Genomic DNA, 57,671 nt, shown 5'->3' with positions numbered 1-57,671 from the left:
ATTTGATGATCAAATGACTTCACGATGGTTTAATAACTACATTACTAAATATAATATTTTAGAAATACCTGCAAATCAAAAAGCAACTTTAACCCCAAATGACATGGTGTTATATCATATTAGTGACTCACGTGTTGTTACATTTAAACGTCATCATTCAAAACCATTAGAAACTAATGACGGTGTTATTGGTTATTTAAAAGATGCGTATAACAACCAAAATTTATAAAGAAAAAGCCTAGAACATGTGTTATGTTTCAGGATTAGACTGTCGACAAAGTCTCTGACTTTGTTGGCAGTTTTTTATGCACGCTTTCCGCGGGCACTGCCTTAGCCAGTAGTCTGCGGCTAGTGCTATTCCCGCAGGAGTCGGCAAAAACCACTGCCAATATTATAAATATTATAGCAACATCTTATAATATATGATTAAACAATAGTGGTTATTATGCAGGCAAACATTGCCAAAAAATTTTGATGATGCAAAAATAAACCCTTCACATTAATTTGCGAAGGGTTTGTTTATGTTGCAGGCTTATTTAATATAAGTGAAATGATGCTTGTAGCATAAGTTGAATATAGTAATTTTGAAGTTATTTAGTCTAAAAATCGATCATGCATAAGTTCTTTTAAAATGATGATTTTCTCTTGTAATTCTTGACCGGAATTGGTATCTCTAATTTTTTTACGTTCCAATTCTTTATCGACCACTCGGCGTGTTGATAGTTCATCCTCACCATTTAATAAAACGTTATCTTTCGAATTGAAATGTTGATGGGCGACTAATTGCATACCGAATGAATTGTACAATAAGGTATAACCTGCGATGCCGGTTGTCGATTGATAAGCTTTAGAGAAGCCCCCATCAATAACAATCATCTTACCATCAGCTTTGATTGGATTTTCACCATCTATTTCTTTAACAGGTGTATGCCCATTAATAATATGTCCAGTTTCAGGGTTTAAACCAAAATCTTTCAACATTTTTTTACATATATCAATATCTTCACGTAAGTAATAATATGGATTTTTAGTTTCCTTATGTGCAGCCTTATCAGCAATGAAATAACGTTCAAATGTTGTCATTGCACGTTTTCCAAATAATGAAGAATATTTACCAGTCCATAAATACCAAACTAAATCAGTAGCTAAATCATCATGGCGGTCTTTATGGTCAAAAGCTTCACGCACATAGTTTTCAAAATGATCGAGTAAATCGCGGCCGTAATGTTTTACACCATCAATAGTCATAGCTTCCATTTCTCCATCTTGATCAACAGGAATACAACCATGAATTAGTAAATTGCCATTATAAGGTAAATACAACGTACCTTTTTGCATTAAGAAAGTCATATGACGTTTTAGTTTTTCTGATTGTTGAACTGACAATAATAATTTATCCATTACATCTGCTTCTTCATCTGTTAAGCGATTTGGGTCTTCTGGGTCTACCGTTTGGAAGCAAGTATTTGTTAATGGATATGTTTTACCGTACAGAGTTGCTGTATTTTTATCAAAATCAATGCTCTCTAGTACAAGACGTTCTTCCATTTCAAAGTCAGGACGGCGTTTAATAATCGGTGCTTCCAATTTGAATTGGATTATCGCAATAGCTTGGTGCAATTTGGTTAGTTGTGCGAGTTCTAATTGTGAAGCTTGTTCCCCGTCAGCGACTTTGTTTTTAGGATAAAAGGCTTTATTATCCCCGCTATAGTATTTTTCAGCTAAAGTTAGTAAAGGTCGTAAATTGATGCCGTACGCATCTTCGATAATGTTCAAGTTATCGTAACGCGCACAAATACGTAGTAAATTTGCTAAACAAACTTTAGATCCTGCGTAAGCACCCATCCATAGCACATCATGATTACCCCATTGTACGTCTACAGAAGGGTAGTTAATCAATGTTTCCATAATTTTATCTGGTTCTGGTCCACGATCATAAATATCTCCAACAACATGTAAGTGATCAACGACTAAATGTTGCACTGTGAATGATAATCCAATAATTAAATCATCTGATTGTTCTAACTCAATAATTTGGTTAATTAACGTATCGTAATATGATTTTTTGTTGTTGTATTTATTACTTTTATATAGTAACTCTTCAATAATAAACACGTAATTTTTAGGTAATGATTTTCTTAACTTGGTGCGTGTATATTTGGAAGATGCGTATGTAATGAGCTTGATTAAACGGCTGATGGCTGTGATATACCATTCATTTAATTCACTTTTGGAATTAAAACTATTTTTGATAAGTTTTAATTTTTCTTCAGGATAATATACTAACGCAGCAAAATCATTAATCTCTTTGCGTGTTAATGTATCTTGAAAGATATCATTAATTTTAGATCGAACATTGCCTGAGCCATTTCTTAACACATGTTGGAACGCATGGAATTCGCCATGCAAGTCACTGACAAAATGTTCTGTTCCTTTAGGTAACTCTAAAATAGATTCTAAGTTAATAATTTCCGTAGCTAATGCAGCTTTTGTCTGAAATCGCTCAGACAATAAATCTAAATACCTACTTCTTACACTTTGTTCTGACGCTTTTCTCATATGAATTTGTCACTCCAGTTGTATTATTGTAATTATTTTAACATGTTTGTAAAACGCTTACACTATGTCTACATTATTTTATTTTCTACTCTACCATTATATGATGAATAATTAATATTTTCTAAAAAATGAACTGCTTTTAATATTTAGTATGAGTTAGTGGATAAATGTGATTCAAATGAGTAGTTAAAGCTTAATCATCTGATGTTACTCAAATATAAAAAATCGTGTATTTACATATAACTTTTTATAAAAAAGTAAATTTCATATTTACAAAAAAGTTATTAAACACCATTAGTGTATAAATACACATTTTATTATTGTGGGTTATAAATGCTGTTATATCAATGTTTATAGCGTTGTCGGAAGCGTTGGTAATAAAAATTTACACAAGAATTTGCAAAAAGCACTTTAAAATTATCGATATTTTTGTATAATAAATGCATGTAACAAAATTATGAATTAAGGGAGTTATTATCATGCTAACATTGGGAAGTACTTTGTCGAGTCAGGTTAATCCTGATTGGCAGACCTATATTATGCTTGCCTTGTATTTTATTATTCTTCTGATAATAGGATATTATGGTTATAAAAAAGCAACTGGCAATATTAGTGAGTATATGCTTGGGGGAAGAAGTATTGGACCATATGTGACTGCTTTATCTGCAGGAGCATCAGATATGAGTGGTTGGATGATTATGGGACTACCTGGAGAAGTTTATACTACTGGGCTTTCAGCAGCATGGCTTGCAATTGGCCTAACGCTCGGAGCATACATAAATTATATTGTAGTAGCGCCTAGATTACGTGTATATACTGAAAAAGCTGGCGATGCGATTACATTACCTGACTTTTTCAAAAATCGTTTAAATGATAAAGCAAATGTAATTAAAATTATTTCTGGTACTATCATAGTTATATTCTTTACGTTATACGCACATGCAGGTATGGTTTCTGGCGGAAAGTTATTTGATAGTGCATTTGGTTTAAATTATCATTATGGTTTGATTTTAGTTGCAGTAATTGTTATTGCTTATACATTCTTTGGTGGTTATTTGGCTGTATCATTAACAGACTTTTTCCAAGGGGTAATTATGTTAATCGCTATGGTTATGGTACCAATCGTAACAATGATGCAACTAAATGGTTTAGACACATTGTCTCAAGCAGCTGAACTTAAGCCTACCAATTTAGATTTATTTAAAGGTACTACAGTGATTGGTATTATTTCGTTTTTTGCATGGGGACTAGGATATTTTGGTCAACCACATATCATTGTACGCTTTATGTCGATTAAATCTGTAAAACAAATTGTTACAGCTAGACGCTTTGGGATTGGCTGGATGACTATTAGTTTGTTAGGTGCTGTAGGGGTTGGTTTAGTAGGGATTACATTTATTAATCAACAAAATGTTGAACTACAAGATCCGGAAACATTATTTATTCTAATGAGCCAAGTTTTATTCCATCCATTAGTAGGAGGATTCCTATTAGCAGCTATTTTGGCGGCAATCATGAGTACGATTTCTTCTCAATTACTTGTTACATCTAGCTCTTTAACCGAAGATTTCTACAAGTTAATCCGTGGTGAAGAAGCAGCAAAAGAACATGAAAAAGAATTTGTGTTTGTAGGTAGAATGTCTGTTATCTTAGTATCAATTGTGTCTATAGTAATTGCATGGTCACCAAATGATACAATTTTAAATCTGGTTGGTAATGCATGGGCTGGTTTCGGTGCAGCATTTGGACCACTAGTTTTACTATCATTATATTGGAAAGGTTTGAGTCGTTCTGGTGCAGTGTCAGGTATGTTATCAGGAGCTGTCGTTGTAGTATTATGGATTGTTTTTGTTAAGCCACTTGGTGCAACAAATGATTTCTTTAATCTATACGAAATTATACCTGGTTTCTTAGCAAGTTTGATTGTTACAATTGTGGTGAGTATGTTCACGAAAAAACTGATTTAGATGTTGCAACAGAATTAAAAGAAGTAAGTGATGAAGTAAAAAAAGCTAAATAAAAGATACGTGAACTTATGCTGATTCATAAGGTGTCTTGTATTTTATAACAGTGCATTTAAGGGGTTAAATCACTGTTAAACAATGGGAGAAATATAAAAATAGATCGTGTCTAGGATAGCAAAAGGGGCTTTATCCTAGAAGAAAGATAAAAAAGCGTGTTAGCCAGTAAAGGCTAACACGCTTTTTTTAATTTTTTGTGTTTTCGGTATTACGCTTTTTGTAAAAGGTAAAGATAATGGAGATTACTGTAATAATAATGATAATGTACATAACATATGAATAAGTATGTAATCCATTCATTAATTCATCCCAACTGCCACTTAACATTTTGCCTAAGTAAATTAAAACAAGGTTCCAAATCGTTGTACCTATAAGGGATAATGTAATAAATTTAACTACATTCATCTTATTAATGCCAGCTGGAATAGTAATTAAGACGCGTAAGACTGGTATAAATCTACAAATAAATACTGCCCAAGCACCGTATTTGGTAAACCATTGATTTGCTTTTTCCACATCTTTACCTTTCAATTTTAACCACTTTCCGTAGTTATCTACAAAGCGATATAACCATGCTTCAGATACTAATCTACTTATAAAGTATAAAATGAGTAGACCAACAAATGAGGCAAGTGTAGAAATAATAAATAACAATGACAGAGAAAGCTCTGATTTAACTGTCATTAAACCTGCAAAAGTTAAAATAATTTCAGAAGGGATAAATGGTAAAACATTTTCTAGCAATATTAAAATAGTAATGGCTAAATATCCCCATGAGCTAATAAAATCTGTCAATAGATGTTCCATAATAGTGTTTTAAGACTCCTTTGTAATTGTAAACATTATAGCTTTAAAAAAGTACATCCATATTATAAGGTATTTTACTATAATGACCTAATAATATCTCAATATTTTGCAACAAGCGATATAATAGCAAGAATTATTATTCATCCAAAAATGTTTAGGAAATTTCAAAAAAAACGTTGTAAACGCTTACAATTTGTGCTAATATCGATTCATGATAATAAACAATAGGTCATATGATGAGTGTGGCTTTGGTAGAAAGTTGGGACATTATGAAGGAAAAAAGGAGTAATATTAGATGGTACTTTGCGCTAGCATTTTTCGTAATAGGTGTTATCGCATACATAGATAGATCAAACATTTCAATTATAGCAGGTCCTATGATGAAAGACTTAGGAATGAATAAAACACAATTTGGATTACTCGCGTCGCTGTTTTCTTTAGGATATGCATTGATGCAAGTTCCTTCTGGTTTTTTAGCTGAAAAGTTTGGCCCGAGAAAAATGCTTACAATAGCATTAGTATGGTGGAGTGCTTTTACCATTTTGACAGGTGTTGTTAAGAATCACGGTATGCTTTATGCAGTTCGTTTCTTATTTGGTGTTGGTGAAGCACCGATGTATCCGTCAAATGCAGTATTTAATTCTTTCTGGTTTGGTAAAGGGGAAAAGGGTCGTGCTTCTAGTATGCTATTAGCAGGTTCATATTTTGGACCAGTTATAGCGCCGGTTATAACAATCGCGATAGTAACCGCGTTTGGTTGGGAAGCAGTCTTCTATATCTTTGGTTTTATAGGCTTTGTAATTGCAATTCTTTGGGCAGTGATAGCTAAAGATTTACCTGAACAACACAAAATGGTTAATGAAGCTGAAAAACGTTTTATTATGGAAAACCGTGATGTAGTATCGACTGAAAAGAGTGTTGCACCGTGGAATATCTTTTTAAAAAGAGGCGGATTCTATGCGATAGCAGCACAATACTTTGTAGTTCAGTTTGTTATTGGGCTTTTCTTGATTTGGTTGCCTACATATTTAACGGAGCAACATGGTGTGAAATTAGAAGATTTAGGATTTGTTGCAGGTGCACCATGGTTTGTTATGTTCATACTAATTATTCTAGGTGGCATCATTTCAGATAAAATTTTACAACTAGGCACTTCGAAATTTATGGCGCGTGGTGTAATAGCTATTTTTGGCTTTGTAGTATTTTGTATTTCTTTAATCTTCGCATTAAAAACTGATGATTTATATGTGAATGTCTTTTGGTTATCGTTATGTTTAGGTGGTATAGGTATGTCTATGGGTATGAGTTGGGCAGCAGCTACAGATTTAGGACGTAACTTCGCAGGTACTGTTTCAGGTTGGATGAATTTATGGGGCAATATTGGTGCATTACTGAGCCCATTACTTGCAGGTTTCTTGGCGGACCGAATTGGTTGGACTATGACATTACAACTCATTATTATCCCAGTTGTGTTTGCAATTATTATGTGGTTCTTTGTTAAACCAGATAAGCCATTAACTAAAAGTTAAGTTCAATGAGTTGAAAATAGTATAAAATGCGAATATACTTAATAAGTATTATTCTATTACCTTTGGAGGCTGCATTTTATGATAATTATCAATGCAATAATGAAAGTACAATCAGAGTACAGAGAACAATATTTAACATTAGTTCAGCCGTTGATTCAAGCAGCGAACGCAGAAGAAGGCTCATTATATTATGAACATTTTGAAAAGACAGATGAGCCAAATACGTTTGTAATGATTGAACATTATAAAGACCAAGCAGCAGTAGAAGCGCATAATGCTTCAGAGCACTTTAAAACATTCTTTGGACAAGTGAGTGAGCTATTAAGCGCAAAACCTGATATTGTGGTGGCTCAGCCAATTCAATAACAAAAAGATTTGTCCAGTAATTAAATACGATTAATTTAAGTAGCGAAACTATAATAACGTGATAATCGTTATTATAGTTTCGTGCTTTTTATTGATGGAATGAAATAAGAAACATTCATAACACGCAATAGAGTAGCAGTAGAGACACACCATAATATTCACTTCGTTACTCAGAAACATGGAAGTTGTGAGATTGTAAATATGTTGTGTATAATATAATGAAAAGTTGTTTTAAATCAACCGATGTTAAACATAATAGTTAAGTTTATTTACCCAAGGAGGTAATGATAATGTTATATCAACATGGAACATTAGGAACATTAATGGCAGGCATGTTGGAAGGCACTGCTACAATTAATTCTATTTTAGAGCATGGAGATTTGGGTATTGGTACCTTGTCTGGTTCAGACGGTGAAGTTATTATTTTAGATGGCACTGCTTATCATGCGAATGAATATAATGAATTTCGTACTTTAACTGGTACAGAACTGACACCATTTGCTACAGTTACACCATTCAAACCTGATATACAATTCACAACACATATTATTACAGATGATGAGACGTTATTAGATGAAGTGCTAGCCAAGGTGGGCAGTAAAAACATCTTTAATGCTGTTAAAATTACCGGTACTTTTGAAATTATGCATGTGCGCATGATGCCTCAACAACAACCTCCATACACTCGTTTAATTGAATCAGCTAAAGTACAACCTGAATTTACCAAGGAACAAATTACTGGCACTATAGTTGGCTTTTATTCCCCTCAATTGTTCCACGGTATTGCAGCAAGTGGTTTTCATTTACATTTTATTAATGATGATAAAACATTTGGTGGACATGTACTAAACTTTGAATTAAATAAGGGAACAATTGAAGTAAGTAAAATTGAAACATTAGAGCAACATTTCCCAGTAAATAATGAGGCTTTTTTGACAACAGATATTGATTACGCAAATATTGACGAAGATATTAGAGAAACAGAGTAACCCACTGTGAGGAGCGTACAATCATAAATGTACTTAATGTTTTTTAGACGCTTAGATAAACTAGGTGTCTTTTTTTGTTGAATCTATATCTAAAAAAATAAAGTTAAAAGTGATAGAATTAATAACGTGACTGAATTAAAATAATTGCTAATTCCTGTGAATTTGAAACATGATAAGACATAATACTTCTGTATAATAGCAATTAATTAAATGAATGTGTAACTCTCAAAGCGCAATATACTTAAACGTAATTTATGTAAAAACAAAATAATATAGGAGATGAAAGACATTGTTGAATTACTTACAATCGCTGATGCGCTTTAATACCATGAAAATTGATATTGGCAAAGGCTTACGCCAAGCTATATTAATGTTTATTCCATTAATGATTGGTTATCTAGTAGATTATTTTTCCATTGGTTTACTGATAGCTACAGGTACCTTAGCGCATATTTATGTATTTGGTGGCTCAGTTCGATCTAAGTTACGAATTGTCCTATTAACAACCTGTGGACTTTCTATAGCTATGGTTCTAGGTTCGTTAACGGTCAATCAACCATTGATTTTTGGAGGATTATTATTAGCTGTTACTGTTATTCCATATTACATTTTCAGTGCGCTCAATATTCCAGGGCCATCTTCTACTTTCTTTATCGTTGCATTTAGCTTGCCGATTAATTTACCTTATGCGCCGGAAGAAGCCTTAACAAGAGGGGTAGCCATGTTTATCGGGGGCTTGTTAGCTACGGTTGTTGTAGTTATTACTATTATACTAACTAAAGAATCTGCTGAATCGACTGCAATAAAAAGCGACTATAAAATGATAAAGACATTAATTCATAGTTTTAATGATCGTGATGCATTTGGAACAGTTTCACCGAAAGCAGTTGTATCATTTCGCTATACCGACAATCAGCTCATAGCAGCGAGTGGTAAAAAGTCAAAAGAATCGTCAAAATTTCAGCGTATCTTATTGTTGCACACGTTAGCACAAGGTATTTACTCTGAATTACTAGAACTTAATGGTAAAGATAGCCGTCCTTTACCTAATGAAATTAAAGAAATGGCAGATTATATTATTGATATGGTGTTATCTGATGGTAAAACGGATGCTAAGTGGTCCAAAGAAATTGCAGTAGCTTCAGAATACCAAAACCTTGTTGACCACATATTTAAAGTTGACGAAATCATAAATGCTAATGCTGACCGTGTAGAGCATGAAGTAGATATACGCGTTTCTATCTATGGGCAACGTATAATTGAAAATTTAACTTTAGATTCTTATGTTTTCCGAAATACATTACGCTATACAATTATTATGGCGATAGCCGTATTTGTAGCATTAATGTTTGATTTTGATAAAGCTTACTGGATTCCATTAAGTGCACACACAGTTCTGATCGGTGCCACAACAGTACATAGTTTTGAACGTGCAGGCTCAAGAAGTATTGGTACAATTATTGGTGTGTTAATACTATCATTAATTCTATTAAGTACACCGCCTATCCCTGTCGCTATCATCTTATTGACATTAGCTGCTGGGGTAACTGAAATTTTCGTAGGCGCTAACTATTCTTTCGCAGTTATTTTTATAACAATTCAAGTTATCTTATTAAATGGACTAGCATCCAACCATTTGACCATTTTAATTGCTTTACCACGTATTATCGATGTCATTGTAGGTGTGGTAATAGCAGTCATTGGTTTGTTAATCTTAGGTCGCAAAACAGCGTCATCTATGTTACCTGAAACCATTGCTGATGTTGTCAGAGATGAAGCAAAAGTGTTTCACTATTTATTTTCCGAAAATGGCTATCATTCTGTGAAGCAAGATAAAAAGGAAATGGTATTACTCAGTGTGAAATTAAATAATATGATTCAAGTGTATAATAGTGCAAATGGAGAAGTTGCTACTAATAAAAAACGCGTACGTTATCATTATCCAAGTATATATGCTTTAGAAGAGATTAGTTTTATGCTAAAAAGAGCATTAAATAATGCCCAAAGAGAACATATAGATGATCTGAAAATGGGGAAATACCTAGTGATTTTTGAAAATATTGCAAAGCATTTTGAAACAGGTAAGCATATTGAAAAGCAACATTTACCAGAATTACCGCAGTATGTTTATATACAAACAGCATTAAACAATATTCAAAATAATTGTGCAGAATCACGGGAATCCATTTCCTCAATCGAAACTAAATAAACTAAAAAGTGGAACAGAACTATGTAAATGTCATGGTTCTGTTTTTTACTGCTGATATTTTGCACAATGTTTAGTATTAACATTCAGTGGTAAATCAAAAGTAATGAATGGTGGTGGAGATTCAATGCCATGGACGGTGAATGATTATCCACAAAGTTGGAAAAATTTTGAGACATTGAAACGACAAAAAGCGATTGATATTGGTAATGCAATGTTAAAGAATGGTTTTGATGAAGAAAAGGCTATCCCCATAGCCACTAAACAAGCTGAACAATGGTATGACAATGCAACGCAACAAGACTTAGAAAAGTTAAAACATCACAATATTACTATTCATCAACAAGATGAATCAGCAAATCCAGATTTAAATAAGCGCGATGTCCACGTATATTACGAAGATCAAAGCTGGAAAATTAAAACGGATTGTGCCACAAAAGCATCAAATAGTTTTGCTAAAAAAGAAGATGCATTAAAGCGTGCACGAAATATAGCTGCTAATCGTAATACTGAAGTTATTGAACATACAAAAACAACTAATTAACCTCAGCGTTCTGAAAGGATAGTAAACTTTCGAACGCTTTCATAATGCCAACGCACAGTATAAAATTTACATCGACTCCCTTATAAAAAGTTCAAGTAACTTTAAATTTCCAATAATATAAGTTCGATATATTTCTGTATTGCAATAAAATTCGTTATAATAAAATTCAAGAAGAAATTAACTGGAGGATCTAAAGATGTATGTAGAACGTAAGCCTTCCAATTATTTAGAAGATTTGAGAAATGAATTTAAAGATAGTTTTAGTACATTTGAAAATTCTGATGAAGCATTTTCGGTCTTAATTGAGTTCATGAATATTGAAAATATATATAGCGCTGCTGAAAAAAAAATAAGTACAAAGTTAGATATACTCGATGATAATTTTCAGCAAATGCATAAACATAATCCAATACATCATTTAGAAAAGCGTGTTAAAGAACTGGGAAGTATTATCTCAAAATTACAACGGAAAGGTTTACCAATTTCTGTAGAGTCTGCTAACGAGCACTTACAAGATATCGCTGGTGTCCGTGTTATCTGTAACTATATTGAAGATATTTATGCTATTGAAAAATTACTATTAAAGCAACCTGACATAGAATTATTAAAGCGAAAAGATTATATTGAATATCCTAAAAGTAATGGGTATCGTAGTTTACACATTGTAGTATCTATACCGGTCTACCTTACCGAAGAAGTTCAATATGTAGCCGTTGAAATTCAAATTCGTTCTATTGGAATGGACATGTGGGCAAGTTTAGAACATAAAATACGTTATAAAAATGAAGAAAACACTGAACATTACCGTAGTATTTTACGTCAATGCGCCACAGATATCACATCAGTAGAGCACAAGATGCAAGATATCCATTCTGAAGTATTTAATAATAAATAATAGCTTAACCTAAAAAGAGCTTGGAACATTAATTTCGTTCCAAGCTCTTTTTTTAATTGTAAAATCTTTCAAGTTGTAAAAATTTAATACCTCCCTAAAGTAGTGTTATCACGCAGTTGAATCCACTTTTAATACTAGTCTATAAAATGAAAATTGCTGGAAGCGTTTGCAATTTAGTAAAAAATATACTAATATACTTGTATACAAGTATATCGGTGTGAAGCGGAGGTGCTATAAAATGGAATTTGAATATCCTGAACAATGGTTAGAAGGTCTATCTAAAGGTGAAATGATTGCTGCTGAACTTAGATTAGGTATTGTTAAAGGGTCGATTAGTCCGGATACACTATTAACGGAAAATCAAATAGCTAAAGCATATAATGTGAGCCGATCACCTGTTAGAGATGCTTTTAAGTTGTTAAACCAAGACCAGCTGATACATTTAGAACGTATGGGAGCAGAGGTTTTACCGTTTGGAGAAAAAGAAAAAAAAGAGCTATATGATTTTCGAATTATGTTAGAATCTTTTGCTTTTTCACGCATAAAAGACCAAGAACATAGTCAAGTAGTAAAAGAGTTAAAAAAACAACTTGAAATGATGAAAGTAGCGGTAAAGTTTGAAGATGCGGAATCTTTTACAGAACATGATATTAAATTTCATGAAGTGACAATTTTAGCGTCAAAACACCAATACTTAAAAACATATTGGAATCATTTGAGGCCAGTTATGGAATCTCTCATATTATTATCCATGCGAGAAAGAATGAACGAAAACATTAAAGATTTTGAACGTATTCACCATAATCATGAAGTATTTATCGAAGCTGTAGAGCATAAAGATACTAATAAATTACGTCATGCATTTCATTTAAATTTTGATGACGTCGGTGAAAATATAGAAAGTTTTTGGTTACGTTAATGAATTACCAGAATTGCTTAGGAGATGAACGAAATGAAATATATGATAGGTGTCGATGTTGGAACAACAAGTACCAAATCAGTATTATATGACGAACATGGTCAATTTATTATGAAACACAATATTGGTTATCAGTTGCATACACCTAATGTCGATGTTTCAGAAGAAAATCCTGATGAACTATTTGATGCAGTGTTAATGACTGTTAAATACATTGTTAGAGAATCAGGAATAGCAAAAGATGATATCAAATTAATCTCTTTTAGTGCCCAAATGCATAGCTTGATTGCTATGGATGCACAACATAAACGACTTACTGAAAATTTAACATGGGCAGATAATAGAGCGAGTAAGTATGCGGATCTTATCAACCGGGAACACAATGGTTTCGATATTTATCAACGTACAGGTACACCGATTCATCCTATGTCCCCTTTATCAAAAATATTTTGGATGCAACATGAGCAACAAAATACATTTAAACAAACAGCGAAGTTTGTAGATATTAAAACGTATATTTTTTACCAATTATATGAACAATACGTCATTGACCAATCTATGGCGTCAGCTACTGGGATGTTGAATTTAGACTCCTTACAATGGGATGAAGATGTATTAGCTTTATTAGGCATTACAACAACACAATTACCTGAGGTCGTTCCTACAACGCATATTATGAGAGGAATGAAGCATAGATATGCGACGTTAATGGGCATTAACCCGGATACGCCAGTAATCGTAGGTGCTAGCGACGGAGTATTATCTAACTTAGGTGTCAATGCATATAAAAAAGGTGAAGTTGCCGTAACTATAGGTACATCAGGTGCTATTCGTACTGTTATTGATAAACCTAGAACAGATTATAAAGGTAGAATATTTTGTTACGTCTTAACTGAAGACCATTATGTGATAGGTGGTCCTGTAAATAATGGCGGTGTAGTATTGCGATGGTTACGTGATGAGCTACTGGCTAGTGAAGTTGAAACTGCTAAACGTTTAGGAGTTGACCCATACGACGTACTTACACGTATCGCTAATAGAGTGAAACCAGGATCAGAGGGGTTAATTTTCCATCCTTATTTAGCTGGTGAACGTGCGCCATTGTGGAATGCAGATGCACGAGGTTCATTCTTTGGTTTAACTTTGTCACATCAAAAGGAACATATGATTCGCGCTGCATTAGAAGGTGTACTTTATAATTTATACACTGTATATCTTGCATTAATTGAAGTTATGAATGAAACACCAAATACGATAAAAGCTACGGGTGGTTTTGCTAAAAGTAGTGTTTGGCGCCAAATGATGGCGGACATCTTTGATACTAAACTCAGTGTTCCTGAAAGTTATGAAAGCTCGTGCTTAGGTGCATGTGTGTTAGGTATGAAAGCATTAGGAGAAATTGAAGATTTTTCAATTATTGAAACAATGGTAGGCACAACAAATGAACATTTACCAGAACCAGAACAGGTTGAAGTCTACCAACAGCTAGTTTCTATCTTTATCAATTTAAGTCGCTCATTAGCACCGCATTATGAAGAAATTGCTAACTTCCAACGCAAATATATGGAACATGCGGAATAAATAATATTGTTTACGCACGATGCTCTTTGCTATGTGAACACAAAGAGGTGCGTAAACACTTTTAATAGAGTTTGTTTGGGAGTTTAAGTAAGCGTTATCATAAGACAGTTAAATCTATCCTTGAAAGGGGAAATAAAAATGTTTGAAACAATTTGGCCTTTGGCTACAGTGGTAATCGGAATCGCTATCCTGTTAGCACTTATAATCTTGTTAAAATTAAATACTTTTATTGCATTAATCATTACATCAATTATTACAGCAATATTGTTAGGTATGCCATTAGATAAAATAATCGAAACAATAGAAAATGGTATGGGAAGTACATTAGGCCATATTGCACTTATCTTTGGTTTAGGTGCGATATTAGGTAAGCTACTTGCTGATGGTGGCGGTGCAACGCGTATTGCTGACACATTAATTAATAAATTTGGTCAAAAGCATGTACAATGGGCTATGATCATTGCAGCATTTATTGTCGGCATTGCACTATTTTTCGAAGTAGGACTTGTCTTGTTAATTCCATTGGTATTTACAATTGCCAAACGTGCGCAAGTTTCACAATTAAAACTTGGTTTACCAATGGTTACTGCTTTATCAGTAACACATGGTTTTTTACCGCCTCATCCAGGACCGGTAGTTATTGCTAAAGAATTAAATGCAAATTTGGGACATGTATTACTTTACGGAATTATTATTGCGATACCAGTGACATTAATTGCTGGCCCATTTTTTAATAAAATCGCTCAAAAAATCACACCTAGAGCTTACACAAGAGAAGGAGATATCTCAGCTTTAGGGGCACAAAAAGATTTTACAGATGATGAAATGCCAAGTTTTGGTGTAAGTTTAATTACAGCTATTTTACCAGTAATTTTGATGTTAATATCTACAATTGTACAATTGATTACAGGTAATGAAAAAGCAACAAACGGTTTTGAATCTGTTGTTTACTTTATAGGAACAGCAGGAACAGCAATGCTAATTTCAGTGGTCTTTGCAATCTTTTCTATGGGCGTTAAACAAGGGCGAAAAAATTCAGAAATCATGGATTCTGTGTCGAATGCAATCTATCCCATCGGTATGATGATTTTAATTATTGGTGGTGGCGGTACATTCAAACAGGTACTCATTGACGGAGGAGTCGGTGATACAATTGCTACGTTATTTGAAGGTACTGAAATGTCTCCGATACTATTAGCGTGGATTGTTGCATCAGTTTTAAGAATTGCTTTAGGTTCAGCAACTGTTGCTGCTATTTCAACTACAGGTATAGTTTTACCGTTATTACAACATTCTGACGTCAATGTAGCACTTGTAGTATTAGCTATCGGTGCAGGTAGTGTAATTTTATCCCATGTCAATGATGCAGGATTTTGGATGTTTAAAGAATACTTCGGCTTAACAGTAAAAGAAACGTTTTTAACATGGTCATTATTAGAAACGATTATTTCGGTTTCAGGTATTATCTTTATCTTATTCTTAAGTTTATTTGTATAAATATCTTATTTGTTTAATAATATTCTTATTTATAAATAGCTTTTATCTTTTATATTGCGGTAGCAAATAATATAATAGTAAAATAGATACATACCATATATTACGTATGGTATGTATCTATTAGTCTAATTTATAGTGTGTTTATTCAATGAATTAGACACACACAACGCTAACAATTTAACTGTTAGCGTTTTTTATTTATTTAAATGATGGATTTATTTGTATAGGAATAATTGATAAATTTAACAACTACGTTATAGTAAGTTATAAGGGGAGGTTTATACATATGAAAAGAATTATCTTAATTGCGAGTGCTTTTATGGGTGTTATTGTTGGAGCAGGATTTGCTTCAGGACAAGAAGTACTACAATATTTTACCAGTTTTGGGATTATGGGAACGTTCGGTGCGATTATCACAACAGCTCTCTTTGCTTATATTGGGATGATGTTAGTATGGTTAGGTAGTAAGTCGCAAACAGACTCTCATAAACAAGTTATTCATAATATTACTGGAAATTCAATTATTGGAAAATTGCTAGGATGGGCCATTGATGTTGTCATCATATTTACTTTATTTGGTGTAGGCGTGGTAATGATAGCAGGGGCTGGATCCAATTTAAATCAGCAATTTAATGTACCATCAATTGTAGGCACATTATTAATGACAGTATTGATCATTTTAGCTGGCATGCTTCGTGTGGATGGAGTTGTGAGAGTTATAGGTAATATCACACCATTTTTGATTATTTTTATTGTGATTATTTCTATATACAGTTTTATAACTACAGATACACCATTTGCAGAGTTACATAAGGTATCAGACGCAATTCCTTCATCGTTGCCGCATTGGCTAGTAGCAGGCATCAATTATGCTTCATTTAATACAGCTGTCGGTGCCTCCATGGCAATTGTAATGGGAGGATCAGAAAAAAATCCGAAGGTTGCGGCGATTGGCGGCTTAGTTGGGGGTATTGCACTAGGTATTATGATAGTGTTGAGTCATTTGGCTATATTTATGCAAATTAATCATGTAGGACAAATGGATATGCCGATGTTAGGTATAGTTAATAATATTTCACCTATTTTAGGTTTCATCATGGCAATTGTAATTTTTGCGATGATCTTTAATACGGGGCTTGGTATGTTCTATGCTTTTGCGACACGTTTTACCGTAGTGAATACGAAGCGATTTAAAGTATTTTATACGGTATCTGTAATTATAGGATTATTGTTAAGCTTTGTTGGTTTTACAGATTTAGTAGCAATTTTCTATCCATTAATTGGTTATTTAGGTTTGATTTTAATTTTTGTATTAATTTATGCTCCATTTAAATTGAAATTTGGTGAAAAGCAAACGTAAACTTAAAATAAGTGAGACTTGGACATAGATCCGATTGTCAAAATAAGAGGACGAATCCTTAATATGGATTCGCCCTCTTTACATTTAAAACATTCGATTTTGACTGTGCATGCTTGCCTGGGGTATGGTTCGAGCCTGTAGTCTCTCACGCATACTATTCCCCTCGGGCGTCAACACATTTCAAAATCGGTACAATTTATATTTTGTTATTCAAAAATAAGGTCCATTGAAAACAACCAAAAAGTTAAACAAGAAGTTGGTTTAGTCTCAATGGTATTGAATTCACAAAATTTCATAAAAATAAAGCAAACGTTAAATTCTCTATCTTTTCAGATAGAAATTAACGTTTATTTTTTAATCTTTACTATGTTATTACCCTATTAAGTTATATTTTTCGTGAGTGAGCTCACTCTATCCAATTAGCTATAATTTCCAAAATTATTAAATTCCTTTACATGTTTTCTCTAACAATCTTACTATGTGGTTGTATATAATGGATAAGTAGGGGTGGGGATATTATGAGTTATGACACTTTAACTATGTTGAAAGCACATGCGATTGAATTATTGGGTATTGAAGTACAATCTTATACGATTGATGACATAACAGGCTTAATTAATAACATTAAAACGCCTTTTACCAATACGCAACGCAAACAATTTACGGAAAAATTTCGCTATTTTATTCAACATATGAAAAGTAATAAAATTTATAATTATCATAATTATTTTGGGGTCAGCGTATTACTTTTTAAGTATGATAAGAAAAATACAATATATTTGGTTGGACCATACTTAGAGCAACGTCCAAATGAACAAAAATGTAAAGCTATGTTAGAAGAGTTAAATGTAAAGGTTACAAAATTAAATGTATTAAAAGAATATTTGCTACAAATTCCAGTATGTAATCACATTAAAGCGCAAAAAATGTGTCGGCTAGTCGTCCGTTTTATTAAAGAAAGACAATATGTGTATGAAATTGAAGATATCAATTTTAATTTTCATTTAAATATTAATAAACAAGCGACTTATGAAGTACAAACACAATATATCACTCAAAATTTGGAAGCACGATATAATCTGGAAAATACATTGTTGATAGCAGTGGAAAACGGCAATATGAAAGAGGCAATGCTAATTTTAGAAAAGATGAATATGAGTGTCGCCGGTTTAAAACGTGTGAGAGATAATATAAAAAATGCACAATATAAGGCATTTATTGTTAATGTACTTTGTCGTAAAGCTGTTGAAAAAGCAGGTGTTAATTTATTAACTATAGATTACATATCTACGAAATATGCGAAACTTATTGATCAAACGGAAGATGGGGAACTACTATATGAAGTAATCCGACGTATGGTAATAGAGTATACAGAAAGTGCCATTAAAGTAAAAGCTACGACTTACAGTCCTAAAATTAACAAAGTTATACAATATATTGAAATAAACTTATCACGGCAGTTAACTTTGAAGCAGCTTGCCTCATACGTTGACTTAGCTCCAGCATATTTATCTCGAATTTTTAATAAAGAAATGGGTTGCTCGTTAGCTCAATTTATAACGGAATTACGATTAAAAAAAGCTAAATCGTTACTTAATAGGACAGATATGACTGTAACACAAATCGCACAAGCTGTTGGTTATCAACAGACGAGTTATTTCACTCAAAAATTTAAAGAATATTACAAAGTTACTCCTTTAAAATATCGTAATCAGTAATCTAAAATTTGCATGAAACCTATGTTTTTATGAATGTTTAAAATAAGAGTAACTACTTATGTAAAATTTATAATGAAAATGTAAATATAATAATTTTTACATGCAAATATAAGAAGTTTAGCTCTAACTTAACTATTAAAAAAGCTACGTCACACATGTTATTGCTAAGTATAATAATACAAGTATCCAATGTCAGAGAAAGCCCGAAATTACAACTTTCACTCTATTTAAAACACAAAATTAAGAGTTCAGTAATATATAACAACGTTGTTATATATTGTTGACTGTTTTCTATATAAAAATATAATAAGCATTAGTAAGCGAATAAAAGAAGCAATGAATATATGCAAAGGAGGAAAAAAATTTAACTACATAAGAAAACGCTTACATTCAGGGTGGTAGCTATTATGCGTGTTTTTACAAAGGGGTGAAATTATGGTTGTAACGAAATTAAAGCCGGCAAATAAGAAATTAAAAACATTTAAAGCCATTCAAGAACCTAAACTGAAGATGAAAGAAAAAATATCATACGGTTTTGGTGATTTAGGTAACGGCATGATGTTTGATATGGGGCAGATTTACTTACTAAAATTTTTAACTGATGTCTTAGGAATTTCAAGTGTCTACGCTGGTTTAGTCTTCTTAGTATCAAAAATCTTTGATGCATTTGTAGACGTTGGTGTAGGAAGTTATATAGATAATCAAAAAAATTATAGTAAAAAGGGGAAATTCAGACCATTTATTATATATGGCTCACTGCCGTTAGCAATAATGACTGTTGTCACTTTTTTAACACCTAATTTTAGTGAAACAGGAAAAATCATTTGGGCATTTGCAGCTTATATGGCATTTAATGCTGCTTATTCAGTAGTTAATATTCCATATGGTTCATTATCAGCATCAATGACTTTAAATGCCGATGATCGAACGCAACTCTCAGTTTTTAGAAATATGGGCTCTCAAGGTGCTTTGTTTTTAGCAGGTGTGTCAGTTATACCAATAGTTAGTTTATTCCCGAATGAAGCGGTGGGTTATCCTATTGCAGTCGCAGTGTTAGCAATATTTGGAATGGTATTCCATGTGATTTGTTATAAAGGAGTAAAAGAGCGACATGTTGTAGAACGACCTGATGTTAAAGGTTTAGGTAAAAAAGCTTTTTTATCATTATTTAAAAATGTACCATTTATTGTTTTAGTAATTTATACGTTATTGACAATAACTGCTCAATTTTTAAAACTAAATGTTCAATTATTCTATTTTGACTATGTACTGGGTCAAGAAGGATTAGTGGGCGTTGTAAGTACATTAAATGTAATTGTCGTTATACCGGCTGTAATTCTCACAACGTATATAAGTAAGCGTGTCGGTAAAAAAATGACAGCTATAATAGGAACGGCTGGTTTTTCAATTTGTGAGTTATTGAATTTTACATTATTCGGTGGAGAAGTAATTCCATTTTTAATTGTAAATACATTAGGTTCCATGTTTTTAGTTATTCCAACAACTGTATCATGGGCATTTATTGCAGATGTTGTGGAATACGGACAATGGCAAAATGGATTGCGTTCTGAAGGTATTATTTATTCTAGTTATAGCTTTACTAGAAAGTTATCTCAAGCTTTAGCTGGTTTCTTACCTGGTTTAGCACTTGCTATGGTAGGTTTTAAATCAAATGTGGAACAAACAGCAAGTACAATAGTTGGCATGAAATTTGTTTTCTTCGGTTTTCCTTTAATCATAACGATTCTAGGATTATTCATATTTTTAATTTTCTATCCATTAACAGATAAGCGACATAATCAAATTGTAAAAGAATTAGCATTACGTGAAGAACTATAATCAATCGAAAGGGGCATATTATTATGCTATATCCAATTACAAATGAAACAAGAACGACGTTAGATTTAAATGGTGTTTGGAGTTTTAAACTAGAACATGATCATGACAATATTGATGTCTCTCAACCATTAAATACAGATAAAGTAATGGCTGTACCCGGTTCATACAATGATCAAGGTGTAACAACGGAAATACGTAATCACGTAGGAAATGTGTGGTATGAACGTCAATTTACTATTCCTAAAGTTTTAGAAGGTCAACGTTGTGTCTTACGTTTTGGCTCGGCAACACATAAAGCAACAGTGTATATTGATGGCAACATAGTTACTACACATACTGGAGGATTTTTACCATTCGAAGTGGAACTAGATACACAAGATGCTATTGGTGAACATCGATTAACTGTATGCGTAAATAATATATTAGACGAAACTACATTACCAGTAGGCAAGTATTATGAGCAAGAAGGTCCAAATAATACGACCATTAAAAAGAATGATCCTAACTTTGATTTCTTTAACTATGCAGGTTTACATAGACCTGTAAAAATTTATACAACACCTCAAACTTATATTCAAGACATTGCAATTGTGCCTGAAGTATTAGAAACACACGCAAAAGTCAATTATGATGTGTCGGTAAATAAACAAGCAGAGGTGCATGTGCAAGTATTAGACGAACAACAGCAGGTTGTAGGTGAAAGTACTGATGCTAAAGGAACAATTAACATTGATAATCCTACATTATGGCAACCATTAAATGCATACTTGTACCAGCTCGATGTTTCAATTATTAATAATGGAACAGTCGTAGATACTTATAGAGAACCTTTTGGAATTCGTTCAGTTAAAGTTGCTAATGGCCAATTTTTAATTAATGACAAACCCTTTTATTTTAAAGGCTTTGGTAAACATGAAGACACATATTATAGTGGACGTGGGTTAAATGAACCAGCGAATGTGTTAGATTTTAATTTGATTAAATGGATTGGTGGTAATTCATTCCGTACTTCGCATTATCCATATTCTGAAGAAATGATGCGTTTAGCTGATGAACAAGGCATTGTTGTTATTGATGAGACAACAGCAGTAGGTGTTCATCTGAACTTTGATATGGTATTAAATGGTGGCACGAATAGAGATACATTTAAAGAAATAGCTACTAAAGAAGCCCATGAAGCGGTGATTGAGGAATTAATTGCACGTGATAAAAACCATGCTTGTGTTGTAATGTGGTCAATTGCTAACGAACCAGCATCAAATGAAAAAGGTGCAAAAGAATATTTCGAACCACTTATTAACTTGGCACGTGAACAAGATCCGCAAAATCGTCCTGTAACTATAGTTACAATACTGACATCACAACCAGACGTCTGCCAAGTTCAAGATTTAGTAGATGTCTTATGTCTCAATAGATATTATGGTTGGTACACACAAACAGGTGACCTTGAAGCTGCCAAAATAGCTTTACAACAAGAACTGGACGCATGGGGAGAAGCTCAACCTAATAAGCCTATTATGTTCACAGAATATGGTGCAGATACTTTAGCGGGACTGCATACTGTTACAGATGAGTTGTTTACTGAAGAGTATCAAGTCCGTTATTATGAAGCTAATCACGAAGTAGTGGACCAATATCCAAACTTTATTGGTGAGCAAACATGGAATTTTGCTGATTTTGAAACTAGTGCTGGCTTAATCCGTGTACAAGGTAATAAGAAAGGTATCTTCACTCGTGAACGTCGTCCGAAATCGGTAGCATATTATTTCAAAAAACGTTGGGAAAATATTCCAGATTTTGGTTATAAAAATTAATACTTTCCGCGTGTAATGATAGTCATAAAATAGAGTTGTTGTATAAGTAACAAAATAAAGATGACGTAGTGTGAAAACTTTTTTGATGGTTCATACTGCGTCATTTTTACTATATAAAAATTGTCCATTAGGAATAATAAAAATGACTATTTTGTGAAGTTAATCACAAATTCTTTTAATTTAATACAGAACTGTGTAAGATAAAAAGTGTAAAGACAAACTCAAAAAGTAAATTATAAGTTGGAGTGATAAATTATGAGAGCAGTTATTGAAAGTGTAATCTTTTCAAATGAAAGTAGCTATGACATATATAAACATACCGGTGTTAACCAAGGCATGATAAGTGATTTGAAAGACGGTTATCGGAGCATTGATTATATTTGCTATGTGGACGCTGAAAAGTTGTATAACTATGGCAAAGTACTATTGTCAGCTTCATAATTAAATGAAAAGCCAAGTATCCTCATAAGTGAAAAGGATAGCTTGGCTTTTTATATTGCTAAATATATGCTTTGAAATTGGTTTTAACCTCGTTATAGTCATACTCTAAATTGTACATGCGCATACGTATGTTGTCTTCGCTAACATATGGGATACGTAAATGATCATGGTTATTAATGTAGCGACGAAATTCTCGTTCAAGGTATTTACGATGATTTAAGTCTAAGTCAATCCATTCTTCTGCTGAAAAGAGCTCTGCAAACTTAAAGCTAAAACTTGTACGATCCTTTTGTTGACGTAATGCGTCTAGTCGTGTATCGAAAGTCATCATTAATCCCCCTAAAATATTATGATTACATTCTAGTTTATACTACCAAATAAACTTTTGCATGTATTTATCGGTAGTAATTGGCTCACTAAAGCATAACAGTAAAGTCTCTTTATAGAATATGATAAAGTGAACGTAGTAAAAAGTAAAACAGATGGAGGTAAGAATTTTATGACAGAATTAGCGAATAAAGTGGCAGTCGTTACGGGTGCAAGTAGTGGTATTGGAGCAGCAATAGCTAAATCATTTGCTAGCCATAAGATCAATCTCGTATTAGCAGGAAGAAACGAAACACGTCTTAAAAACGTAGAAACAGAAATTACAACGCAATATGATGTAAATGTAGAAACACATGTAACTGATGTTACATCAAATGCGTCTGTCAACGGGCTTATTGAATTTACAAAACAAACTTTTGGTCAAATTGATGTTTTAGTTAATAGTGCGGGACAAATGTTATCCTCAAGTGTAACTGAGGGCAATGTGGACGCATGGGATACAATGATAGATGTTAATATTAAAGGGACATTGTATGGTATTAATGCCGTAATACCAGAATTTTTAGCACAATCTTCTGGTCACATTATAAATATTGCATCTATTTCTGGCTTTGAAGTTACAAAACAAAGTACATTATATAGTGCGACAAAAGCAGCAGTGCATACTATTACACAAGGGTTAGAAAAAGAATTAGCGAAAACTGGTGTAAGAGTTACGAGTATCTCACCAGGCATGGTAGACACACCGTTAAGCAGTGATACAGACTGGGGCGGACGTAAAAAATTAGAAGCTAACGACATTGCGGAAGCAGCAGTCTATGCTTTATTACAACCAGCACATGTTAATGTCAATGAAGTGACAGTACGTCCGGTTTAATTAGATGGCATAAGAAAAAAAGAGGCTGGGAGAATACTGATTCGTCCCAACCTCTTTTCATATGGGCAGTAGCTGACTGTTTGCTATATTGGCAGTTTTTATGCACGCTTTCCGTGGGCACTGCCTCAGCCTGTAGTCTTCGGCTAGTGCTTTACCCACAGGAGTCGGCATAAATACTGCCAACAGGATATAGGTTATATGTACCAGATGATTTGATAGGTCGACATTATCTCCTACTAAGTAAATATACGAAAAAGCACTATTATTTTGACAAAACTATATAAGTAGAAAATAAACAAACCCTTCGCAAATTAATTCAAAGGATTTGTTTACGTTATGGAGGCTAGAACATCATTGCTTTGTTCTAGTCTCTTTTCATATAGGCAGTAGCTGACTAGCTTTGAAAATGCGCTTCGAACCAAGCTTGTTTCAAAGCTAGTCATCCTTGCCGGGGTGGGACGACGAAATCATTTTTCCAAAATCAGATTTCTGTCCCACTCCCTTGAACTTACCAATTGTCTATATCAGAACGCTCTCCTTTAAAGTTGTTGGACTTTTTATGGCGTTCTGCAAGTACTTGTTCCACAGATGCAAAGTCGATATCTAAAGCTTGCAACAAGACAAATAAATGATAAAGTAAGTCAGCAGTTTCGTTGGTTACTTCATTTTTATCTTGTTTCATACTACCAATAACTACTTCAAATGCTTCTTCACCAAACTTTTTCGTGATTTTTTCTAGTCCTTCTGCTAATAAATATTTAGTATATGAATTGTTTTTAGTAGAGTTTAAACTGTCGACAATTGTTTCTGCTAGGTTTTGTACATAAAATGGTACTGTAGTATTGAAACAACTTTGGCTGCCTGTATGACAAGTTGGTCCATTAGGTTTGACTTCAATTAATAAAGTATCTTGATCACAATCTAAATGCATTGAAACAACCTCTTGAGTATGGCCAGATGTTTCGCCTTTAACCCATAAACGTTCTTTAGAACGTGAATAGAAACAGACAATTTGATCAGCGATGGTTTTATCATAAGCAGCTTTATCCATATAACCTAACATTAATACTTGCTTAGTAGTGCTATCTTGTAAAATTACTGGGAGTAACCCTTTACTAAAATCTGGTTGTTGGGTCATCGTACTGGAATACCTCCTTCTGACATACATGTTTTAATCTCATCTACGGTAGTTTCTTTATCATGTAATATACTCGCAGCTAACCCTGCAGAGACATCTGTTTGTTTAAATAAATCAACAAAATGACTCGGTTTGCCGCCACCACCTGAGGCGATAATTGGAATGTTAACGCGTTGTTCAATTTCATGTAAATGTGTGACATCAAAGCCTTGTTTCATACCGTCATGTGTCATACTTGTAATCAATAACTCTCCTGCACCTAAAGCTTCAACTTCTTGCACCCAATCATATACACGTTTGTTAGTGCGCTGTTTACCACCATGTGTGTAGCAATAATAGTCTTCGAGTTCAGAGTCATAGTTACTATCAATCGCTATACAAATACATTGGCTACCAAATTTATTACTCGCTTCTTTGATAAATTGTGGGTTTTTTAAAGCACTAGAATTTAGAGATACTTTGTCAGCACCATGATTAAGTAATTGAGAAATGTCATCTAATGTTGATATGCCACCACCAACAGTTAATGGTATGAAAAGTTTGGCGGCTGTCTCTTGGATGACATCTAATACTAAATCATGTCCTGCTTCTGTTCGTGAAATATCTAAAAAGACTAATTCATCAGCACCTTGATCATTATAATAGAGTGCATAATCTACAGGGTTACCAATATCGCGTAAGCCTTTAAATTGAATACCTTTTACAACACGTCCATCTTTAACATCTAAACAAGGAATGATTCTTTTTTTTATCATTTTAAGCCCTCCCAAAATTCTGGTTTGTGTGCGGCTTTTCCTACAATGGCAGCATCGACGCCTAACTGTTCTAATTGTGTTAAGTCATCTTGATTTCTAATGCCTCCCGATGCAATAACAGGTATGTTAGTTTGACTGGCAAGCTTTCCTGTTATTTCAAAATTTGGTCCTGCCATTCGTCCATCTTTGGAAATGTCAGTATAGATAATACCTGCTAATGGCAAGTCATTGATTTGTTCCAAAAATTCAAAAAGGTCCAGTTGTGCATCTTGTTCCCAACCATTAATCTTAATAGCTTGTTTATAAGCATCGATGGAAAGGCAAATACGATCTGGGAAAGTATGTGTTATTTCAATTAGCCATTCAACATCTTGAATAGCCTTTGTCCCCACAATACAAAAATCAATACCATCATTAAAATATGTGTTAATTGTATCTACAGTACGGATGCCACCGCCTACTTCCATAGGTTTTTCAGTTAATTGTCTTAAAGTATGAATATAGTCATGTTCAATTGCTGATTGTGCTTTAGCACCAATTAAATCAACAATATGAATACGGTCTACACAGTCAAATTGACTATAAAACTTAATACTTTCTTCGGCACTTTTGGCCATTTTTTCCTCAGAATCATATTTACCTTCTGTTAGTCTGACGCTTGTTGCATTGATTAAATCAATTGCTGGCCAAAGTTTGATCATTTGAAAATCCTCCTTGAAGTGCTTGGTTTAAAATTGAAAGGCCATACATACCACTTTTTTCAGGATGGAATTGTATACCGGTAAAATTTTTATATTGAACAATTGCAGGTATTAGGGTGCCGTAATCAGCATATGCAACTACATAGGGTGACATCTCCGCTTGATAAGAGTGCACAAAATAAACATCTTTATTTAATGTAGGTATAGAGCTACTTAAGTTATTCCAGCCCAAATGTGGTACAGGGTAGGTGGTCTTAATTGGTGTCACTATACCGGGAATTAATTTCAAACCATCAACATCACCTTCAGCGCTATGCTCATACATTAATTGCATACCTAAGCAAATACCAATAACTGGAATATTAGTAATTTGTTGTAATGTAGTTATTAAATTTCGAGATGCTATAGCTTGCATGGCATCTCGAAAATGACCTACGCCTGGTAAAATAATCGCATCGGCTTGACTAATTTCAGAAGGTTGATCAGTAAGTATTGAATTGTAACCCAAATGTTCAACTCCACGTTGGATATTTTTGATATTGCCTAAGCCATAGTCAATAATTGCGATCATTCAATCACGCCCTTGGATGACGGGATGCCTTGGTAATCATTCGCTGTCAGTGCTGATTTTAATGCACGTGCAAATGATTTGAAAATTGCTTCAATTTCATGGTGAGTGTTCCCACCTCTAATTAAATCAATATGCGTCGTTAATCGAGCATTTATGACAAATGCTCGAAAGAACTCTTCTACAAGCTCAGTGTCAAAAGTGCCTACTTTTTCCTTGCTTAAAGTTGCATTAAAAGATAAATAAGGGCGACCACTAATATCAATTACGGTACGTGCAAGTGTTTCGTCCATTGGCACGTAGCTCGCAGCATAACGTTGGAATGTAGTTTTGTCTTTGACCATTTCTAATAGCAATTGACCGAGTACAATACCGATGTCTTCAGTAACATGGTGATCATCTACTTCAATATCACCATTTGCTTCTATATTCAGCGTAAGTTTGCTGTGAAATGAAAATAAAGTCAGCATATGATCTAGAAAACCAACACCTGTTTTGATATTACTAGGTGCATTATCATCTGATAATGTGATTTCTAATTTTGTTTCAGCTGTATTACGCGTTTTTTGATAGTTCATAGTCTTGCCTCCAGTCTTTGATAAGTTGCGCTAAAGTATTTAATTGCTCATCTGTAGCAATGGAATAGCGTACATAGTCTTGCATTATAGTTTCGTCGTAGAAACGTGGTAAAAAACCGTGTTGGTAAATATATTGTCCTAATGATTCAGCTGCTTCTCCTTGTGTTAACACAAAGTTTGTCGCAGATGAGAAAATAGTCATCAAATGTGAAACTTCTTGATTTAACATATCACGTAACCGTTGTGCCAAATAGCGTTGATGATTAATAAACTGTTTTGTTTGCTCAGGGCGTTCAAACATATATAATGCTATTTTTAGTGTAACTGTATTTAATGGATATGGATGTTCGATTTGTTTGATTTTAGCAATCGTTGAAGCTGTACTAATCAATACGCCTAAGCGCAAGCCAGCCAAACCAAATGCTTTTGATAGTGTACGCATTTGTAATACATGATCTACTTTCTCAAAGCTATAGGCAGTGCCAAAATCCAGATACGCTTCATCAATCACAAAGTAGCCACCTATAGCATACATTTTATCAGCAATAGCTTGTAAAAATACCGAATCGTATTGTTTACCTGTTGGGTTGTGCGGATTGCTCATAATAAAAAATGCAGGTCGTACTTCTTCTATTCGTTGTAAGATTGTGTCTAAGTCGAATGTTAGATTAGCTTGTGCTTCAACAAAATGAATAGGGCGTTTGACTTGGGCAGCATATGCCTGGTACATAAAAAAGTCTGGATTAAGTGTTAACACTGGCCCGTCAGGCATAATTAGCATAAGTTTTTGAATCAATTCATCTGACCCATTACCAGCGATAATTTGTTCAGCTTGGAAGTGATAAAAATCGGCATAAGCTCGTTTGAATTGTTCATATTCTGCATCAGGATAAAAGTTAAAAGCAGAATCATTAATAATAGTCGCCAGTTGACTTTCAGATAACGGCCGTAGTGGACTTTCATTTTTGTTTATTCTAATCATTGTCATACTCCTTTGATGTACGAATAGTAATAGATTGTTCATGATTATAAAGCTGTTCCGTATGTGCAATTGTTTTTGCACTTTGTTGTATATCATTAAATGTCTTTTGCGATAGGTTGATTACGGAATGGCGTGTTAAAAAATCATTGACCGATAATCCATTAGTGAAACGAGCATTTTGATTTGTTGGCAAGACATGACTCGGTCCAGCCACATAATCACCAATCACTTCAGGTGAATAGTGGCCTAAGAATAATGCGCCAACAGAGCGAACATGGTGTAAGTACTCTTCTGGATTTTGTGTTTGAATAGAAGCGTGTTCAGGTGCAATTGTATTCATGATATCGCATGCCTCAGTAAAATCGTTTGCCACAACTAAATAATGGTTTTGCGTTAAGCTTGCTTTAACAATATCTTGGCGTTCAATTTGAGTAAGTGTCGCTTGGATTTTATCTTCTAGTCTTTTCAACAATGAAATATCTTCACTAATAACAAATGTACGTGCTAATTCATCATGTTCCGCTTGTGCAAAGACATCGTAAGTGACTGCATCTAAATCTGCTGTGTCATCGATGATAAGGGCAATTTCACTTGGACCAGCAATTTGATCGATACCAACATTACCGAATAAGTATTTTTTAGCATACGCTACGAATTGATTTCCGGGACCAACAATTTTATCAACTTGAGGTATAGTTGCTGTACCATAAGTTAAAGCAGCGATACTTTGCGCACCTCCTGCTTGATATACTGAAGTTACACCAGTAATATAACAAGCAGCAAGAACAACATCAGGGATACCTTCTTGTTGTGGAGGTGTAACAACTACAATGTTTTTGACTCCAGCGACTTTGGCTAAAGTTGCTGTCATTAAAACAGTAGATGGATAACTTGCTTTGCCTCCCGGTACATAAATACCAACACTCTCTAAAGGATGATACAATTCATAACATTCATCTTGGCCTTTACGTTCTTCCCATTTAATAGATTGTTGGAATGCTTCGATGCGCTGATGACTTTGTTGTAAAGCACGCTTTAAATCCTCATCTATGCGTGCATAGGCAGCCTCAATCTCTGCATTAGATATTTTGAGCTCTGGATTATCGACATGATCAAATTGTTTATTATATTGCAGTAAAGCACGGTCGCCATGTTTTTTGACATTGTCACAAATGTCTTTAACTATCGAATATAAATCTTCATTCAAAGAAGCGGTTTCTGATAAAGTATTAAAAAATGTTTCTTTATTTAAGATCAATGACTGATACCTCCAATCGTTTGATTAAGCCTTCGATTTCTGTTGATTTTTTAAAGTAGGCTTGTTTATTAGTAATAAGTTTGGCATTGATAGGTTTAATAGTCTCTTTTTCAACAAGTCCATTTGATTTTAATGTAGTACCAGTTTGCACAATATCTACAATACCGTCTACCATATCAACAAGACAGGCAAGTTCTATCGATCCAGACAGTTTAACTAATTCTACATCCATACCTTGAGCTTCAAAATATTGACGTGCAGTTTGCATATAAGAAGTTGCGACTTTAGTAAACTCAGTTGTTTCGGGTTTAGCAGCTAATGAAAAGTGACATTCACCAAATGGTAAATCTAATAAATTATTAATAGTGTAATTGCCTTCTTCTAAAATATCGCTACCTACAATTCCTACATCAGCAACGCCTTGTTCTACATAAATAGGGACATCGCTACCTTTAACTAACACAAATTGAATGTCGTTGACCGTAATTAATAATTGGCGTTCACGGTTTTCTAAAGCATTCACGATAGCTTGTTCATTTTTATTTGCTAAATAACTTATAAAACTTTTTAATAATCTTCCTTTTGCGAGTGCAACGGTAAGCATAATATTCTCTCCTTTAATTTAAAGAATAAACCCTAATCCAAAACCTTCTAATTCGCCTGTATAATAACCACCGGTCAATTGTTGCGCTTTGTTATGTTGCAATGTGCATGTCATAAATGCGCCCTTATAATATGAACGAGGTGGTTGAGGTGTGATATCTAGGTGAATATCAGTAACACCTAATGATTTAAAAAATTGTTCCCAACGTGTTAATGCTTGAATCGTACTATGATCTACTGTGTAAAGTTGTGTTAATAGTTTAAGTTGGTCTGTAGTTTTTGTCATTAATAATTGAACGATTGGATGTGCTGTACCTAACTGCTGAGATAATTCAGAAATGTTGCGTTCTTGTATTAACTTCAAAATTTGAGCGTTTTGTTCTTTGTCTGCTAAGAGTAAATCTATTAACTGATAGTGACCTAGAATGACGAATTCAATATCATCTTGTAAAGTTGATTTAATAAAATCATAAAAGGTTATAAAATCATTTTGCATATCATTAATAGTAGGGTTGTAATGTTCAATACCTAATTGTGTATTAACAATATTATCGCGAATAATAGGACCAGAATATGCCACTTTATTATTAGGTGATGGATAATTGCTATAATAACGTAATAATTGATCTGTAAAGTCGTTACGTAACGCAAAAATCTGATGGTTATGTTGCCAAAAACTTCGTTCAGTCATTTGTTGTAAATCATCTTGTGTTAATGTAGGCCACGTTAATGATTCTATAAAACTGAAGTCCACAAGTTGATAATCTGCTTGTTCAAAATGTTTTAGAAATGCGAGTTCTTTTTCTTTATTTCTGATTAAAGTTGTTGCATTTGTCATAATACCATCCTTTGCGATTTACTTTTGTTCTCTACCGAAGTAAAGGATTAAATGATAAGTTAAACTTTAACATATCTATGTTTTTAATTCAATAAATATTCTGAATATTTATTGAATTAAAAAAGTGATGAAGAAATTCTGTAAGTAACAGTAAATATCTCCATCACATTTGAACTTTAAACAAATTGTTCATACAGTTTTTGATAAGTTAAAACTTATATTTAATGTGACATTAAGTTAGCACCATGTTGAATATACTCAGACATATCAGTTGTAGGGACCATATTACCACCCGTAGACCAAACTATATGTGTAGCATTTTCAAAGTTAAATTGTTGTGATTGTTGTAAAGTTGGAATTATACCTGCAAAACCAGCAGTTGCAGAAGGTTCGACTTGAATGTGTTCATTTTTATTTAATAAGTATAAATATTTGTACATCATGTCATCTGTAACGGTAGCACATCCTAATAATATTGGCATCATGACTTCACCAACGAGTTTAGAAGGACGCGAGACTGCTAAACCATCAGCCGACGTTTTACCATCGATGCCTATATCGGTAACGACAATTTGATCATGAAGTTTTGTTATCATACCTAATGTCATACAAGGTGCGTGAGTTGGTTCTGCAAATAAACAATGAACATGCTCACCAAAAACAGTTTTGAGGCCATAAGCAACACCTCCAGGACCACCACCTACACCACAAGGAAGATAAACGAACAATGGATGTGTTGCATCTACCTTAATATTTTGTGCATCTAGTTGAGTCTTTAAACGTAGTGCAGCTACACTATATCCCAAAAATAAATCTGTAGAACCTTCATCATCAACGAAATGGCATGTAGGATCATCAGCAGCAGCTTTGCGTCCGTTTGCAACAGCTACCTGATAGTCTGATGTATGTTCAATAACATTAACTCCCAGAGAACGTAAACGCGCTTTTTTCCATTCACGCGCTTCATTAGACATGTGCACATTGACATTGAAGCCTAATTTTGCACTCATAATGCCAATACTAAGGCCTAAGTTACCTGTAGATCCTACTGCTATGGTGTATTGTGAGAATAACTGTTGATAATAGGGGGAAGATAAAATACTATAATCATCTTCTAACGACAGGCCACCTTTTTGTTGAGCAATTGTTTCCGCAAATTTTAATACTTCGTAAATTCCACCGCGCGCTTTAATTGAACCTGAAATAGGTAATGCGTGATCACATTTTAAAAATAATGAACCCGGAATAGCAGTGTGAAAGTGATGTTCAAGCGCGCTTTGCATATTAGGAATTTCCATTAATGGGGATTCAATTAAACCATCAGCTTCGCTTGTTTCTGGAAATACTGTTTGAATATATGAGCTGAAACGGCGTAATCGTTGTTGTGCCGCTTCTATATCACTAAGTGAAAATTGCTGTGGTGTCGTCATTCCGTAGTTCGGATTTAGCCACAATATAGGTCTATAATCTTTTAAAGATTGGAGTTCTGGATAGTGTGTTACAAGATTGGAATAAATAGTCATATATTAACCTCCGTTACTAAGCTTGATAGTAATTTTATTATATCAAAAGTGACAGTGCTTAGTGGACGAGAAGATGTGCCAAAAAAAGAGTCAACCACACTTTATGTAAGTGAGAGTTAACTCTTTAATATTTATATTATTTATCTTTTAAAGCTATTTTTAAATTTTGAAAACCATCCACGTTTAGATGTGACTGGTGTGGCATAGTTTTGCGTTTTGAAAGCTGTTAATGAGTTGCCATATTCTATTGCTTCTTGCATTAAGTACGCTTGAGAGTTTAATGGTGACAAATTATTTTGAATGTAGTGATAATTGCCGGCTGCATCTTGATAACGACCTTTTTGATTATCTGATAACTGTAAATTTAAATAATTTATTAAACGTTGGCTAATCTCTTTATCTTCTACAGGGAAAAGGATTTCTACGCGTTTTATCATATTTCGAGTCATGGCATCCGCTGATGATAGATAGATATTGTCCTCGCCATTATTATGGAAATAGTAAATACGTGAGTGTTCTAAGAAACGGCCGACAATACTTACGACTTCAATATTGTCACTTATACCAGGGATTCCAGGTTTCAAGCAACAAATTCCTCTAATGATGAGCTTGACAGTAACACCGGCACGAGAAGCTTCAAATAATTTTAAGATAATATCTTTATCAGTTAATGAGTTCATTTTCATCATGATTTTACCGTTGCCATATTGTTTATGTTGTATAATTTCATTATCGATACGCGCAATAAATTCATCGCGAATATCATAAGGAGCTACAATCAATTTATTATATTTAGGTTTGATTGAGTAACCACTTAAATAATTAAAGAAATTAATACCATCTTCAACGATAGCATTGTCAGTAGTAATAAGACCCATATCTGTATATATTTTTGCTGTTTTATCATTATAATTACCTGTGCCAAGATGGACAAAGGAAGTTAACTCATTGCCGATACGCTTAACGACAAGGGAAATCTTACTATGGGTTTTTAAATAAGTCATACCATAAATTACGTGACAGCCTGCATCTTCTAATTCACGTGCCCAATGTACATTGTTTTCTTCATCGAAACGTGCTTTTAATTCGACTAACACAGTCACTTGTTTTCCTTTTTCTGCAGCATCTTTTAAGCTTTGAATTATAGGAGAATCTTTACTAACTCTATAGAGTGTTTGTTTGATTGCTATGGTATTTGGATCGTTTGCCGCTTTGCGTACAAAATCTACAATCGGCTCAAATGTTTCATACGGATGATGGAAAAAGATATCACGTTTTAACGATAATTCAAAAATATCATTGTTTCCTAATGATTGTGGTATTTGAGGTGAATATTTTGGATATTTTAAATGTTTTAGTTTATTTGATAAGTGATCTACTAAACCAAATAACAAAGTTAAATCTAATGGTCCATCAACAAAGTAAATATGATCATCGTCTACTTCCAATTGATTTATTAACCATTGAATATCTTCGTAAGTAGTTGTTCTTCCATCTACTTCAAGACGTACAGACGAACCACTTTTACGTTCTTTTAAGAAACGTTCAATTTCGATTAATAAATCTTCAGCACCATCTTCGTGAATAGTTAAGTCTGCATTTCGAGTAATTCTAAAAGTAAAGGTGTTTAATACTTCAAAACCAGTGAAGAGGTAATTTATAAAGTACGTTATTATGTCTTCAATCATAACTACATACTGTTTATCACCATCATTTAAAGTGGTGAATCTAGGTATTAAAGATGGTATTTGCACAATGGCTGAATTAATAGCATCTTCAGTATCGATATCAACAAAAATATTTAAACTTTTATTATTTAATTTTGGAAATGGATGATAGGCATCAATACCTAAAGGTGTTAATGTGGGTAAGATGCTTAATTTGAACTCTTGTTCTAAGTCAGCTAACAAATCATCGTTTAAACATTCAGGCTCAACAATTTCGACTTTGTATTGTTTTAATTCATCAACTAATTCATTATAGCGTTTATATTGTAAATTGACGTAGTGTTTATTTTTAATTTTAATTTGTTCAAGTTGTTGTTTTGGCGTTAATTGGGCTTTGTTTTCAGGCTTATCGTACCCCATCTTATATTGATCTTGTAAACCAGCTACACGAACCATAAAGAATTCGTCTAAATTAGAACTGAAAATTGATATAAAATTGAGTTGCTCTAACAGAGGGTTATTTTTATCTTCTGCTTCTTGCAAAACACGAAAGTTAAAATCCAACCAACTTAGCTCTCTATTATTATAATATTGTGGTAAATTCAAATCTTTGGATCTTAAATAATTTTGCATAATACTCGCTACACCTCGTTATAGTCTAAATTGCATAATAATCTTATTTTAACTTATCATATAAATATTAAGCGCGTGTAAAGTTAATAGAAAGTTTGTCCTTTAATATCTTTTCGATATGCTTCTTTTGTCGATTAGCTTGATATTCTTCAGCAACAGGTTCTCCCTCATAAAATACGTAAAGTGTGTAATCGCCTTTTTCTTTCTTTAGATAAATACGATCGACAACATTTGTTTGAGAGATATTCAATGCGTTAATAAATTTGATGATGCCACCTAACGACTGGATAGTATCTAATTCGTCTTGTACTAGCCATTTTGTTTCGTGACTGTAAAATTTCATTAATGATTTGTTCTTGAAACTTGCAAGTAAAGCAAGTTTGACACGTTCTTGATGTGTAAAACCTTCAATCATAGAATTAGCAATAATATAATAGGTATGTGGAGAACTTGAATCAGCATTTATAAAGCTCCCTAAATAATACAAATAAGATCCTTCCGCAAATAATCGTTTATCTGTCTTACTAATGTCTAAATGTTTTGTTTCTATCAATTGATTGAGTAAAGATAAGGCAAGCTTAACACGCTGTTTTGCACTTTTTTCTTCTATTTTATATTCATTAGCTAAATGATATAGCGCATCTTGGCGAATATTTTCTTTGTTGAACTGATCAGGAAATTGCTCGCTAATTAAATGCATCACATAGCCTTCACGTAACCCTTTACGTGAAAAAGTAAATTGGGTGGCATTGATTTTAGTGAATAAATTTTTAAATACTGCAACAGCCGGTAAAATGATATCTATTCGGTCACCACTCAAACCATCTACATCTTTTAATTCATCGCGTGATGATTTTTTGATTAGCGAAAATACCTCTTCAACATCTTTAGCACTCATAGAATAGTTGTGGACACCCCCTATAGGGTAGTCGTGTGCAGATTGATGAATACGCGCGACATTACGTGCAGACCCACCAACACCTACAAGAGCTACTTGAGCATCATTAAGCCAGTCTAATTGACTAAATTGCTTAATTAGAAACTTTTCCATATCTTTTATAGCATGTTTATCATTGTGCGGTTTGTCACTGAAAAATTTTTTAGTCAACGTCACTACACCAAATGGGAAACTGTGGGCAGCTTTTAGCTGTTTATCTTTAAATAATGTTACTTCTGTAGAACCGCCACCGATATCGACAGAGATACCATCTGAAATATTTGTCGTATGTGTGATTGCATAATAACCATAAAAAGCTTCACTCTCTTCAGGGATAATACGCATTGTTATATTAAGTTGTTGTTTAATATGTTTGATAATGTCATCTCGATTAGTCGATTGTCTAATTGCTGCTGTAGCAATAGGGTGTAGTTCGTCTGTTGCAAATTTATCTGAGACACGTTTAAAACTACTCAAAGTTGTAGTTAATACTTCAATACCTTCTTGTGTCATCGTTAAATCATTAGTCAAATACTGACTTAAACGTGCAGGTGTTTTTATATTAAGTACTTCATCTAAACCAGTCTTTTTATCGAATTCAAATATCACTAAGCGAATGGTATTTGATCCAATATCGATTAAACCTATGCGTTTCATATTTGCCTCCTAGGTGTATATTGTTAAGTCGTGTTTTTTTTATTTACCCTATCATACACGATTCAAATATATTTGTGGCAATTTAATTGTCAAAAATTGACTGAAATAGTAATGTCATTTTATTTGCTGAAGATAGGCCCCCCAGGACCTAATGGCCAGCCTAATAAGAACCATACTATCATGAAGAGTGGCCACACAATGCCTAATACGATTGAATAGGGCATTAAACTAGAGAGTAAAGAACCCAGTTTCATTTTCGGATCATATTTTTGTGCGTAAGACAAAAGTAATGGTAAGTAAGGCATCATTGGTGTTATAGGATTAGTAATAGAATCACCTATGCGATATAACATTTGCGTAAATGCTGGATGAAATCCTACAAGCACTAACATCGGTATAAAAATAGGTGCTAAAATACCCCATTTAGCTGAAGCACTGCCTATAAGTAAATTTATAATTGAGCTCAGCAAAATAATACCTATAATAAGCACAATACCATTTTGTCCTTGGAGTAATGCTGCACCTTTAACTGCAACAATAATACCTAAATTACTCCATTCTAAAAATGCTAGTAGTTGTGCGGCAAAAAAGACAATAACAATAAATGATCCCATGGAAGACATAGAGTCTGCTAACATCTTGCCTAAATCTTTTGAATTCGCTAATTTTTGGGTCATAATGCCATATACTAATCCTGGTACTAAAAAGAGAATTAAAATAAGTAGTCCTACGCCATTAATAATAGGGGCATCATTTAATAAGCTGCCTGTTTTGGCGTTACGTAAAAAACTATTTTGAGGTATTGCAGTTACAACGATTAAGACGATTACAGCTACAAAACTAATATTCGCCCAAAATACAGCGCGCTTTTCTTTTGGACTAATTGTTGTATCAGAATCCTCGCTAGTAATATCTGTATCACTGGCGTCATAAGTCCCAAGTCGAGGTATAACTATTTTCATTGTGACCCAATACACAGCAGGTAGTAAAACTACGACACTAGCAGCGATAAAATACCAATTCATTGCGACATTAGTTTGGATACTATCAGATACAATATTGGTAGCTGGTTTGGTAAATGCGTATAGTAGCGCATCTGACATACCTATTAAAAAGTTAGCTGAAAAACCACCTAAAGCAGCTGCATATGCCATAGCCAATCCTGCTATCGGGTGATAGCCTAATTTAATAAATACTATGGCAGTCAGTGGTGGTAAGACAATAGGAGCAGCATCACCAGCAGCATTACCTAAGATACCAATAATAATAATACAGGGAACGATAAATTTCTTTGGTGCTTTTTGTACTACTTGAATCATTAATTTATCAAAGTAACCTGTCTTTTCAGCAATACCTATACCTAACATTACGGACAGTACTAGACCTAAAGCAGGGAACTCAGAAAAATTTTGTATAGCATCATTAAAAATCATTGTGATGCCATCTTTACTAATAATGCTTTTAATGGCGACAGCATCACCTGTACCTGGATGTTTCACACTTACTTGAAAGAGTGAGACTACCCAAGTTATAACGGCCAAACCTACGCACATTAGAAAAAATAAAATGCTAGGATCAGGCAAACGATTTCCAACGACTTCTACGCCGTTTAAAGCTTTATGTACAAATGAAACTTTCGGTTTGTTTTGCTTTTTCATTGCAAATCCCTCCACGTTTGAGCTTATTCGAAATTATAACAAAGCTAAGATGAAAAAAACATAAATATTCTGAAAAATTGTATTTTTAGAAAAGAATCGTGTTATTATGTAGTGGACAAAGGCGGTGGGAATTAATAATGAAAGATTATGAACTATTTGTACAACAAATAATTGAAGATAAAGCGCAAGAGTTGCAAATGCTAAGCGATTTTATATGGGATCACCCAGAAACATTATATGAAGAATACGACTCGAGTGCTGAGATATGTAACTATTTAGAGCAACAAGGTTTTGATATTGAGCAGGGCATAGCCAATATTCCAACTGCTTTTTCAGCTACTTTTGGCAATAAAGGTCCAGTAATTGGATTGTTAGCAGAGTATGATGCATTACCTTCATTAAGTCAAGTAGCAAACATTACCTATAACAAACCAGTGGAGCACAATAAAGCTGGCCATGGGTGTGGTCATAATTTATTAGGGACAGGTGCTATCGGTGCTGCACTCGCAGTACAAGCTTATCTTGAGAAGTATAAACTTCCTGGAACTGTAAAAATAATTGGTTGTCCAGCTGAAGAAGGCGGATCGGGCAAAGGTTTTTTAGCGAGAGCGGGGATGTTTGATGACTTAGATTTAGCTTTAACTTGGCATCCTACACCTTTTAATGCAATTATGGCATTACGCTCACTAGCTAATTTCCAAGTTAAGTATAAATTTAAAGGAAAAAGTGCGCATGCAGCAAGTGCGCCACATATCGGTAGAAGTGCATTAGATGCTGTAGAACTGATGAATGTAGGTGGAAACTATTTACGTGAACACCTTATCCAGGATGCACGCATTCATTATGCTATTACGGATACAGGAGGTGTCTCTCCTAATGTTGTGCAAGCTGAAGCTGAAGTAGTATATTTAATCAGGGCACCGAAAATAGAAGATGCACGTGAAATTTATAAACGTGTCGATAAAATTGCACAAGGCGCAGCGTTAATGACTGGGACAACTATGTCCTCAGAGCTAATATCTGCAGTTTCAGAATATGTACCTAATCAAACTTTAGAGCAAGTGGTATTTGATGAATTAGATAAAGAACGACAGATTAGTTATACATCTGAAGAACAAACTTTTGCACAAGCACTTTGGGAAACTTTAAGTGAGGAAGAGCAACAAACTGCTGTTAAAACGTATGAGAGCTTTGGAGTGTTACAAGATCAACATTTAGTTGAAGGGAAAAATTTAAGTGATGTCATTCATCCATATGAACCTACAACAAAAATAATGTATGGTTCTACAGATGTGGCAGATGTTAGTTGGAACGTTCCAACTGCACAAGTAACAACCGCAACTGCAGCTATAGGGACACAGTTACATACGTGGCAAATGGTTGCACAAGGCAAAAGTACGGTGGCACAAAAAGGGATGTCACGTGCAGCACGTGTATTAGCTCGAAGTGCGATTTATGTATTAGAACATCCAGAAAAATTAAAGGATATCGAACAAGAATTTGATCGCGAAATAGGACGCGATCAGTATCAAAGCCCATTACCTGAAGAGGTTAAACCTCCTGTACATAACATGGAATAAGAGAGAATTAGAGTAAACGGTGTTATAGCATTGTAGTGTTCTTAATTTTAATGTAATTGTAGGGAAAATTAAAAATATATCACAGATAAAAAAGCTTGGAACATGTGTAGTGTCCAAGCTTTTTACCTATAAAATAATTACCAAATGATTTGTTCTACTGTGTCATCATTTAAAGATTTAACGATTTCAGTTACTAATGCTACTGAATTTTTATAATCATCTGTATTTAAAACAGAGACATTAGAATGCATATAACGTAAAGCGACACCAATAGCTACTGTTGGAATTCCTTCATTTGCTACATGTATGCTACCAGCATCAGTTCCGCCACCAGGAGTAGAATCTAATTGAATACTAATATTATGCTTTTTAGCGATTTGTTTAATATGTTTAGTCAAACCAACATGGCCAACGTTACTCGCATCCATGATAATAACGACTGGACCTTCGCCTAATGCAGTTTCACTAAGTTGGGATAACCCTGGTGTATCATAGGCAACAGCAACATCGACTGCAATGGCTAAATCAGGTTTAATCGTATTAGCTGCAACTTTTGCACCACGTAAGCCAACTTCTTCTTGAACATTGGCACCTGCGTATAAATCAATATCAATTTGTTCATTTTTTAAGTTGTCTAGTACATCAATTGCAAGTGCACAACCATAACGATTATCAAATGCTTTTGCTGTTAAGTATTTATTATTAGCTAATGTTTCAAATTCACTATATGGTGTTACCATATTACCGAGCTCAATACCAAATTGCTCAGCTTCTTTCTTACTTTTCACACCAATGTCAATAAACATTTCTTTAATATCAACCGTCTTTTTACGTTCTTCTGGAGACAGTACATGAGGCGGTTTAGAACCAATAATACCACGTATTTTTTTACCTTCGTCAGTCGTTATTGTTACTTTCTGAGATAACATGACTTGGTTCCACCAACCACCAATCGGAGTGAATTTTAAGTAACCATTTTCATCGATTTTAGTTACAACAAAGCCAATTTCATCTAAATGACCGGCAACCATTAAAGACTTGCTACCATTAACAGCTTGCTTTTTCCCGAAAATGCCACCTAAGTTATCTTCGACAATTTCGTCACTAATAGGACTTAAATAATCATGCATCAAAGATTTAACTGTCATTTCATGTCCTGCAATACCATCTACATCAGTTAATGTTTTTAATAGTTCGACTGAATTTTTCATATATTAACCTCCAAAATAAAATAAGTGTTATTTATATTTTAGCATTTGTGCTAAGAAACGCTATTTATATGAATTCTTAGTAAAGTAGTAAGACTAAATTTGTGTAATTAGAGATAATTTATGTTTCAATAGTAGTAATTATAAGAAGGGGGAATAATCGTGTCAGACGTACAACATTTAACTTTAGGTAAAAGTAATGCACCTGTTACAGTAGAATCATTTATTAACTTTGCTTGTCCATATTGTAAAAATTATTTTAAAGCAGCGGATAGTTATTTAACGCCATTAATTGAGCAAGGTAAAGTAAAACATGTAATTAAACATTTTGATAAAACAAAACAAGGTTTGTTAAAAGGAACAATCGCTAATTTTTATTTAGATTATGAGGATGTTTCTAGAACTTATCAATTAATTCATCATTTATATGAAACACAAGAAAGTTGGAAAACAAGTTTTAGTGCAATTGAACGTAAAATGGAAGATGAATTCAACTTAGCACTTAATAAAGCAGCAGACGAACGTTCATTAGCTATAACTGCAGAAGCATTTGAACGAGGAATAACAGGCATACCAACAGTATTTATTGATGGAGAGAAATTTGTTTTTAATCCCTTAGAAGATGATGAAGTGACAATCGTTGAAAAATTAAGTGAACAACTGACTACTGGATTGTAAAATAGTGGTTATAAGTTAATAAATAACTAAAGAGGTTGCAACTTTATAATTGTTGCAACCTCTTTAGTTATCATTGGTGTTCGATAAGCTTTAATTTGTAGTCGTGAATGGATTGCAGGTCACCATTATGTTGCTTCATAATAATATGTTCTTTGCTAATTTGAGTAGGGCTTGACACACCAACAGCTGCAGCAATATTAAACAAACCCTCATGTAGACTAGTCACATAATTGGTTACTCGGAATTTCTTTTCTTCGATGATTAAAGCCCGTTCTTTTTTTTCATCTGTAGTAGCAACGCCAACAGGACAAGTATTCATATGACATTGTTGGCTCATAATACACCCGACACTAATCATCATTCCTCGTGCGATATTGACTAAATCGGCTCCAAGTGCGAGCGCAATTGCAATCTTGTCTGGTGTAATCAGTTTACCAGAAGCAAAGATTTTTACACGATCTCGCATATCGTACTTTTCTAATAGCCCTGATAGTATTGGTAAGGCTGTGAACAACGGAAGACCTACACCATCTTCCAGTTCTTGGAAGGTAGCACCTGTGCCACCTTCACCTCCGTCAATTGTTATAAAATCAGGAAATTGATTGGTGCGAATCATTGTCTGAATAAGTGTTTCGACTTCTTTAACTTTACTTATTACTATTTTAAAGCCTACAGGTTTTTGTCCAATTTGTTGCAAATTGCTAACCCATTCTAGTAAGTCATTGGGATTATTAATGTATGTGAAGCGGTTGGGTGAATTAATAGTTTTCCAAGGTGTTACGTTACGGATTTCAGCAATTTCTTCAGTTACTTTATTGCCTGCCATATGACCTCCACGTGTTTTAGCTCCTTGGGCTAATTTAATTTCAAAAGCTTTAACTTCAGCTGATTGTGCTAAACGTTTGAATTCTTCTTCATCAAAATTACCCTCCGCATCACGTACACCGAAAAGTCCTGGCCCTATTTGGAAAATAATATCTCCGCCACCTTTAAGATGATATGTTGATAAGCCACCTTCACCAGTGTTCATCCAAGTGCCTGCTTGACCTAATCCTTTAGATAGTGCAGTTATTGCTCGTTGGCCTAAAGCTCCATAACTCATTCCAGATTGACCTACTAAGCGTTTGAGTGTGAATGGGTGTGCTAATTGAGCACCTAACACAATGGCGTCGTCATCAGTTAAAAAATAAGGATCAATGTTGGTTTCTTCACGATGTTCATCGCGATTAAAAAGTCGTTCATTATCTATATGGTAGATAAATGTAGAAATCATAGATGACTGATCGATATTAAGTTCTGAAGTTTGAAGTGGAAACATCGTATTTTGAATGTAAAAGCCTTCTTTATAATCTTCTTGTGTACCAAAGCTTGTCATACGAGAATTATATTTACCTGCCACTACAATATTGATGAAATCATTGCGTGAAAAAGGTTTCCCTTCAGTATCTTCCAAAAACAGATATTGGCGCATTTCAGGACCAATTTTTTCAAAAAAGTAACGAATACGTGCTAATAATGGATAATTTCGGAGTACACTATGTTGTTTTTGTCGTTTATCTTTAAATAGTAGCACCGCCCCCAAAACGAGGCCACCAATTAAAAATACCACTATGATGACATTGACGATTAATTGTAGAACTGTTAAGACTGTCATTTTAAATCCCCCCTTATTATGTTCTATATTACAACAAATTCGTATTATTACAATTTGGAAGTGTTGTGAAGAAAAAAGAATTTTTGCAATTAAAAATGAGATATGATTATTTTTGAAAGTAATAGAATCACATCTATATATTATAAATTGGAGGCATGATATATTTAAGATATAAATTTTGAAAGGAATGGTAAACCATGTCCTCAAAGACTTCACAGAACACAATACATAACGAAGCAGACAATTATTGGCAACGTTCAAATTTAGTAAAAAGAGATTTTTGGTTAATTCCTATTTATCTAATTGCGACGAATATTTTAGTATTATTGTTAGTTTATTTAGTGACTCAATTTAATGTTGATTTTACAGAGTTAGAGCATCCTATTTATATTATAAGTTCTATTTTAAGCTCTGTTATATTGTTATATATTTTTTATTTAATGCATCGTAAACATCAAATTATCAATATTGCTCTCCAGCGATTTCGACAATTAAAACCATATACTATGTTATTTGTAAGTACTTATATTGCCAGTACAATTTTAATCTATATATATGAATGGTTAACGACATTTTTACCTGAATCGTTACAATATAGTGAAACACAGAACCAAATGGAATTGCTGTCATTATTTGATAATCCTTGGCTGTTACCGTTACTATTTATTGATATTGTTATTTTGACCCCATTCGTAGAGGAAATGTTATTTCGCCATTTGTTGATTCATGAACTCGGGAAAAAGTTCACTTATACTTTAATGACTATTATTTCGATAGTGGTGTTTGGTTGCTTACATATGACAGGTGCACAATCACCCTTTGAAATCGGCAGTTATTTAATTCTTGGTGGTTCAATCGTTTTTGTGTATTTAATAACAGGCAAAAATCTTGCTGCGGCGGTAACATTCCATATGTTGAATAATTTGATTGCATTTATCTTAATTGTGGTAACGTTATAATAATATTATTAGCGATATAAACTAACTGTATGTTAAATGGTTCATTTAAATAATTTAACTGTAAATTATACTGCATGGAACATAGAGATTATGCAATAACTTTTACACTGTTAGTGAGTTAGAACATAAAACTGTAAGTAAGTTTTGGTAAGCTTGGAGGCGAAGTATGTGCTTGAGTTGAATCATGTTTCTTATAAAATTGATAAGCGTACTATTATTGACGATATTTCTTTAACCGTAAACCCGGGTGAAGCCATTAGTGTCCTAGGTCCATCTGGTAGTGGTAAGAGCACACTGTTTAGATTAATGAGTAATTTGCTGAGTCCGACGGAAGGGACAATAACATTATATGGACATCCTTTTGAAGATATAGATCCTGAAACTTTGAGAATGGAAGTTAGTTTTTTATTACAACAAAGCGACTTGTTTGGTACTACCATCGGTGAAAACTTAGCTTTTCCAGCACTTGCTAGACAAGACAAGTTTGATAAAAGCAGGGCGAGAAAGTTATTAAAAAAAGTAGGTTTAGGTCATTATAAGCTAAATACTCTTGTACAACATTTGTCAGGCGGGGAACGTCAACGTATTACAATTGCACGACAACTCATGTATATACCAAAAGTATTACTGTTAGACGAAGCCACAAGCGCACTAGATGTGCATAATAAGGAAAACATCGAAACATTTATTTTTGAGTTAGTGCAACGAGGATTAGCTGTAGTCTGGATTACGCATGATGATCAACAAAGTACGCGACATTTTGATAAACAGTGGCGTATTGTTGATGGAAAGCTACAGTCTGAGGAGGTACTAACATGAGTGTTACAGCCTTATCTTTAACTGCATTATTGTTACTCTTTCCAATTATTGTTTCGTATAAAGAAAAATTACATATTACAAAAGATTTACTAATTGCTACAGGGCGTGCCATTATTCAACTGTTAATATTAGGATTTATTTTAGATTTTATATTTGATGTTAATCAACATTGGTTACTGATGTTATTTGTACTAGTTATTATCGTTAATGCTGCATGGAATACTATACATCGAGCATCGCCTATTATGCATCATGTGTTTTTGATTTCATTTAGTTCAATATTTATAGGTGTAGTTTTACCGTTAATGGGCGTTATCGTGACAGGTGCTATTGATTTCAAAGCCAATGAAGTGATACCTGTAGCTGGTATGGTTGCCAGTAATAGTTTGATTGCGATTAATTTAGCTTATCAAAATTTGGATAAAGAATTCGTTAAACAAATGGATGAAATTGAGGCGAAATTATCATTAGGTGCCGAACCTAAATTAGCTTCCAAAGCGACATTACGTGAAAGTATTAAAACGGCAATCGTACCTACGATAGATTCAGTGAAAACCTATGGGATTGTCTCTATTCCTGGGATGATGACTGGACTGATTATAGGTGGTGTTCCGCCATTAGAAGCGATTAAATTTCAATTGATGGTAATTTTTATTCATACTACTGCTACTATAATGTCAGTATTATTTGCAACATATTTAAGTTATAAACAATTTTTCAATCAACGTGATCAACTTATTGCAAACACAATAGATATTACAAAGCAATAATTAATGATGTTATTAAGCGAACTTCTTCTATGTTAATTATGGGAGGAGTTCGTATTTTTATGGTGTTACAGCCAATGTTATTTAGTAATGTTAAGTATCCGGTAAACTATTGGTGTAATAGGCTTTAAAGGGTATGAGTATGGTTGACGAATGGTATATAATGGAATGGTTATGTAAAAAAACGTACATTATATAGAAAGGAGACAGGTCTATGTCAGTAATGAGAATAGTTACCTTTATTGTTAGTATTTTCATCGTAGGTATGGTTGAGATGATGGTAGCTGGAATTATGAATTTAATGAGCGCAGACTTGAATGTGTCTGAAGCTATAGTAGGACAACTGGTGACACTCTATGCTATTACCTTTGCGATTTCAGGCCCAATATTAGTGAAATTAACGAATCGTTTTGCGCCCAAACCATTATTGCTTATAACGTTACTTGCTTTTATTGTGGGGAATTTAATTATTGCCATTGCGCCAAACTTCACAATTTTAGTTATCGGGCGAATATTGTCTTCAGCGGCAGCAGCATTAATTGTTGTCAAAATACTAGCCCTTACTGCTTTATTAACTGCACCACAAAACAGAGGTAAAATGATTGGTGTAGTTTATTCAGGATTTAGTGGAGCGAATGTTTTTGGAGTTCCACTTGGGACAATGATAGGTGATTTAGTAGGATGGCGCTATACATTTGTATTTATAGTTGTAGTAAGTGTACTTGCGGGTATTTTAATGTTTATTTATTTACCTTCAGTTGAGGATACTAATAAACAGTCTCACGTTGGTAGCACACCACGACAAAGTACTACTTATTCGAAAATTTTACGTCCTGCCGAAATTGTTAAATTTCTAAGTATTACTTTCTTAATATTAGTAGCGAATTCGATAACATTTATTTTTATAAATCCATTGATGCTTGCAGGTGGACATGATTTATCATTTATCTCTATAGTTTTATTGATTAATGGTGTTGCTGGCGTCATAGGAACATCAATGGGCGGATTTTTATCAGACAAGTTAACAAGTAAAAGGTGGTTAATCATCTCTATAATCATATTTATTGCAACGATGTTATCATTAAATCCAGTGTTATCAACTGTTGCTATGTTACTTATCACGGTATTTATTTGGAACATTATGCAATGGAGTACTAATCCGGCAGTACAAAGCGGAATTATTGAACATGTTGAAGGCGATACAAGCCAAGTTATGAGCTGGAATATGTCAAGTTTAAATGCTGGTATTGGTGTTGGTGGTATTATTGGTGGACTGATTGTTTCAAATATTAATGTGCATGCAACAGCTTACTTTTCAGTAGGAATTGCAGTAATTGCGCTTATAATTGCTATCAGTTTGAAAAAAGTAGTATCAACATAAATTGTGGAATTTAATACGCTAATAAATGAATTACGTTAGCGTTATATGAAATATAAATAATGCAAAAACAGCCGTCACTTTACATAGTGATGGCTGTTTTGTATTACTATTCACAATAGTTAACCTTCAGATGATTGCTTTGTTGCTAGTAATGCAGGAGATGCAATTTCATAATTTTGAGGTGTACGTGAGAGATACGCAATACCTGCCGCTAAGATAATATAAACTAACGTACCAATGATATACACAAGTTGTAAATCAGAAATTAATAAATAAGATTGATATAGTAATAACCCAATTGCTAACACTGAAATACTTACTAATAATGGGTAAGGCACTTTTAATGGTGAACGTTGATAAGACTCAGGATACTTTTTAGGTAAGCGTAATACTGCCAAAGCAGGGAAGGCGAACACTAGCAACGAAATACCTGTGCCTAATTGTGCTACAACTGTTAATGACATACCTGTAATAATGGGAAAAGCACCGATAATATAAAATAATATGAGCAACCAATGTGGTGTGCCGAATCGTTTGTTAACAGCGCCAAGTTGCGATGGTAAATAACCATCTTGGATAGCTACTAATAAACTTTTGGTAACCCAAGTTAATGTGGAATTAAGCGTTGTAGCTAATGCAAACATAGCACCTCCAACAATAAAGAAAATAAAAATGGGTCTAGGTAAAACAGTTTGTGCTACACTCGTTAACGGCTGACCCGCTACTTCTGAAATTGGTAATACGCCAACTGCAATGCTGGCGATAAAGGCATAGAGTAGACCTACAAAAATTGTGGCTACAACAATGACTATTGGGATATCACGATGTGGACGCTTCATTTCGCCACCTAATTCAGCTACAACTTGTGCGCCTCCAGTAGCAAATGAAACTAAGCCAACAGCAGTAAAGAATCCAGTAAAACCATCAGGAAACATATCATGTGAATTAAATACAGCAACATTGGTATGTGGTAAACCATAAATGATGAAGCAAGATAAAGCGACGATCAAGACAACTACCATTAAATTACCAATATAGGACGCAGATTTGACACCGATAATATTGACAATAAATAAGATTGTCATTAATGTTAATGCTACCCACTTAATTGGCACTCCAGGATAAATACTTTCTAAATATTGTGCAAAAGACAGTGCATATAAAGCTAATGTGATTTGCAATAGCAAAAAGAGTAATAACCAAAAAACGCCTATTTTAGGTGAAAGCAATCGACTTGTATATTGATACATACCTCCAGTGGTTGGGATTGCTGAGCTCAAAATAGCTATTGGAAACATGGTAACGAGTGTTAAAATTGAAGAAATAACAAACGCTGGTGTTATACCACTGCCAGTCATTTGAATGCCGATACCTGTTAATGACATCACACCTGCACCTATAATTTGACCAATTGCAATACCCATGACGTCTGGAAGGCCTAAAACTTTTTTTAAATTTGCTGTTTGTTGCATTAACTCACCTCTATCTTAATTCTATAAATTTTTTAATGGAATAAATATAGCATAAAATTCCATTAATTCATAGTATATTAATCGGAAAAGTAAGTTAAAGTTTATGAGTTATAATTCCCAAAAAAGTGGGCATTATAGTAATATAAATATGATGAACCAATAATGGAGTTGATAGTGATGAACGAAAAAGTTACTAATGCAAAAGTTGATACGTTTATTAACAATCTGGAGCAATGGCAAGATGAGTTTAAATTTTTGCGAAAGCTAAGTCTAGACACAGAACTGGAAGAGGAGTTTAAGTGGAAGCATCCATGTTATACATTGAATGATAAAAATGTAGTGATTATCCAAGATTTTAAGCATTATTGCGCACTGCTATTTGAAAAAGGTGCGATAATGGAAGACAAATATGATACGTTAGTACAGCAAACTAAAAATGTTCAAGCCGCTAGACAATTAAGATTTAAAGATTTAGCAGAAATACAAGCAAGAGAAACGGAAATTGCTTGGTATTTGGAAGAAGCTATTCGTGTTGAAAAATCTGGTAAACAAGTCAAAATGAAAAACACTGATGAGTATGAGATGCCAGAAGAACTACGCCAGGCGTTAGATAATGATGAAACATTACAAACTGCATTTAATAACTTAACCCCTGGACGTCAACGTCAATATATGTATTATATTGGTCAAGCAAAACGCAGTGAAACACGTACGCAACGTATCGAAAAGTACAAAGATCAAATTTTGGCTGGCAAAGGAATGAACGACAAATAATTGAACAATAGAAAGAAGGTACTTACATGCCTAGAACATCAAAGCGTATACAGCTATTAGAAGCGGCTGCAGCCATTGTCAATGAACAAGGCAGCGAATACTTAACATTAGACGCGGTGGCGCATAAAGCAGGAGTGAGTAAAGGTGGCTTACTGTATCACTTTAAAAATAAAACAGCATTGATACAAGGGCTTGTTGATCATGCCAATACTCTATATAAGACAAATGTAGATGGCCATTGGAATAAGACTTCATCTGCAGAAGCAGGAAATATGTTACGTGCATTTATAGAAGCTACACGAGAACACAGAGAAGAAAATGCTAGTATTACGTCTGGTATGTTAGCTGCTCAAGGTAGTAATAAAAATTTATTAAGTCCACTACAAGACACATATCGTGACTGGCAAACGCAAATCGAACATGATGGTTTGGATCCTGTAGATGCTACAATTATAAGATTAGCCATTGATGGACTATGGTTGTCAGAAATATTTGGTATAGATGCAATTGATGATGATATGCGTCAACAAGTTTTAGACAGACTTACAGCACATAGTTATAGCCAAAAAGAAGAAAAATAAAATTTTTTAAACCAAGGGATAGTAAGCGTTTGACGCTTTTTATCTCTTTTTTTATAGTATTGTAAGTTGAAACTTTACCGTCTGGTTGGTACACTAAAGCATGTGTAAAACATAGCTGGAGGGTGAAAAATATGAAAAAAGTAATGTTAACAGCAGCATTGACAGGTGCTGGAGATACTACAAGTAAAAGTGAATATGTACCTGTCACACCTGAAGAAATTGCAGATTCTGCAATCAAATGTGCGAGAGCTGGAGCGACAGTTGCTCACATACATGCACGTGATCCAAAAACAGGTGGTATCAGTCATGATGTCAATTTATTTAAAAAAGCTATTGAGTTAATTCGTCAAGCTGATGAAGATATTATTATAAATGTAACGTCAGGTGGTGGAGGAGACTTTATCCCTGATTTAAATAACCCTTCTGTAGGTGGACCGGGAACTGATATGCAAACACCGCAAGAACGTCATCAGCCGGTTGGAGACTTGTTGCCTGAAATGTGTACGTTAGATTGTGGCAGCGTTAATATGGGAGACGATGTTTATTTGAGTCCTGCATCATGGTTACGTACGCAAGCTGCTTTAGTAAAAGAAGCGGGTGTAAAACCAGAATTAGAATGCTTTGATAGTGGACATATAAGTTTTGCTAAACAGTTAATATCAGAAGGCTTGATAGAAGGCCAACCGCTATTTCAATTTTGTTTAGGAATTCCTTGGGGTGCCGAAAATGATCCTGAAACTATTGAATATTTTAAAACGCGTTTACCAGAAAATGCAGAATGGTCTGCATTTGGAATAGGTCGTATGCAATTACCTACAGTTGAAGAGGCAGCTAAACGCGGTGGCAACGTTCGTGTAGGGTTAGAAGATAATTTATATTTATCAAAAGGTGTTAAAGCTACAAATGAACAACTTGTAGCTAAAGCAGTTGAAATATTAAAAGATTTAGGAATTGAACCAATGACACCACAAGAGGCGAGAGATAAATATCAATTGAGAAACCCACAAGGAGGCACATTATGAAATTTGCAGTAGTAGGAACAGGTGTTATTGGTAGTGGTTGGATTACACGAATGCTTGCACATGGACACGAAGTCGTAGCGACAGATCCGAGTGAAGGTGCTTATGAACGCATGTTGACACAAGTTAAACAAAATTGGCCTTATGCAGAATCATTAGGTTTAGCGGAAAATGCGTCATTACAAAATTTAACATTTACGGATAACTTAGCAGAAGCTGTTAAAGATGCAGATCACATTCAAGAAAATGTACCAGAGATTGAGTCATTGAAAGATAAAGTGTTAACGGAAATTGATTTTTATGCGAAACCAGATGCAACGATAGGTTCTAGCACATCAGGTATTATGCCTTCAGAATTACAACAAAATTTAACACATCCCGAGCGTTTCATTGTTGCACATCCATTTCATCCAGTATATATTTTGCCTCTTGTCGAAATTGTTGCAGGTAAGTCTACAAGTGAGGCTACAACGATAGCTGCTGAGCGCATTTATGAAAGTATAGGTATGGATGTCTTGCATGTACGTCATGAAATAGAAGGGCATATTGCAGATCGTTTAATGGAAGCGTTATGGAGAGAAGCCTTACACATTGTTAATGATGGTATTGCAACTACTGAAGAAGTAGATAAAGCATTTACCCATGCAGCTGGCTTACGCTATGCACAATATGGTCCATTTATGACATTCCACCTTGCAGGTGGAGAAGGTGGTATGCGCCACATGTTAAAACAGTTTGGACCTGCTTTGAAAAAACCATGGACTAAACTAGAAGCACCAGAATTAACTCAGTCATTATATGATGATGTTGTTGCTGGTTGTGAGGCCACATCACAAGGTAATACCATGGCTGAATTAGATATGAAACGTAATGAATTTTTAGTAAAAGTGAAACAATTAGCGCAAGAATATTGGCCAGAAGATACTGCAAGTATGAAAAAAGGTCAGCAAACGGTGCATGAATATGACAACTAAAAAATTCAACTACCAAACTGTAGTTAAGCCAGAGTGGGTAGATCACAATAATCATATGAATGATGCAGAATATAATCGTGTGTTTAGTGATGCTACAGATGCGTGGCTAGCACAATTAGGTTTAAATGAACAAACGATTAATGAACTCAAATATACAATTTTCACTTTAGAAAATCATGTTTTGTATTTAAAAGAAATTAAGGTCAATCAACGTATCCAGTGTGAAGTGATAGTAATCGATTATGATACAAAACGTATACATGTTTTTATGAATTTGTATGATGAGGCTTGTAATAAATGCGCTACATATGAAGTGATGTTGATGGGAATTGCAACGGAAACAACGAAACCGGCACCATTTCCAGAAGAATTTAAAAGTGCGCTAGAGGCTTACGCCACAATAGCTACAGAAGATATAAAACCGCGAGAACTGGGGCATAAAATTGAAATAAAACGCAAATAACGCTATGATATATCATGTCTTGAGTTTAGAAAGTTTTAACATTTAAAAGTTGATAATTATTTGAGAGGTAGCCTGGAAGTTAATATATTTTAAATAATATGAGGATATTCAAGTGTAGTAATATAGCTACCTCCGTGATAATGCAAATGAGTATGTGCATTGGTCATCTCAACTGTATAAAAAATGAGAGAGTCATTTGTATCATGTTTTTACTTATTTTTTAATTTGTATGACATCTACTGATGACTCTTGTTTATTAAGGGACAAATATAATAACAGAAAGGAATTCGGAAATGTTAAGTATAAAAAACTTATCAAAAGTTTATCCTGGCGGTAAGAAAGCAGTAAATAAAATTTCTTTAGAAATAGAGTCAGGGGAGTTTATTGCATTTATTGGAACAAGTGGGAGTGGTAAAACAACTGCACTAAGAATGATTAATAGAATGATTGAATCGACAGAAGGTCAAATTACTATAAATGGCAAAGATGCGAGTAAAATGAATCCAGTAGAACTACGACGTAAAATTGGATATGTTATTCAACAAATTGGTCTTATGCCACACATGACCATTAAAGAAAATATTGTCTTAGTTCCTAAATTATTAAAATGGTCACAAGAAAAGAAAGATGCTAAAGCTAAAGAGTTAATTAAGTTAGTAGATTTACCGGAGTCATTTTTAGAGCGTTATCCTTCAGAATTATCAGGCGGTCAGCAACAACGTATAGGTGTTGTACGTGCTTTGGCTGCGGAGCAAGATGTAATTTTAATGGATGAGCCTTTTGGTGCGCTAGATCCGATTACGCGAGATACGCTACAAGACTTAGTAAAAGAATTGCAACAAAAATTAGGGAAAACATTTATCTTTGTCACACATGATATGGATGAAGCCATAAAATTAGCAGATAAAATATGTATTATGTCACATGGTGAAGTCATCCAGTATGATACACCGGATAATATTTTACGCTATCCTGCAAACGATTTCGTACGAGAATTTATTGGTCAGAATAGATTGATTCAAGATCGACCAAATATGAAATCAGTGGAAGACGCTATGATTAAACCTGTGACTGTACATGCTGATCAAACGCTTAATGATGCTGTAGATATTATGAGAACACGTAGAGTAGATACCATTTTTGTAGTCGGGGAAAATCATCGATTATTAGGTTATTTAGATATAGAAGATATTAATCAAGGATTACGACAGAAGAAAGAATTGATTGATATGATGCAACGGGATATTTATCGTGTGCGTATCGACAGTAAATTACAGGATTCAGTGCGTACAATATTAAAACGTAATGTGCGTAATGTGCCTGTGGTAGATAGTGATGACCAAACGTTAATAGGTCTTGTTACTAGAGCTAACTTAGTAGATATCGTTTATGACAGCATTTGGGGAGATATGGAAGAACCTGAGGAAAACAATGCTATTATTGAGCCTGTTCACTTAGGAGCTGATAACAAATGATAGATTTTTTAATAAATAATTGGAGTGAACTTGTTACAAAGACAGGTGAACATTTTTATATATCTATTGTAGCTTTGTTAATAGCGGTCGTTGTTACTGTACCTATTGGTATCTTTTTATCTAAATTAAAACGCACTTCAAATTTCGTATTAATGATTGCTGGAGTATTACAAACTATACCTACGTTAGCAGTATTAGCTATTATGATTCCGATTTTTGGTGTAGGGAAGACTCCGGCTATCGTAGCGTTATTTATCTATGTATTATTGCCAATTTTAAATAATACTGTATTAGGTGTGCAAAATATAGATAAGAATATTAAAGAAGCGGGAACGAGTATGGGAATGACGCGCTTCCAATTGATGAAAGATGTTGAGTTACCTTTAGCTTTACCGTTAATTTTAGGTGGTATTAGACTGTCAGCAGTTTATGTTATTAGTTGGGCAACGTTAGCTAGTTATGTTGGTGCAGGTGGACTAGGAGACTTTGTTTTTAATGGTTTAAACACATATGATCCATTAATGATTGTTAGTGCAGCAATCTTAGTAACACTCTTAGCACTTATAGTAGACTTTATATTATCGTTAGTTGAAAAATGGGCAGTACCAAAAGGGTTAAAGGTTTCTAGATAAGGAGAGAATAAACAAAATGAAATACTTGAAAAGAAAGTTATTAATTCTTGTAGCTTGTTTGGTGCTCTTATCTGGATGTAGTTTGCCAGGTTTAGGTGGCGGTAAGTCCAACAGTGACGTTAAGATTACAGCACTAGCTACGAGTGAATCACAAATAATTTCACATATAGTGAGATTGTTAATTGAGCATGATACGAATGGAAAAATTAAACCTACATTAATAAATAATTTAGGATCTAGTACGATTCAACATAATGCATTGGTAAATGGTGATGCGAATATATCTGGGGCACGTTATACAGGAACAGAGTTAACGGGTGCACTTAAAGAAGATCCTATTAAAAATCCAGATAAAGCTATGCAAGCGACACAAGAAGGCTTCCAAAAACAATTTGATCAAACATTTTTTGATTCATATGGCTTTGATAATACTTATGCTTTAATGGTGACTAAAGAAACTGCTGAAAAATATAATTTAGAAACAGTATCAGATTTGAAAAAACATAGTGATAAATTACGTTTAGGTGTCGATAGTTCATGGTTGAAACGTAAAGGTGATGGTTATCCTGCATTTGCAAAAGAATATGGTATTGAATTTAATAATATTAGACCAATGCAAATAGGTTTAGTATATGATGCGTTAGATTCTAACAGATTAGACGTAGCAGTAGGATATTCAACAGATGGACGTGTTGCAGCCTATGACTTAAAAGTATTAAAAGATGATCGACGCTTTTTCCCACCATATGATGCAAGTAGTGTTATGAAAAATGATTTACTGAAAAAATATCCTGAATTAAAACCTACTATGCAAAAATTAGAAGGAAAAATTTCGACAACTAAAATGCAAGAGTTGAATTACAAAGCAGATGGTCAAGGTCAAGAACCTGCAGTTGTAGCGGAAGAATTCTTGAAGGAACATAATTATTTTGAAAATGATAAGAAAGGTGGTAAATAGTCATGAGCGGCAATTTAATCCAACAGTTAATTGAATATTATTCTGTCAATTTTGGTTACTTATGGGAATTATTTATTAAGCATTTATTGATGTCTGTTTATGGTGTCATATTTGCTGCTATCGTTGGAATACCGATAGGGATATTCATTGCACGTTATAGCAAGTTATCATGGCTGATTATATCCATCGCCAACATTATTCAAACAGTACCAGTTATTGCAATGTTAGCCATTTTGATGTTAGTCATGGGTCTAGGCCCTACAACGGTAGTTGTGACAGTATTTTTATATGCGTTACTACCAATTATAAAAAATACTTTCACTGGTATTAGTAATGTCGATGGTAATATAAAAGATGCCGGTAAAGGAATGGGAATGACTCGTAACCAAGTATTACGTATGATTGAACTACCTTTATCTTTATCTGTAATTTTGGGTGGTTTACGTATTGCTTTAGTTGTAGCGATAGGTGTCGTTGCAGTAGGCTCATTTATTGGCGCCCCAACATTAGGAGATATTGTAATAAGAGGTACTAATGCAACAGATGGTACTACGTTTATATTGGCAGGAGCGATTCCAATTGCGTTTATTGCAATTATAATAGACGTTGTCTTACGATTATTGGAAAAACGCTTAGATCCGTCGAATAGAAAACATAAATTGAAGGATAGTAATCCATTACAAGATGCAAACGCATAGAGAGGTGTTATTATGGCTGTCATGACATTGAATTATCAATCGACAACTATTGGAATGCAACAAAATTTAACTGTGATTTTACCAGAGGACGCAAGCTATTTTGACACGCAAGAACCTGTAAAACGACTACCATCGTTATTACTCTTGCATGGTTTATCTAGCGATGAAACTTCGTATGTACGTTATACCAGTATTGAAAGATATGCGAATGAACATCAATTAGCAATTATTATGCCACGCGCAGATCATAGTGCATATAGCAATATGGCAGCAGGTCATAAATATTATGATTATATATTGGAAGTACATGATTACGTACATCAAATTTTACCTCTCTCTAAAAAACGAGAAGATAATTTTATCGCCGGTCATTCAATGGGAGGTTATGGCACAATCAAATTTGCCCTTACTCAAGGTGAACGTTTCGCCAAAGCAGCCCCATTATCAGCTGTATTTACGGTTCAACATTTACTGGAAATAGATTGGTATGATTTTTCTAGTACAGCTATAATAGGTAGCAATGATGATGTAGTCGGTAGTGATTTAGATGTATATTATTTAGTTGATAATGCACTAGAACAAGGACATCCAATACCAGAGTTATTAATAATGTGTGGTACAGAAGATGCGTTATATGATGATAATATAAAATTTATTAATTATTTAACTCAGCATGGTGTTGATCACCAGTTTGAAAGTGGTACAGGGGAACATGATTATGCCTATTGGGATAGCGCAATAAAGCGTGTTATCGAGTGGTGTATGGTTAAGTAAAGTGGGACAGAAATCTGATT

At 34.0% G+C, this 57,671-nt stretch carries 51 protein-coding genes and 1 pseudogene (1 of these 52 running past the window's edge); 33 read left to right on the top strand and 19 right to left on the bottom strand.

Features of this window, described 5'->3' with window-relative positions:
* On the top strand, nt 1–229 hold the end of the coding sequence (locus JVU85_RS00670) for a cation:proton antiporter (RefSeq protein ID WP_204171437.1). 1,571 nt of this gene lie to the left of the window's left edge; only the last 229 of its 1,800 coding nucleotides appear in the window; its start codon lies beyond the left edge, outside the window; it ends in the stop codon at nt 227–229.
* A gap of 365 nt (nt 230–594) precedes the next feature.
* On the opposite strand, the gene JVU85_RS00665 is transcribed toward JVU85_RS00670, so the two are convergent.
* Nucleotides 595–2,559, bottom strand: coding sequence for a fructose-1,6-bisphosphatase (locus tag JVU85_RS00665; protein WP_204171436.1), 1,965 nt, complete (start codon nt 2,557–2,559; stop codon nt 595–597).
* Nucleotides 2,560–3,038: 479 nt separating this feature from the next.
* On the opposite strand from JVU85_RS00665, the pseudogene putP reads away from it, so the two are divergent.
* Nucleotides 3,039–4,579: pseudogene (gene putP, locus JVU85_RS00660) on the top strand (sodium/proline symporter PutP).
* 187 nt (nt 4,580–4,766) lie between these two features.
* Here putP and uptA read toward each other — a convergent pair.
* Complete coding sequence (gene uptA, locus JVU85_RS00655; RefSeq protein ID WP_204171435.1) at nt 4,767–5,387, bottom strand: undecaprenyl phosphate transporter UptA; 621 nt, start codon at nt 5,385–5,387, stop codon at nt 4,767–4,769.
* 269 nt (nt 5,388–5,656) lie between these two features.
* On the opposite strand from uptA, the gene JVU85_RS00650 reads away from it, so the two are divergent.
* The 14 genes from JVU85_RS00650 (at nt 5,657) to JVU85_RS00585 (ending at nt 23,085) form a co-directional block, all read left to right on the top strand.
* Complete coding sequence (locus JVU85_RS00650) at nt 5,657–6,916, top strand: pyruvate MFS transporter (protein WP_142019389.1); 1,260 nt, start codon at nt 5,657–5,659, stop codon at nt 6,914–6,916.
* 78 nt (nt 6,917–6,994) lie between these two features.
* On the top strand, nt 6,995–7,282 hold the full coding sequence (locus JVU85_RS00645) for a putative quinol monooxygenase (RefSeq protein WP_002510555.1): 288 nt from the start codon (nt 6,995–6,997) through the stop codon (nt 7,280–7,282).
* Nucleotides 7,283–7,572: 290 nt separating this feature from the next.
* Nucleotides 7,573–8,271 (top strand): acetolactate decarboxylase, encoded by a 699-nt coding sequence (budA, locus tag JVU85_RS00640; protein ID WP_002510556.1) that lies wholly within the window; start codon nt 7,573–7,575, stop codon nt 8,269–8,271.
* Between the two features lie 289 nt (nt 8,272–8,560).
* Entirely contained in the window at nt 8,561–10,480 is a 1,920-nt protein-coding gene (locus JVU85_RS00635; protein ID WP_107377079.1) for an FUSC family protein, read from the top strand.
* Between the two features lie 124 nt (nt 10,481–10,604).
* Nucleotides 10,605–11,021: a DUF2188 domain-containing protein gene (locus JVU85_RS00630; RefSeq protein WP_002510558.1), complete on the top strand. Its 417-nt coding sequence runs from the start codon at nt 10,605–10,607 to the stop codon at nt 11,019–11,021.
* Nucleotides 11,022–11,217: 196 nt separating this feature from the next.
* Entirely contained in the window at nt 11,218–11,916 is a 699-nt protein-coding gene (locus JVU85_RS00625; RefSeq protein WP_204171434.1) for a GTP pyrophosphokinase, read from the top strand.
* 238 nt (nt 11,917–12,154) lie between these two features.
* Nucleotides 12,155–12,835: a GntR family transcriptional regulator gene (locus JVU85_RS00620; RefSeq protein WP_002509995.1), complete on the top strand. Its 681-nt coding sequence runs from the start codon at nt 12,155–12,157 to the stop codon at nt 12,833–12,835.
* Nucleotides 12,836–12,868: 33 nt separating this feature from the next.
* Complete coding sequence (gene gntK / locus JVU85_RS00615; RefSeq protein ID WP_204171433.1) at nt 12,869–14,416, top strand: gluconokinase; 1,548 nt, start codon at nt 12,869–12,871, stop codon at nt 14,414–14,416.
* Nucleotides 14,417–14,554: 138 nt separating this feature from the next.
* A complete protein-coding gene (locus JVU85_RS00610; protein ID WP_204171432.1) occupies nt 14,555–15,913 on the top strand; it encodes a gluconate:H+ symporter in 1,359 nt (452 codons plus the stop codon).
* Nucleotides 15,914–16,199: 286 nt separating this feature from the next.
* Nucleotides 16,200–17,273, top strand: a complete 1,074-nt coding sequence (locus tag JVU85_RS00605) for a YkvI family membrane protein (RefSeq protein ID WP_204171431.1) — start codon at nt 16,200–16,202, stop codon at nt 17,271–17,273.
* Between the two features lie 518 nt (nt 17,274–17,791).
* A complete protein-coding gene (locus JVU85_RS00600) occupies nt 17,792–18,991 on the top strand; it encodes an AraC family transcriptional regulator (RefSeq protein ID WP_142019394.1) in 1,200 nt (399 codons plus the stop codon).
* A 435-nt stretch (nt 18,992–19,426) separates the two neighbouring features.
* Complete coding sequence (locus JVU85_RS00595; protein WP_103388734.1) at nt 19,427–20,830, top strand: MFS transporter; 1,404 nt, start codon at nt 19,427–19,429, stop codon at nt 20,828–20,830.
* Nucleotides 20,831–20,853: 23 nt separating this feature from the next.
* Complete coding sequence (gene uidA / locus JVU85_RS00590; RefSeq protein ID WP_142019396.1) at nt 20,854–22,644, top strand: beta-glucuronidase; 1,791 nt, start codon at nt 20,854–20,856, stop codon at nt 22,642–22,644.
* A 255-nt stretch (nt 22,645–22,899) separates the two neighbouring features.
* The gene (locus tag JVU85_RS00585; protein ID WP_002510002.1) at nt 22,900–23,085 is read left to right on the top strand and encodes a hypothetical protein; all 186 of its coding nucleotides are present in this window, start codon (nt 22,900–22,902) and stop codon (nt 23,083–23,085) included.
* A gap of 58 nt (nt 23,086–23,143) precedes the next feature.
* On the opposite strand, the gene JVU85_RS00580 is transcribed toward JVU85_RS00585, so the two are convergent.
* Nucleotides 23,144–23,413, bottom strand: coding sequence for a DUF1413 domain-containing protein (locus JVU85_RS00580; RefSeq protein WP_002510003.1), 270 nt, complete (start codon nt 23,411–23,413; stop codon nt 23,144–23,146).
* A 171-nt stretch (nt 23,414–23,584) separates the two neighbouring features.
* On the opposite strand from JVU85_RS00580, the gene JVU85_RS00575 reads away from it, so the two are divergent.
* Nucleotides 23,585–24,289 (top strand): SDR family oxidoreductase, encoded by a 705-nt coding sequence (locus JVU85_RS00575; RefSeq protein WP_021459759.1) that lies wholly within the window; start codon nt 23,585–23,587, stop codon nt 24,287–24,289.
* 508 nt (nt 24,290–24,797) lie between these two features.
* Here JVU85_RS00575 and hisIE read toward each other — a convergent pair.
* From hisIE to JVU85_RS00510, 13 genes are all read right to left on the bottom strand, one after another.
* A complete protein-coding gene (hisIE, locus tag JVU85_RS00570) occupies nt 24,798–25,427 on the bottom strand; it encodes a bifunctional phosphoribosyl-AMP cyclohydrolase/phosphoribosyl-ATP diphosphatase HisIE (RefSeq protein ID WP_103388736.1) in 630 nt (209 codons plus the stop codon).
* Nucleotides 25,424–26,182, bottom strand: coding sequence for an imidazole glycerol phosphate synthase subunit HisF (gene hisF, locus JVU85_RS00565; RefSeq protein WP_002510006.1), 759 nt, complete (start codon nt 26,180–26,182; stop codon nt 25,424–25,426). Before hisF ends, hisIE begins: the two co-directional genes overlap by 4 nt.
* Nucleotides 26,179–26,883, bottom strand: a complete 705-nt coding sequence (gene hisA, locus JVU85_RS00560; protein ID WP_142019398.1) for a 1-(5-phosphoribosyl)-5-((5-phosphoribosylamino)methylideneamino)imidazole-4-carboxamide isomerase — start codon at nt 26,881–26,883, stop codon at nt 26,179–26,181. The genes hisF and hisA overlap by 4 nt, the downstream gene beginning before the upstream one ends.
* Nucleotides 26,858–27,454 (bottom strand): imidazole glycerol phosphate synthase subunit HisH, encoded by a 597-nt coding sequence (hisH, locus tag JVU85_RS00555; RefSeq protein WP_204171430.1) that lies wholly within the window; start codon nt 27,452–27,454, stop codon nt 26,858–26,860. The genes hisA and hisH overlap by 26 nt, the downstream gene beginning before the upstream one ends.
* Nucleotides 27,451–28,029: an imidazoleglycerol-phosphate dehydratase HisB gene (hisB, locus tag JVU85_RS00550; RefSeq protein WP_002510009.1), complete on the bottom strand. Its 579-nt coding sequence runs from the start codon at nt 28,027–28,029 to the stop codon at nt 27,451–27,453. The genes hisH and hisB overlap by 4 nt, the downstream gene beginning before the upstream one ends.
* Nucleotides 28,007–29,011 (bottom strand): pyridoxal phosphate-dependent aminotransferase, encoded by a 1,005-nt coding sequence (locus JVU85_RS00545; RefSeq protein ID WP_002510010.1) that lies wholly within the window; start codon nt 29,009–29,011, stop codon nt 28,007–28,009. The genes hisB and JVU85_RS00545 overlap by 23 nt, the downstream gene beginning before the upstream one ends.
* Entirely contained in the window at nt 29,004–30,266 is a 1,263-nt protein-coding gene (gene hisD / locus JVU85_RS00540; protein ID WP_343283660.1) for a histidinol dehydrogenase, read from the bottom strand. Before hisD ends, JVU85_RS00545 begins: the two co-directional genes overlap by 8 nt.
* A complete protein-coding gene (gene hisG, locus JVU85_RS00535) occupies nt 30,256–30,873 on the bottom strand; it encodes an ATP phosphoribosyltransferase (RefSeq protein ID WP_002510012.1) in 618 nt (205 codons plus the stop codon). The genes hisD and hisG overlap by 11 nt, the downstream gene beginning before the upstream one ends.
* Before the next feature lie 18 nt (nt 30,874–30,891).
* Entirely contained in the window at nt 30,892–31,710 is an 819-nt protein-coding gene (locus JVU85_RS00530; protein ID WP_002510013.1) for an ATP phosphoribosyltransferase regulatory subunit, read from the bottom strand.
* 221 nt (nt 31,711–31,931) lie between these two features.
* The gene (locus JVU85_RS00525; RefSeq protein WP_142019399.1) at nt 31,932–33,233 is read right to left on the bottom strand and encodes a D-serine ammonia-lyase; all 1,302 of its coding nucleotides are present in this window, start codon (nt 33,231–33,233) and stop codon (nt 31,932–31,934) included.
* Between the two features lie 140 nt (nt 33,234–33,373).
* Nucleotides 33,374–35,533 (bottom strand): RNA degradosome polyphosphate kinase, encoded by a 2,160-nt coding sequence (locus tag JVU85_RS00520; RefSeq protein ID WP_142019400.1) that lies wholly within the window; start codon nt 35,531–35,533, stop codon nt 33,374–33,376.
* 67 nt (nt 35,534–35,600) lie between these two features.
* Complete coding sequence (gene ppx, locus JVU85_RS00515) at nt 35,601–37,127, bottom strand: exopolyphosphatase (RefSeq protein ID WP_142019401.1); 1,527 nt, start codon at nt 37,125–37,127, stop codon at nt 35,601–35,603.
* Between the two features lie 119 nt (nt 37,128–37,246).
* The gene (locus JVU85_RS00510) at nt 37,247–38,785 is read right to left on the bottom strand and encodes an AbgT family transporter (protein ID WP_021459754.1); all 1,539 of its coding nucleotides are present in this window, start codon (nt 38,783–38,785) and stop codon (nt 37,247–37,249) included.
* Between the two features lie 137 nt (nt 38,786–38,922).
* Between JVU85_RS00510 and JVU85_RS00505 the strand changes: the two genes are divergently transcribed.
* Nucleotides 38,923–40,365: a M20 family metallopeptidase gene (locus JVU85_RS00505; protein ID WP_204171428.1), complete on the top strand. Its 1,443-nt coding sequence runs from the start codon at nt 38,923–38,925 to the stop codon at nt 40,363–40,365.
* 137 nt (nt 40,366–40,502) lie between these two features.
* On the opposite strand, the gene JVU85_RS00500 is transcribed toward JVU85_RS00505, so the two are convergent.
* On the bottom strand, nt 40,503–41,576 hold the full coding sequence (locus JVU85_RS00500; RefSeq protein WP_002510020.1) for a M42 family metallopeptidase: 1,074 nt from the start codon (nt 41,574–41,576) through the stop codon (nt 40,503–40,505).
* Between the two features lie 159 nt (nt 41,577–41,735).
* On the opposite strand from JVU85_RS00500, the gene JVU85_RS00495 reads away from it, so the two are divergent.
* Entirely contained in the window at nt 41,736–42,251 is a 516-nt protein-coding gene (locus JVU85_RS00495) for a thioredoxin domain-containing protein (protein ID WP_002510021.1), read from the top strand.
* A gap of 70 nt (nt 42,252–42,321) precedes the next feature.
* Here JVU85_RS00495 and JVU85_RS00490 read toward each other — a convergent pair whose 3' ends face one another.
* Nucleotides 42,322–43,905, bottom strand: a complete 1,584-nt coding sequence (locus JVU85_RS00490) for an FMN-binding glutamate synthase family protein (protein ID WP_142019404.1) — start codon at nt 43,903–43,905, stop codon at nt 42,322–42,324.
* A 197-nt stretch (nt 43,906–44,102) separates the two neighbouring features.
* Between JVU85_RS00490 and JVU85_RS00485 the strand changes: the two genes are divergently transcribed.
* From JVU85_RS00485 to JVU85_RS00470, 4 genes are all read left to right on the top strand, one after another.
* The gene (locus JVU85_RS00485) at nt 44,103–44,864 is read left to right on the top strand and encodes a CPBP family intramembrane glutamic endopeptidase (RefSeq protein ID WP_204171426.1); all 762 of its coding nucleotides are present in this window, start codon (nt 44,103–44,105) and stop codon (nt 44,862–44,864) included.
* A gap of 168 nt (nt 44,865–45,032) precedes the next feature.
* The gene (locus JVU85_RS00480; RefSeq protein ID WP_142019405.1) at nt 45,033–45,683 is read left to right on the top strand and encodes an ABC transporter ATP-binding protein; all 651 of its coding nucleotides are present in this window, start codon (nt 45,033–45,035) and stop codon (nt 45,681–45,683) included.
* Nucleotides 45,680–46,453 (top strand): ABC transporter permease, encoded by a 774-nt coding sequence (locus JVU85_RS00475; RefSeq protein WP_204171425.1) that lies wholly within the window; start codon nt 45,680–45,682, stop codon nt 46,451–46,453. The genes JVU85_RS00480 and JVU85_RS00475 overlap by 4 nt, the downstream gene beginning before the upstream one ends.
* 211 nt (nt 46,454–46,664) lie before the next feature.
* On the top strand, nt 46,665–47,831 hold the full coding sequence (locus JVU85_RS00470; protein ID WP_103388740.1) for an MFS transporter: 1,167 nt from the start codon (nt 46,665–46,667) through the stop codon (nt 47,829–47,831).
* Between the two features lie 119 nt (nt 47,832–47,950).
* Here JVU85_RS00470 and JVU85_RS00465 read toward each other — a convergent pair whose 3' ends face one another.
* Nucleotides 47,951–49,303: an APC family permease gene (locus JVU85_RS00465; protein ID WP_204171424.1), complete on the bottom strand. Its 1,353-nt coding sequence runs from the start codon at nt 49,301–49,303 to the stop codon at nt 47,951–47,953.
* 177 nt (nt 49,304–49,480) lie between these two features.
* Here JVU85_RS00465 and JVU85_RS00460 point away from each other — a divergent pair, with 177 nt between their 5' ends.
* The 10 genes from JVU85_RS00460 to JVU85_RS00415 all read left to right on the top strand — a co-directional run bounded on the left by JVU85_RS00460 (nt 49,481) and on the right by JVU85_RS00415 (nt 57,651).
* Nucleotides 49,481–50,077, top strand: a complete 597-nt coding sequence (locus tag JVU85_RS00460; protein ID WP_021459747.1) for a YdeI/OmpD-associated family protein — start codon at nt 49,481–49,483, stop codon at nt 50,075–50,077.
* Between the two features lie 26 nt (nt 50,078–50,103).
* On the top strand, nt 50,104–50,658 hold the full coding sequence (locus tag JVU85_RS00455; RefSeq protein ID WP_002510030.1) for a TetR/AcrR family transcriptional regulator: 555 nt from the start codon (nt 50,104–50,106) through the stop codon (nt 50,656–50,658).
* A gap of 131 nt (nt 50,659–50,789) precedes the next feature.
* Complete coding sequence (locus JVU85_RS00450) at nt 50,790–51,680, top strand: beta-keto acid cleavage family enzyme (protein ID WP_002510031.1); 891 nt, start codon at nt 50,790–50,792, stop codon at nt 51,678–51,680.
* Nucleotides 51,677–52,651, top strand: a complete 975-nt coding sequence (locus JVU85_RS00445; protein WP_002510032.1) for a 3-hydroxyacyl-CoA dehydrogenase NAD-binding domain-containing protein — start codon at nt 51,677–51,679, stop codon at nt 52,649–52,651. Before JVU85_RS00450 ends, JVU85_RS00445 begins: the two co-directional genes overlap by 4 nt.
* Nucleotides 52,641–53,114: a thioesterase family protein gene (locus tag JVU85_RS00440; RefSeq protein ID WP_204171423.1), complete on the top strand. Its 474-nt coding sequence runs from the start codon at nt 52,641–52,643 to the stop codon at nt 53,112–53,114. The genes JVU85_RS00445 and JVU85_RS00440 overlap by 11 nt, the downstream gene beginning before the upstream one ends.
* Nucleotides 53,115–53,407: 293 nt before the next feature.
* Entirely contained in the window at nt 53,408–54,589 is a 1,182-nt protein-coding gene (locus tag JVU85_RS00435; protein ID WP_002510034.1) for a betaine/proline/choline family ABC transporter ATP-binding protein, read from the top strand.
* Nucleotides 54,586–55,221: an ABC transporter permease gene (locus tag JVU85_RS00430; RefSeq protein ID WP_002510035.1), complete on the top strand. Its 636-nt coding sequence runs from the start codon at nt 54,586–54,588 to the stop codon at nt 55,219–55,221. The genes JVU85_RS00435 and JVU85_RS00430 overlap by 4 nt, the downstream gene beginning before the upstream one ends.
* Nucleotides 55,222–55,237: 16 nt before the next feature.
* Entirely contained in the window at nt 55,238–56,179 is a 942-nt protein-coding gene (locus JVU85_RS00425; protein WP_002510036.1) for an osmoprotectant ABC transporter substrate-binding protein, read from the top strand.
* Nucleotides 56,180–56,181: 2 nt separating this feature from the next.
* Nucleotides 56,182–56,877 (top strand): ABC transporter permease, encoded by a 696-nt coding sequence (locus JVU85_RS00420; RefSeq protein ID WP_002510037.1) that lies wholly within the window; start codon nt 56,182–56,184, stop codon nt 56,875–56,877.
* Between the two features lie 12 nt (nt 56,878–56,889).
* A complete protein-coding gene (locus JVU85_RS00415; RefSeq protein WP_142019408.1) occupies nt 56,890–57,651 on the top strand; it encodes an alpha/beta hydrolase in 762 nt (253 codons plus the stop codon).
* The last annotated feature ends 20 nt before the right edge of the window (nt 57,652–57,671 follow it).

The organism is Staphylococcus sp. GDY8P72P, from assembly GCF_016890655.1.
Lineage (GTDB): Bacteria > Bacillota > Bacilli > Staphylococcales > Staphylococcaceae > Staphylococcus > Staphylococcus arlettae.
The sequence above is the reverse complement of the archived record's forward strand: the minus strand, read 5'-3'. Positions and strand labels throughout refer to the sequence as shown.

Excerpts from the sequence above, each read along its gene's own strand:
- hisB (WP_002510009.1), bottom strand. The coding sequence starts at position 28,029 with ATGAACTATCAAAAAACGCGTAATACAGCTGAAACAAAATTAGAAATC.
- JVU85_RS00620 (WP_002509995.1), top strand. The coding sequence starts at position 12,155 with ATGGAATTTGAATATCCTGAACAATGGTTAGAAGGTCTATCTAAAGGT.
- JVU85_RS00420 (WP_002510037.1), top strand. The coding sequence starts at position 56,182 with ATGAGCGGCAATTTAATCCAACAGTTAATTGAATATTATTCTGTCAAT.
- JVU85_RS00430 (WP_002510035.1), top strand. The coding sequence starts at position 54,586 with ATGATAGATTTTTTAATAAATAATTGGAGTGAACTTGTTACAAAGACA.
- uidA (WP_142019396.1), top strand. The coding sequence starts at position 20,854 with ATGCTATATCCAATTACAAATGAAACAAGAACGACGTTAGATTTAAAT.
- gntK (WP_204171433.1), top strand. The coding sequence starts at position 12,869 with ATGAAATATATGATAGGTGTCGATGTTGGAACAACAAGTACCAAATCA.
- JVU85_RS00455 (WP_002510030.1), top strand. The coding sequence starts at position 50,104 with ATGCCTAGAACATCAAAGCGTATACAGCTATTAGAAGCGGCTGCAGCC.
- JVU85_RS00475 (WP_204171425.1), top strand. The coding sequence starts at position 45,680 with ATGAGTGTTACAGCCTTATCTTTAACTGCATTATTGTTACTCTTTCCA.
- JVU85_RS00580 (WP_002510003.1), bottom strand. The coding sequence starts at position 23,413 with ATGACTTTCGATACACGACTAGACGCATTACGTCAACAAAAGGATCGT.
- JVU85_RS00520 (WP_142019400.1), bottom strand. The coding sequence starts at position 35,533 with ATGCAAAATTATTTAAGATCCAAAGATTTGAATTTACCACAATATTAT.
- hisG (WP_002510012.1), bottom strand. The coding sequence starts at position 30,873 with ATGCTTACCGTTGCACTCGCAAAAGGAAGATTATTAAAAAGTTTTATA.
- JVU85_RS00650 (WP_142019389.1), top strand. The coding sequence starts at position 5,657 with ATGAAGGAAAAAAGGAGTAATATTAGATGGTACTTTGCGCTAGCATTT.
- JVU85_RS00415 (WP_142019408.1), top strand. The coding sequence starts at position 56,890 with ATGGCTGTCATGACATTGAATTATCAATCGACAACTATTGGAATGCAA.
- ppx (WP_142019401.1), bottom strand. The coding sequence starts at position 37,127 with ATGAAACGCATAGGTTTAATCGATATTGGATCAAATACCATTCGCTTA.
- JVU85_RS00645 (WP_002510555.1), top strand. The coding sequence starts at position 6,995 with ATGATAATTATCAATGCAATAATGAAAGTACAATCAGAGTACAGAGAA.
- JVU85_RS00505 (WP_204171428.1), top strand. The coding sequence starts at position 38,923 with ATGAAAGATTATGAACTATTTGTACAACAAATAATTGAAGATAAAGCG.
- JVU85_RS00525 (WP_142019399.1), bottom strand. The coding sequence starts at position 33,233 with ATGACTATTTATTCCAATCTTGTAACACACTATCCAGAACTCCAATCT.
- uptA (WP_204171435.1), bottom strand. The coding sequence starts at position 5,387 with ATGGAACATCTATTGACAGATTTTATTAGCTCATGGGGATATTTAGCC.
- JVU85_RS00610 (WP_204171432.1), top strand. The coding sequence starts at position 14,555 with ATGTTTGAAACAATTTGGCCTTTGGCTACAGTGGTAATCGGAATCGCT.
- JVU85_RS00630 (WP_002510558.1), top strand. The coding sequence starts at position 10,605 with ATGCCATGGACGGTGAATGATTATCCACAAAGTTGGAAAAATTTTGAG.
- JVU85_RS00460 (WP_021459747.1), top strand. The coding sequence starts at position 49,481 with ATGAACGAAAAAGTTACTAATGCAAAAGTTGATACGTTTATTAACAAT.
- JVU85_RS00465 (WP_204171424.1), bottom strand. The coding sequence starts at position 49,303 with ATGCAACAAACAGCAAATTTAAAAAAAGTTTTAGGCCTTCCAGACGTC.
- JVU85_RS00510 (WP_021459754.1), bottom strand. The coding sequence starts at position 38,785 with ATGAAAAAGCAAAACAAACCGAAAGTTTCATTTGTACATAAAGCTTTA.
- JVU85_RS00595 (WP_103388734.1), top strand. The coding sequence starts at position 19,427 with ATGGTTGTAACGAAATTAAAGCCGGCAAATAAGAAATTAAAAACATTT.
- budA (WP_002510556.1), top strand. The coding sequence starts at position 7,573 with ATGTTATATCAACATGGAACATTAGGAACATTAATGGCAGGCATGTTG.
- JVU85_RS00605 (WP_204171431.1), top strand. The coding sequence starts at position 16,200 with ATGAAAAGAATTATCTTAATTGCGAGTGCTTTTATGGGTGTTATTGTT.
- JVU85_RS00470 (WP_103388740.1), top strand. The coding sequence starts at position 46,665 with ATGTCAGTAATGAGAATAGTTACCTTTATTGTTAGTATTTTCATCGTA.
- JVU85_RS00425 (WP_002510036.1), top strand. The coding sequence starts at position 55,238 with ATGAAATACTTGAAAAGAAAGTTATTAATTCTTGTAGCTTGTTTGGTG.
- JVU85_RS00665 (WP_204171436.1), bottom strand. The coding sequence starts at position 2,559 with ATGAGAAAAGCGTCAGAACAAAGTGTAAGAAGTAGGTATTTAGATTTA.
- JVU85_RS00435 (WP_002510034.1), top strand. The coding sequence starts at position 53,408 with ATGTTAAGTATAAAAAACTTATCAAAAGTTTATCCTGGCGGTAAGAAA.
- JVU85_RS00445 (WP_002510032.1), top strand. The coding sequence starts at position 51,677 with ATGAAATTTGCAGTAGTAGGAACAGGTGTTATTGGTAGTGGTTGGATT.
- hisF (WP_002510006.1), bottom strand. The coding sequence starts at position 26,182 with ATGATAAAAAAAAGAATCATTCCTTGTTTAGATGTTAAAGATGGACGT.
- JVU85_RS00440 (WP_204171423.1), top strand. The coding sequence starts at position 52,641 with ATGACAACTAAAAAATTCAACTACCAAACTGTAGTTAAGCCAGAGTGG.
- JVU85_RS00585 (WP_002510002.1), top strand. The coding sequence starts at position 22,900 with ATGAGAGCAGTTATTGAAAGTGTAATCTTTTCAAATGAAAGTAGCTAT.
- hisH (WP_204171430.1), bottom strand. The coding sequence starts at position 27,454 with ATGATCGCAATTATTGACTATGGCTTAGGCAATATCAAAAATATCCAA.
- JVU85_RS00545 (WP_002510010.1), bottom strand. The coding sequence starts at position 29,011 with ATGATTAGAATAAACAAAAATGAAAGTCCACTACGGCCGTTATCTGAA.
- JVU85_RS00450 (WP_002510031.1), top strand. The coding sequence starts at position 50,790 with ATGAAAAAAGTAATGTTAACAGCAGCATTGACAGGTGCTGGAGATACT.
- JVU85_RS00600 (WP_142019394.1), top strand. The coding sequence starts at position 17,792 with ATGAGTTATGACACTTTAACTATGTTGAAAGCACATGCGATTGAATTA.
- JVU85_RS00530 (WP_002510013.1), bottom strand. The coding sequence starts at position 31,710 with ATGACAAATGCAACAACTTTAATCAGAAATAAAGAAAAAGAACTCGCA.
- hisA (WP_142019398.1), bottom strand. The coding sequence starts at position 26,883 with ATGATCAAACTTTGGCCAGCAATTGATTTAATCAATGCAACAAGCGTC.
- hisIE (WP_103388736.1), bottom strand. The coding sequence starts at position 25,427 with ATGACCCAACAACCAGATTTTAGTAAAGGGTTACTCCCAGTAATTTTA.
- JVU85_RS00490 (WP_142019404.1), bottom strand. The coding sequence starts at position 43,905 with ATGACAGTCTTAACAGTTCTACAATTAATCGTCAATGTCATCATAGTG.
- JVU85_RS00500 (WP_002510020.1), bottom strand. The coding sequence starts at position 41,576 with ATGAAAAATTCAGTCGAACTATTAAAAACATTAACTGATGTAGATGGT.
- JVU85_RS00625 (WP_204171434.1), top strand. The coding sequence starts at position 11,218 with ATGTATGTAGAACGTAAGCCTTCCAATTATTTAGAAGATTTGAGAAAT.
- JVU85_RS00575 (WP_021459759.1), top strand. The coding sequence starts at position 23,585 with ATGACAGAATTAGCGAATAAAGTGGCAGTCGTTACGGGTGCAAGTAGT.
- JVU85_RS00485 (WP_204171426.1), top strand. The coding sequence starts at position 44,103 with ATGTCCTCAAAGACTTCACAGAACACAATACATAACGAAGCAGACAAT.